The sequence below is a fragment of the Streptomyces sp. NPDC033966 genome (assembly GCF_055575955.1).
Genome location: NZ_JBVIRQ010000009.1, coordinates 283,490 through 341,160 on the forward strand (window position 1 = coordinate 283,490; position 57,671 = coordinate 341,160).

The 57,671-nt window shown below is 71.8% G+C and carries 44 protein-coding genes, 2 pseudogenes and 2 riboswitches (1 of these 48 cut by a window edge); of the genes and pseudogenes, 26 read left to right on the plus strand and 20 right to left on the minus strand.

Annotated elements, in window-relative coordinates:
• Positions 1-96: 96 nt before the first annotated feature.
• Positions 97-2,337: a sulfatase-like hydrolase/transferase gene (locus tag ACZ518_RS25825; protein WP_469115357.1), complete on the minus strand. Its 2,241-nt coding sequence runs from the start codon at positions 2,335-2,337 to the stop codon at positions 97-99.
• A 387-nt stretch (positions 2,338-2,724) separates the two neighbouring features.
• Between ACZ518_RS25825 and ACZ518_RS25830 the strand changes: the two genes are divergently transcribed.
• The 11 genes from ACZ518_RS25830 (at position 2,725) to metE (ending at position 16,934) form a co-directional block, all read left to right on the plus strand.
• Complete coding sequence (locus tag ACZ518_RS25830) at positions 2,725-3,273, plus strand: rhodanese-like domain-containing protein (RefSeq protein WP_469115358.1); 549 nt, start codon at positions 2,725-2,727, stop codon at positions 3,271-3,273.
• Entirely contained in the window at positions 3,270-5,606 is a 2,337-nt protein-coding gene (locus tag ACZ518_RS25835; protein ID WP_469115359.1) for an arylsulfatase, read from the plus strand. Before ACZ518_RS25830 ends, ACZ518_RS25835 begins: the two co-directional genes overlap by 4 nt.
• A gap of 94 nt (positions 5,607-5,700) precedes the next feature.
• Positions 5,701-6,696, plus strand: a complete 996-nt coding sequence (locus ACZ518_RS25840; RefSeq protein WP_469115360.1) for an amino acid ABC transporter permease — start codon at positions 5,701-5,703, stop codon at positions 6,694-6,696.
• Entirely contained in the window at positions 6,693-7,478 is a 786-nt protein-coding gene (locus tag ACZ518_RS25845; RefSeq protein WP_469115361.1) for an amino acid ABC transporter ATP-binding protein, read from the plus strand. The genes ACZ518_RS25840 and ACZ518_RS25845 overlap by 4 nt, the downstream gene beginning before the upstream one ends.
• A gap of 53 nt (positions 7,479-7,531) precedes the next feature.
• A complete protein-coding gene (locus tag ACZ518_RS25850; protein WP_469115362.1) occupies positions 7,532-8,557 on the plus strand; it encodes an ABC transporter substrate-binding protein in 1,026 nt (341 codons plus the stop codon).
• A 7-nt stretch (positions 8,558-8,564) separates the two neighbouring features.
• Positions 8,565-9,275, plus strand: a complete 711-nt coding sequence (locus ACZ518_RS25855; protein ID WP_469115363.1) for a GNAT family N-acetyltransferase — start codon at positions 8,565-8,567, stop codon at positions 9,273-9,275.
• 136 nt (positions 9,276-9,411) lie between these two features.
• A complete protein-coding gene (locus ACZ518_RS25860; protein ID WP_469115364.1) occupies positions 9,412-10,548 on the plus strand; it encodes an LLM class flavin-dependent oxidoreductase in 1,137 nt (378 codons plus the stop codon).
• 27 nt (positions 10,549-10,575) lie between these two features.
• Complete coding sequence (locus ACZ518_RS25865) at positions 10,576-11,961, plus strand: NtaA/DmoA family FMN-dependent monooxygenase (RefSeq protein WP_469115365.1); 1,386 nt, start codon at positions 10,576-10,578, stop codon at positions 11,959-11,961.
• Positions 11,958-13,004, plus strand: a complete 1,047-nt coding sequence (locus tag ACZ518_RS25870; protein WP_469115366.1) for an LLM class flavin-dependent oxidoreductase — start codon at positions 11,958-11,960, stop codon at positions 13,002-13,004. Before ACZ518_RS25865 ends, ACZ518_RS25870 begins: the two co-directional genes overlap by 4 nt.
• Before the next feature lie 12 nt (positions 13,005-13,016).
• The gene (locus tag ACZ518_RS25875) at positions 13,017-14,135 is read left to right on the plus strand and encodes an LLM class flavin-dependent oxidoreductase (protein ID WP_469115367.1); all 1,119 of its coding nucleotides are present in this window, start codon (positions 13,017-13,019) and stop codon (positions 14,133-14,135) included.
• Positions 14,136-14,227: 92 nt separating this feature from the next.
• Positions 14,228-14,426: riboswitch (cobalamin riboswitch) on the plus strand.
• Positions 14,427-14,606: 180 nt separating this feature from the next.
• Positions 14,607-16,934 carry a 5-methyltetrahydropteroyltriglutamate--homocysteine S-methyltransferase gene (gene metE, locus ACZ518_RS25880; protein WP_469115368.1) on the plus strand — a complete coding sequence of 776 codons (2,328 nt, stop codon included), beginning with the start codon at positions 14,607-14,609 and terminating at the stop codon, positions 16,932-16,934.
• A 191-nt stretch (positions 16,935-17,125) separates the two neighbouring features.
• Here metE and ACZ518_RS25885 read toward each other — a convergent pair whose 3' ends face one another.
• Genes ACZ518_RS25885 through ACZ518_RS25905 form a run of 5 tightly spaced genes read right to left on the minus strand, consistent with a single transcriptional unit; the run spans position 17,126 to position 22,545 of the window.
• Positions 17,126-17,899 carry an enoyl-CoA hydratase gene (locus ACZ518_RS25885; RefSeq protein WP_469115369.1) on the minus strand — a complete coding sequence of 258 codons (774 nt, stop codon included), beginning with the start codon at positions 17,897-17,899 and terminating at the stop codon, positions 17,126-17,128.
• Entirely contained in the window at positions 17,896-18,810 is a 915-nt protein-coding gene (mmsB, locus tag ACZ518_RS25890) for a 3-hydroxyisobutyrate dehydrogenase (protein WP_469115370.1), read from the minus strand. Before mmsB ends, ACZ518_RS25885 begins: the two co-directional genes overlap by 4 nt.
• Entirely contained in the window at positions 18,807-19,898 is a 1,092-nt protein-coding gene (locus ACZ518_RS25895; RefSeq protein ID WP_469115371.1) for an enoyl-CoA hydratase/isomerase family protein, read from the minus strand. Before ACZ518_RS25895 ends, mmsB begins: the two co-directional genes overlap by 4 nt.
• Positions 19,895-21,049: an acyl-CoA dehydrogenase family protein gene (locus ACZ518_RS25900; RefSeq protein WP_469115372.1), complete on the minus strand. Its 1,155-nt coding sequence runs from the start codon at positions 21,047-21,049 to the stop codon at positions 19,895-19,897. Before ACZ518_RS25900 ends, ACZ518_RS25895 begins: the two co-directional genes overlap by 4 nt.
• Positions 21,046-22,545, minus strand: coding sequence for a CoA-acylating methylmalonate-semialdehyde dehydrogenase (locus ACZ518_RS25905; RefSeq protein ID WP_469115373.1), 1,500 nt, complete (start codon positions 22,543-22,545; stop codon positions 21,046-21,048). The genes ACZ518_RS25900 and ACZ518_RS25905 overlap by 4 nt, the downstream gene beginning before the upstream one ends.
• Before the next feature lie 189 nt (positions 22,546-22,734).
• A riboswitch (cobalamin riboswitch) is annotated at positions 22,735-22,905 on the minus strand.
• 60 nt (positions 22,906-22,965) lie between these two features.
• Here ACZ518_RS25905 and ACZ518_RS25910 point away from each other — a divergent pair.
• Entirely contained in the window at positions 22,966-23,886 is a 921-nt protein-coding gene (locus ACZ518_RS25910; protein WP_469115374.1) for an ABC transporter substrate-binding protein, read from the plus strand.
• Between the two features lie 3 nt (positions 23,887-23,889).
• On the opposite strand, the gene ACZ518_RS25915 is transcribed toward ACZ518_RS25910, so the two are convergent.
• Positions 23,890-25,293, minus strand: a complete 1,404-nt coding sequence (locus ACZ518_RS25915) for a short-chain fatty acyl-CoA regulator family protein (protein ID WP_469115375.1) — start codon at positions 25,291-25,293, stop codon at positions 23,890-23,892.
• A gap of 378 nt (positions 25,294-25,671) precedes the next feature.
• Here ACZ518_RS25915 and aceA point away from each other — a divergent pair, with 378 nt between their 5' ends.
• The 3 genes from aceA (at position 25,672) to ACZ518_RS25930 (ending at position 29,542) form a co-directional block, all read left to right on the plus strand.
• Positions 25,672-26,973: an isocitrate lyase gene (gene aceA / locus ACZ518_RS25920; RefSeq protein WP_469115376.1), complete on the plus strand. Its 1,302-nt coding sequence runs from the start codon at positions 25,672-25,674 to the stop codon at positions 26,971-26,973.
• 107 nt (positions 26,974-27,080) lie between these two features.
• Positions 27,081-28,673 carry a malate synthase A gene (aceB, locus tag ACZ518_RS25925; protein ID WP_469115377.1) on the plus strand — a complete coding sequence of 531 codons (1,593 nt, stop codon included), beginning with the start codon at positions 27,081-27,083 and terminating at the stop codon, positions 28,671-28,673.
• Positions 28,670-29,542, plus strand: coding sequence for a 3-hydroxybutyryl-CoA dehydrogenase (locus ACZ518_RS25930; RefSeq protein WP_469115378.1), 873 nt, complete (start codon positions 28,670-28,672; stop codon positions 29,540-29,542). The genes aceB and ACZ518_RS25930 overlap by 4 nt, the downstream gene beginning before the upstream one ends.
• Before the next feature lie 256 nt (positions 29,543-29,798).
• Here the strand turns inward: ACZ518_RS25930 and ACZ518_RS25935 are convergent, their stop codons facing one another.
• From ACZ518_RS25935 to ACZ518_RS25960, 6 genes and pseudogenes are all read right to left on the minus strand, one after another.
• On the minus strand, positions 29,799-30,311 hold the full coding sequence (locus ACZ518_RS25935; RefSeq protein WP_469115379.1) for an immunity 21 family protein: 513 nt from the start codon (positions 30,309-30,311) through the stop codon (positions 29,799-29,801).
• A gap of 213 nt (positions 30,312-30,524) precedes the next feature.
• Positions 30,525-31,283: pseudogene (locus tag ACZ518_RS25940) on the minus strand (collagenase); the annotation flags it as partial.
• A gap of 364 nt (positions 31,284-31,647) precedes the next feature.
• Positions 31,648-32,418, minus strand: a complete 771-nt coding sequence (locus ACZ518_RS25945; protein WP_469115380.1) for a GNAT family N-acetyltransferase — start codon at positions 32,416-32,418, stop codon at positions 31,648-31,650.
• Positions 32,419-32,507: 89 nt separating this feature from the next.
• Positions 32,508-32,585: a 50S ribosomal protein bL37 gene (locus ACZ518_RS25950; RefSeq protein ID WP_469115457.1), complete on the minus strand. Its 78-nt coding sequence runs from the start codon at positions 32,583-32,585 to the stop codon at positions 32,508-32,510.
• 17 nt (positions 32,586-32,602) lie between these two features.
• On the minus strand, positions 32,603-33,409 hold the full coding sequence (locus ACZ518_RS25955) for an SDR family NAD(P)-dependent oxidoreductase (RefSeq protein WP_469115381.1): 807 nt from the start codon (positions 33,407-33,409) through the stop codon (positions 32,603-32,605).
• 379 nt (positions 33,410-33,788) lie between these two features.
• Positions 33,789-34,307 carry a hypothetical protein gene (locus ACZ518_RS25960; RefSeq protein WP_469115382.1) on the minus strand — a complete coding sequence of 173 codons (519 nt, stop codon included), beginning with the start codon at positions 34,305-34,307 and terminating at the stop codon, positions 33,789-33,791.
• A 207-nt stretch (positions 34,308-34,514) separates the two neighbouring features.
• On the opposite strand from ACZ518_RS25960, the gene ACZ518_RS25965 reads away from it, so the two are divergent.
• Positions 34,515-36,518, plus strand: a complete 2,004-nt coding sequence (locus ACZ518_RS25965) for an APC family permease (RefSeq protein WP_469115458.1) — start codon at positions 34,515-34,517, stop codon at positions 36,516-36,518.
• Between the two features lie 60 nt (positions 36,519-36,578).
• Here ACZ518_RS25965 and ACZ518_RS25970 read toward each other — a convergent pair whose 3' ends face one another.
• The gene (locus ACZ518_RS25970) at positions 36,579-37,253 is read right to left on the minus strand and encodes a GbsR/MarR family transcriptional regulator (RefSeq protein ID WP_469115383.1); all 675 of its coding nucleotides are present in this window, start codon (positions 37,251-37,253) and stop codon (positions 36,579-36,581) included.
• A gap of 180 nt (positions 37,254-37,433) precedes the next feature.
• Here ACZ518_RS25970 and ACZ518_RS25975 point away from each other — a divergent pair, with 180 nt between their 5' ends.
• A complete protein-coding gene (locus ACZ518_RS25975; protein WP_469115384.1) occupies positions 37,434-38,627 on the plus strand; it encodes a cytochrome P450 in 1,194 nt (397 codons plus the stop codon).
• Positions 38,624-38,845, plus strand: coding sequence for a ferredoxin (locus ACZ518_RS25980; RefSeq protein ID WP_469115385.1), 222 nt, complete (start codon positions 38,624-38,626; stop codon positions 38,843-38,845). Before ACZ518_RS25975 ends, ACZ518_RS25980 begins: the two co-directional genes overlap by 4 nt.
• Before the next feature lie 40 nt (positions 38,846-38,885).
• Here the strand turns inward: ACZ518_RS25980 and ACZ518_RS25985 are convergent, their stop codons facing one another.
• Both ACZ518_RS25985 and ACZ518_RS25990 read right to left on the minus strand, forming a co-directional pair.
• Positions 38,886-41,432 (minus strand): DUF4118 domain-containing protein, encoded by a 2,547-nt coding sequence (locus ACZ518_RS25985; protein WP_469115386.1) that lies wholly within the window; start codon positions 41,430-41,432, stop codon positions 38,886-38,888.
• A gap of 51 nt (positions 41,433-41,483) precedes the next feature.
• Positions 41,484-41,720, minus strand: a pseudogene (locus ACZ518_RS25990) (winged helix-turn-helix domain-containing protein); the annotation flags it as partial.
• 271 nt (positions 41,721-41,991) lie between these two features.
• Between ACZ518_RS25990 and ACZ518_RS25995 the strand changes: the two are divergent.
• From ACZ518_RS25995 to ACZ518_RS26005, 3 genes are all read left to right on the plus strand, one after another.
• A complete protein-coding gene (locus ACZ518_RS25995) occupies positions 41,992-43,938 on the plus strand; it encodes an APC family permease (protein ID WP_469115387.1) in 1,947 nt (648 codons plus the stop codon).
• A 199-nt stretch (positions 43,939-44,137) separates the two neighbouring features.
• The gene (locus tag ACZ518_RS26000) at positions 44,138-45,862 is read left to right on the plus strand and encodes an amidohydrolase (protein WP_469115388.1); all 1,725 of its coding nucleotides are present in this window, start codon (positions 44,138-44,140) and stop codon (positions 45,860-45,862) included.
• Between the two features lie 31 nt (positions 45,863-45,893).
• On the plus strand, positions 45,894-46,697 hold the full coding sequence (locus ACZ518_RS26005; RefSeq protein ID WP_469115389.1) for a helix-turn-helix transcriptional regulator: 804 nt from the start codon (positions 45,894-45,896) through the stop codon (positions 46,695-46,697).
• A gap of 51 nt (positions 46,698-46,748) precedes the next feature.
• Here the strand turns inward: ACZ518_RS26005 and ACZ518_RS26010 are convergent, their stop codons facing one another.
• Together ACZ518_RS26010 and ACZ518_RS26015 are read right to left on the minus strand one after the other, a co-directional pair.
• On the minus strand, positions 46,749-48,236 hold the full coding sequence (locus ACZ518_RS26010) for a SulP family inorganic anion transporter (RefSeq protein WP_469115459.1): 1,488 nt from the start codon (positions 48,234-48,236) through the stop codon (positions 46,749-46,751).
• 115 nt (positions 48,237-48,351) lie between these two features.
• Complete coding sequence (locus ACZ518_RS26015; RefSeq protein WP_469115390.1) at positions 48,352-49,353, minus strand: translation initiation factor 2; 1,002 nt, start codon at positions 49,351-49,353, stop codon at positions 48,352-48,354.
• A 137-nt stretch (positions 49,354-49,490) separates the two neighbouring features.
• On the opposite strand from ACZ518_RS26015, the gene ACZ518_RS26020 reads away from it, so the two are divergent.
• Together ACZ518_RS26020 and ACZ518_RS26025 are read left to right on the plus strand one after the other, a co-directional pair.
• The gene (locus ACZ518_RS26020; RefSeq protein WP_469115391.1) at positions 49,491-53,954 is read left to right on the plus strand and encodes a hypothetical protein; all 4,464 of its coding nucleotides are present in this window, start codon (positions 49,491-49,493) and stop codon (positions 53,952-53,954) included.
• Positions 53,951-55,330 carry an esterase/lipase family protein gene (locus tag ACZ518_RS26025; RefSeq protein ID WP_469115392.1) on the plus strand — a complete coding sequence of 460 codons (1,380 nt, stop codon included), beginning with the start codon at positions 53,951-53,953 and terminating at the stop codon, positions 55,328-55,330. Before ACZ518_RS26020 ends, ACZ518_RS26025 begins: the two co-directional genes overlap by 4 nt.
• Positions 55,331-55,379: 49 nt before the next feature.
• On the opposite strand, the gene ACZ518_RS26030 is transcribed toward ACZ518_RS26025, so the two are convergent.
• Positions 55,380-55,538: a hypothetical protein gene (locus tag ACZ518_RS26030; protein ID WP_469115393.1), complete on the minus strand. Its 159-nt coding sequence runs from the start codon at positions 55,536-55,538 to the stop codon at positions 55,380-55,382.
• 124 nt (positions 55,539-55,662) lie between these two features.
• Between ACZ518_RS26030 and ACZ518_RS26035 the strand changes: the two genes are divergently transcribed.
• Complete coding sequence (locus ACZ518_RS26035) at positions 55,663-55,818, plus strand: hydrophobic protein (RefSeq protein WP_469115394.1); 156 nt, start codon at positions 55,663-55,665, stop codon at positions 55,816-55,818.
• Positions 55,819-55,906: 88 nt separating this feature from the next.
• On the opposite strand, the gene ACZ518_RS26040 is transcribed toward ACZ518_RS26035, so the two are convergent.
• Positions 55,907-56,452 carry a type 1 glutamine amidotransferase domain-containing protein gene (locus tag ACZ518_RS26040; RefSeq protein WP_469115395.1) on the minus strand — a complete coding sequence of 182 codons (546 nt, stop codon included), beginning with the start codon at positions 56,450-56,452 and terminating at the stop codon, positions 55,907-55,909.
• Between the two features lie 243 nt (positions 56,453-56,695).
• Between ACZ518_RS26040 and ACZ518_RS26045 the strand changes: the two genes are divergently transcribed.
• Positions 56,696-57,139: a flavin reductase family protein gene (locus ACZ518_RS26045; protein ID WP_469115460.1), complete on the plus strand. Its 444-nt coding sequence runs from the start codon at positions 56,696-56,698 to the stop codon at positions 57,137-57,139.
• An 88-nt stretch (positions 57,140-57,227) separates the two neighbouring features.
• Positions 57,228-57,671: the 5' portion of a hemerythrin domain-containing protein gene (locus ACZ518_RS26050; protein ID WP_469115396.1), read on the plus strand. The gene runs 57 nt beyond the window's last position; only the first 444 of its 501 coding nucleotides appear in the window; it begins with the start codon at positions 57,228-57,230; its stop codon lies off the right edge, out of view.

Here is a 57,671-nt window from a genome sequence, read left to right on the forward strand (position 1 = left end):
GTTGGCCCCGCGCAATCCGGTCGACGAATGCCGGCGAGGCCGTTTCGGCAGCGACGCTCCGGAACGGCCTCCCCGGAAATCCGTGCGTTGAAAGGCTCACCCCACTGTGACGTGGGCCAGGGCCCATGAGGTGTGGTCGAAGGACGTGCGGTTGTTGGCGTCCTCGACCACGAGGCGCAGGACGCGTACCCCGCGGACGTCCAGGTCGACGCGGACCGGGCCGGTGGCCGCGGTGAGCGTGGGGGTGGTCAGCAGCAGGCGGTCGTCGCCGTAGACCTTGGCCCGGGTGGCACCGGCGCTGCTCTGCTTGGCCGAGAAGTCGTCGATGCCGACGAGAGAGGTGAACCGGATGGCGGCACCGCCGAGGTGGTAGGCGATGTCGCTGGGTGCGTGGACGCCCAGGCCCTTGGGGTACGTCGTACCGCCGAAGGAGATCAGGGGGCCGTCGCCGGCGGCGTTCTTGCCGTTGGAGGTGTCGCGCTCCACCGGCCCCCAGCCGTTGGTGGCGCTGATCCAGGTGAGGTCGGAGAGGTACGAGTCGCGGACGGGAGGGGCCGGTGGGGTGGGGACGGTGCCCGTAGCCGGGTAGCGGACCGGCCCGGACGGAGTGTCGGCGGTGCCTTCCGCGGTGAGCGCCCACGCGGTCGCGGGGGTGGCGTCCGCGGGCGGGGTCACCTGCCAGGAGGTGGTGAGGCGACCGCCGGCGGCGAGCTGGTCCGCCGTGGCCGGGGAGGCGGGGGTCACGGTCCAGCCGGTGGGGGCGCGCAGGGCGAGCGCGGCGTTGGTCCAGGGCCGTGCGGAGCCGTTGTCCAGTGTGGCGGTCACGGTGAACGGCCCACCGGGGACGGCCAGAGTGGGCAGGGTCAGCTGCGTGCCGAAGGGCTTGCGGGGATAGGTGTCCTTCCAGGAGGAGCGCATCAGCGCCACGAGTTCGCCGGCCTTCGCCGAGTGCTTGTCGATGACGTTACGGGTCTCGCCGGGATCGGTGGCCAAGTCGTACAGCTCCACCTGCCACTTGTCGTCGGGGAGGTTGTGGTCCCGCTCGGGGGCGAAGCGGACGGCCTTCCAGTTGTCCCGGCGGACTGCCTCGGCCAGCCACGTGGCGCGTTTGCTGTCCTGCGCGTTGGCCCGGCTGGTGACGCCCCACTCGTCGCGGAACCAGTACAGGTGTCCGTGGAGGGCCGAGTCGGTGCTGCCGGAGAGCAGGGGAGCGGCGGACAGGCCGTCCACATCGGTGGGGGAGGGGGCGCCGCCGAGCTCGGCCAGGGTGGGGAGCACGTCGGTCAGCGGGGTCGGACGGTCGCTGGTGCCCTGCCTGACGCGGCCGGGGCCCCAGGCGATGAGCGGGATCCGTACGCCGCCCTCGTAGAGGTTGCGCTTGTAGCCGCGCAGCGGGCCGTTGGCGTCGAACAGGTCGGGGTTCACCCCGCCCTCCTCGTGGGGGCCGTTGTCACTGGTGACGAGGACGACGGTGTCCTGCTCCAGCCCGCGGGCGCGGAGCCGGTCGACCACCTTGCCGACGAGCGCGTCGAAGTAGCTGACCTGGGCCGCGTGCCCCTTGTTCGCGTCCGTCCAGCCGCGGTCGGCGTACGCGCTGGTGTCGGGTACGTCGCTGGGGGCGTGCGGCACGTTCGGGGTGAGCAGCAGCAGGAACGGCTCGGCGGCGTGGGCGTCGATGAACTCCAGGGCGTGCTGCTCCAGCAGGTCGGGGGCGTACACGGCCTTGACGCCACCGACGTTGGCGGCGATGGGTTCCTTGGCGTCGTTGTGCCACAGGTACTCGGGGTAGTACTCGTGGGCGTGGCCGTGGGTGATGTAGCCGTAGAACTCCTCGAAGCCGCGGGCGGCCGGATGGCTTTCCTGGCCGGCCGTCTCCGGTCCGAAGCCCCACTTGCCGACCAGGGCCGTCCGGTAGCCGCGGGCCCGCAGCACCTGGGCGAAGGTGGTGTCGGTGGCGGTGAGCGAACCCTGGCCGCCTGACGAGGGGTTGGCACGCACGGTGGAGTGGCCGGTGTGCAGTCCGGTCAGCAGGGAGCAGCGGGAGGGTGCGCACACGGCAGCGGTGGAGTACGCGTCGGTGAAGCGCAGTCCCTCGGCGGCGAGCCGGTCCAGGCGGGGTGTGGTGATCAGCTTCTGGCCGTAGGCGCCGAGTTCGCCGTAGCCGAGGTCGTCCGCAAGGACGACGACGAAGTTCGGAGGCCTGCTGACCTGGCCGTCCCCCGTCTCCGGGACCGCAACCGAGGCCGCCGCCTGCTCCGACCCGGCGACGGTGGTAGTGGCGGCGGTCAGGCCGAGCACGGCGGACGAACCGGCCAGGAAGGTACGGCGGCTGGACATGGGTGACTGCTCCTCGATGGCGGCTGCGGGTGTTCAGCCGATCATGGGTCGGCGAACCAGACCTGTTCCATGCACAGGCCATGAAGAACATGTGTCGGCGCCCTGCGCCGCGGAGCCGTTTCCTCCGCTCGCCGCTGACGCACCGTCGTCGAGCCGGACGTCCGCCACCGTCCCCGTGCCCCGCTGGTGTCCCACGGCATCGACGACGAACGCCCCGTTGAGACGTCCGGGCGAGCCCCGGTTGTTGCCGCTGCATGGCGACCTCATGGCAGTCGTGCGGCCTCCCGTCCGGGCGGCCCGGAAGTGCCTAACATCCCCGGCACGGCCTGGGCCCCATGGACCCCGTAGGCCGTGCCCGTTCCGACTCAGCCAAGGACCAGTTCCGCCATGCGCGTTTCCCCCACCCTCAGCGTCGGCGAAGCGAAGGCCCGCCTGCCCCAGCTGACCGTCGTTGACGTCCGGACCCCCGGCGAATTCGCCTCCGGTCATCTGCCGGACTCCGTCAACGTTCCCCTCGACCGCATCGAGCGGAGCCTGCCCGAGCTCCGGCAGACCGCCGAGCGGGGCGCCCTGTTGCTGGTGTGCGCCTCCGGAGCCCGCTCCGGGAAGGCCGCGGAGGCCCTCGCCGCGCACGGGGTCCCCGCTGCCAGCCTCACCGGCGGCACCAGCGCCTGGACGGCCGCCGGCCACGGCCTCCATTCCCCGGACGGCCCGGCCCGGGCCGTGTGGGGGATGGAACGCCAGGTCCGCTTCACCGCGGGCGCCGTCGTGCTGCTCGGCCTGCTCCTCGGGCTGTTCGTGCACCCGGTCTTCCGGCTGCTGTCCGCGGCGATCGCCGCGGGCTTGGTGTTCTCCGCGCTCACCGACACCTGCGGTATGGCGGTGGTCCTCGGCCGACTGCCGTTCAACCGCCGCGGCAGTGAGGCCCGCCCGTGACCGAGCCGACCGGTACCCCGAACCGCCGCGACCCCTACGAGGGGTTCGCGGGCCACGTGGGCCGCACCTTCGCCGAGTCCCAACCCGCCTGGCCGCCGCGGCGCACGCCCGGCGGCGGCGCCCCGAACATCGTCGTGGTCCTCGTCGACGACATGGGCTACAGCGACATCGGCCCCTTCGGCGCCGAGATCGCCACCCCCGTGCTCGACGGGCTGGCCGCGAACGGCCTGCGGCTGGCCAACTACCACACCATGCCGCTGTGCTCCCCCGCCCGGGCGGCCCTGCTCACGGGCCTCAACCCGCACCGCGTCGGGTACTCGACGGTCGCCAACTCCGACCCCGGATTCCCCGGTTACGGCATGGAGATCGGCCAGGACGTCCCCACCCTCGCCGAGGTGCTGCACGACGCGGGATACGCCACTTACGCGGTCGGCAAGTGGCACCTGACCCGCGACTCCGCCTCCAACGCCGCCGACGACCGGCGCAACTGGCCGCTGCAGAAGGGCTTCGACCGGTACTACGGCGTGCTGGAGGGCCTGACCAGCCTGTTCCACCCCCACCAACTGGTCCGCGACAACAGCCCACTCGACATCGACGAACTGCCCGACGGCTACTACTACACCGACGACATCACCGACGAGGCCATCGCCATGGTGAAGTCGCTGCGCGCGCACGACCCCGACAAGCCGTTCTTCCTCTACCTCGCGCACAACGCCGTCCACGGTCCCCTCCAGGCCAAGCCCGAGGACATCGAGCGCCAGCGCGGCCGCTACGACGGCGGCTGGGACGCGCTGCGCGGCACCCGCTTCGCCCGCCAGATCGCCGACGGCCTGTTCCCCGCGGGCACCGCCCTCCCGGACCGCAACTCCGAGGCCGGTTTCGACGTCGGCCCCTGGGAGGAGCTCACGCCCGATCAGCAGCAACGCTACGCCCGCTACATGGAGGTGTACGCGGCGATGGTCGACAACATCGACCAGAACCTCGGGCGGATCACCGACACCCTGCGTGCCCTCGGTGAACTCGACAACACCATCGTGCTGTTCACCTCAGACAACGGCGGCACCGGCGAGGGCGGGGCCGAGGGCACCCGCAGCTACTTCAGCCGCTTCGTCCACCAGCCCGTCCCCGACGACTGGGACCCGGACGTCGCACGGGACACCGAGCTCATCGGCGGTCCGCGGAGCCTGGTGCACTACCCGCGCGGCTGGGGAATGGCCTCCAACACCCCGTTCCGGCTGTACAAGGGCCAGACCTACGCGGGCGGGGTGCGCGTCCCGTTCGTCATCTCCTGGCCGGACGGGCTGCGGCGCGGCGGTGACGACCCCGGCATCCGGCACCAGTACCAGTACGTCACCGACGTCACCCCCACCCTGCTGGACCTGGCGGGCGTACGGCGGCCCGAGCAGTGGCGTTCGCGCCCCGCGCAAGAGCTGGACGGGGTCAGCTTCACCCCGGTCCTGCGCGACGCCAGGACCCCGGGCGCACACACCGAGCAGTACTGCGAGATGTCCGGGAACCGCAGCTACTACCGGGACGGCTGGAAGCTGGTCACCCTGCACCGGCCGGGCGCCCCGTACGACGACGGCGAATGGGCGCTGTACGACCTGGCGACCGACCCGACCGAGACCACCGACGTCGCCGCCGACCACCCGGAGGTGGTGAAGGAGCTGGCCGCGGCCTGGGAAGCGGCGGCCTGGCGCAACGGCGTCTTCCCCCTCTCCGACGGCAGCGGGGCGCTCGCCCGGCGCCATCCCGCCGAGGAGCGGTTCCACCGCCCCCTCACGCTCCTGCCGGACACCCCGGAGCTGGAGCGCTACCGGTCCTCCCGGCTGATCTCCTTCCGCTCATTCGACATCTCGGTCGAGCTCGACGAGCACGGCGCCGGTGACCAGGGCGTGCTGGTGTCGCACGGTGACCAGGGCGGCGGCTACAGCCTGTACGTCGAAGACGGGCGGCTGCGCTTCGCCTACAACGAGTACGGCAGGCTGCACGAGGCCGACGCAGGTCCGCTGCCCGTCGGACGACGGACCGTCACCCTGTCTGCCACCGCGTTGGAGGGCCTGCGCTGGGAGTTCCGGCTGCTGGTCGACGGAGTGCAGACGGGGCGACTGGCCGGCAGCGTGCACCAGCTCATCGGGATGGCTCCGCTCCAGGGCATCAGCGTGGGAGTGGACCGCAAGTCGCCGGTCTCCTGGCCGGTGTACGAGCGCCACCGGGGCTTCCGCTACACCGGCGGCCTGCGATCCGTGACGTACACGCCCGGCGCGCAGGCGCCGTACGCCCCGGAACTGGTGGCCCGCGCGCTGCGCGAGGCGGCCGCCGCATTCGAATGAACCGCTGTGCATTGTGTCCGGCGGAGGCGTTGTGTGTCCCGCCCGTGAATTCGCCGGTACAGCCGGCCCGATACCCGTTCCCGGAATTCCGAATATGACCGAGCCTGCGGGAGTGTCCTTGACCGAATCGATTCTCCTGACCGCGCCGTCCGGCCCTTCCGGACGGTCCGGTCCGCCCGCTCCGGCAGAGCGGGTGCTGCCGCTGCGGCGGCCCGGGCGGTGGGTCGCCACCCTCGTCGTGCTGGTGCTGGCCTCCCAGGCCGCGCACGGGCTGCTGACCAATCCCTTCTACCAGTGGGACCGGTTCGCGTACTGGGTCACCCGGCCGGTGATCCTGGACGGTCTGCTCGTCACGCTCCAGGTGGCCGCGTACAGCGCGGTCCTGGGGCTGCTGGGCGGCATCCTGCTGGCCCTCGGCAGGCTGTCGGCCAGCCCGGTACTGCGGACGGTGAGCTGGACGTACATCTGGCTGCTGCGCTCCGTGCCGTTGATCGTCGTCCTGCTCTTCCTCTACAACCTCAGCGCCCTGTACCCCACGCTGAGCCTCGGGGTGCCGTTCGGTCCGGCCCTCGTCACCTTCGACGAGTCGAAGCTGGCCACCGACATGGCCGTGGCGGTCGTGGGACTGAGCCTGGTCGAAGCGGCGTACGCCGCGGAGGTGGTCCGGGCCGGGCTGCTCTCCGTGGACCAGGGCCAGCACGAGGCCGCCGCCGCGCTCGGACTGCCCCAGCGCTACCAGTTCGCCCGGATCGTGTTCCCGCAGGCCCTGCGCTCCATCGTGCCCAGCTACGTCAACCAGCTGATCGGGCTCGTCAAGGCCACCTCACTGGTGTTCTACGTGTCACTGCTGGACCTGTTCGGCTCGGTGCAGAGCCTGGGCGCCACCTACCCCGGGGACGTGGTGCCGCTGCTGCTGGTCGCCACCGCCTGGTACGTGGTCCTGACCAGCGTCGTGTCCGTCGTGCAGTTCTACGTCGAGCGGTACTACGCGCGCGGGGCACTGCGGACCATGCCGCCCACACCCCTGCAGCGGGCCCGGGCGGGCCTGCGCGAGCTGCGGGCACGCTTCCGGAAGGAGACCGCGCGATGACCACCACCGCCACGACGGGTGCACCCGCCGCCATAGAGGTGCACGACGTGCACAAGTGGTACGGCGACCGGCGGGTCCTGGACGGGGTGAGCCTGAACGTCCCGCCGGGCACGGTCACCGCGGTGATCGGTCGCTCCGGCTCCGGCAAGTCGACCCTGCTGCGGGTCGTCAACCACCTGGAGAAGCCCGAGGCCGGTCAGGTCAGCGTGGGCGGCGAGCTGGTCGGCGTACGGAGGCACGGGACACGGCTCAAGGAGCTGAGCGAACGCGCGATCCTCGCCCAGCGCGGGCGGATCGGCTTCGTCTTCCAGAACTTCAACCTCTTCCCCCACCTCACCGTGCTCGACAACGTGGCCGCCGCGCCGGTGGCGACCGGACGGCTGTCCAGGCGGGAGGCCCGGACGCTCGCCCGTGAGCTGCTGGAACGGGTCGGTCTCGGCAGCCGGGCCGACGCCTACCCGCGGCAGCTCTCGGGCGGGCAGCAGCAGCGGGTGGCCATCGCCCGCGCGCTCGCGCTGCGGCCCGGCGTCATCCTCTTCGACGAGCCGACCTCCGCGCTCGACCCGGAACTGGTCGGCGACGTGCTGGCCGTCATCAAGGACCTGGCCGGCGGCGGGACCACCCTCCTGATCGTCACGCACGAGATCGGCTTCGCCCGCGAAGTGGCCGACGAGATCGTCTTCCTGGACGACGGCCGGATCGTCGAGCAGGGCCCGCCCGAGCAGGTCCTGGACAACCCGGTCCACCCCCGGACCCGGGAGTACCTGAGCAAAGTGCTCTGACCGCTCACCCCGCCCCGTACCTCCTACCCCGCGAGTCGAAGGAACGTCACCCCATGCACCACCTGAAGCCATTCCGCAGAGCCCTCGCCACCGCGGCCGCCGCCGCGACCCTCGTCGCCGGGCTCACCGCCTGCGGCGGCAAGAGCGCAGCCACCGGAGCCGGCGGGACCGGTGCCCCGGCGGGCACCGCCACGGTCACCGTCGGCGCCCTGTCCAACGGCGCGGCGCAGCAGACCGACCTCACCGTCCCGGTGGAGGAGTCCCTCCGGGCGAAACTGCCCGAGGCCGTCCGTGAACGGGGGGAACTGGTCATCGGGGTGGGCGCGCTGCCCGCCGGGTTCCCGCCGCTGGCGTACGTCGGCACCGACCAGAAGACCCTGACCGGCGCGGAGCCGGACCTCGGAAGGCTGGTGGCCGCAACGCTCGGGCTGAAGCCGGTGGTGAAGAACTCCACCTGGGAGAACCTGTTCGTCGGCATCGACAGTGGCAAGGTCGACGTGGCCTTCTCCAACGTCACCGTCACCGAGGAGCGGAAGAAGAAGTACGAGTTCGCCTCGTACCGGCAGGACAACCTGGCCTTCGAGGTGCTGAAGGACAACCCCTGGCAGTTCGGCGGCGACTACCGCAACCTCGCGGGGAAGTCGGTCGCGGTGGCCCGGGGGACCAACCAGGAGAAGATCCTCCTGGAGTGGCAGGCGAGACTGCGGTCCGAGGGCAAGGACATCGACGTCAAGTACTTCCCGGACAGCAACAGCACCTACCTGGCGCTCAGCGGCAAGAAGATCGACATCACCTTCGTGCCGAACCCGTCCAGCGCGTACCACATCACCCAGACCGCCAACAGCGGCACGCCGACCCGCAACGCGGGCCAGTTCTCCGGCGCGGGGGAGACCCTCCAGGGGCTGATCGCGGCGACCGCCAAGAAGGACGGCAAGCTGGCCGAGCCTGTCGCGGCGACGATCAACCACCTGATCCAGAACGGGCAGTACGCGAAGCTGCTGGCGGCCTGGAACCTGTCCGAGGAGGCCGTGAAGACCTCCGAGGTCAATCCGCCCGGCCTGCCGCTGACCAACTCCTGAGCCACCGGTGCCACCCCACATCCTGGACAATCCCGCCTGGGCCTCGCTCTGCGGTCCGCACGCCCCGTTCGCCGTGCCGGCTCCGGACGGCGGCGGCCGCGCCGCCCGCTACCGCGACGACGTCTCCCCCTTCGCCGCCCTCGCCGACCCCGGCGACCCCCGCTCCTGGCATGATTTGCAGGCCCTGACCGGTCCCGGGCAGGTCGTCGGGCTCACCGGCCTGCTGGACCCGCCCGACGGCTGGGAGACCGTGGGCTCGGTCCCGGGCGTGCAACTCGTCGACACCGGACTGAGCGCCGAACCGGCGCCCGAAGCGGTGCGGCTCGGTCCGGCCGACGTACCGGAGATGCTCGACCTCGTCGCCCTCACACGGCCGGGCCCGTTCCTGCCCCGGACCGTGGAACTGGGCAGGTACCTCGGGATCCGCCACGAGGGCCGGCTGATCGCGATGGCGGGGGAGCGGCTTCGGCCACCCGGCTGGACGGAGATCAGCGCGGTGTGCACCCGCCCCGGCCACCGGGGCCGGGGGCTGGCGACCCGGCTGGTGCGCGCGGTGGCCGCGGGCATACGGGAACGCGGGGAGGTGCCGTTCCTGCACACCGGGGCGTCCAACACCGCGGCGATCCGGCTGTACGAGTCGATCGGCTTCACGCTGCGCAGGCGGCCGCTGTTCCTCGCGGTCCGGACACCGGGCAACAAGGCTGCCGAATTCCCTTAATGCTGCGGTCATTGTGCCGCTGTTGCGTACGACGTAGCGTTTTTTCGAGCCGGTCCGAAGAATTCCCGGACCCGCTTCCCCAACCCCCCTTCTTTTCCTTCCTTCACCACGGTCGATCAGAAAGGCGTTGTTCGACGTGTCCGAACTGCACCTCGCCGTCGCGCTCGACGGCGCCGGCTGGCACCCGGCTGCCTGGCGGGAGCCGGGCGCCCGGCCCGCTGAACTGTTCACGGCCCGGTACTGGGCCGACGTCGTCGCCGAGGCGGAGGCCGGGCTGCTGGACTTCGTCACCTTCGAGGATGGTCTGGCCCTCCAGTCGTCCGCGGCGGCGGAACCCGACGCGCGCACGGACCGGGTGCGCGGGCGGCTGGACGCGGTGCTGACCGCCGCCCGGATCGCGCCGCTGACCCGGCACATCGGTCTGGTCCCGAGCGTGACGGCCACGCACACCGAGCCCTTCCACATCTCGAAGGCGATCGCCACGCTCGACTACGTCAGCCGGGGCCGGGCGGGCCTGCACGTACAGACCTCCGGACTGCCGTACGAGGCACGGCACTTCGGGCGCCGGGCGTTCCCCGCGCCGGTGGGCGAGCTGGCCGAGGAGGCCGCCGACCACGTGGAGGTGGTGCGCCGGCTGTGGGACAGCTGGGAGGACGACGCGGAGATCCGGGACGTGGCCACCGGCCGGTTCGTCGACCGCGACAAGCTGCACTACATCAACTTCGAGGGAGCGCACTTCAGCGTCCGGGGGCCGTCGATCACCCCGCGTCCGCCGCAGGGCCAGCCCCTGGTCACGGCTCCGGCCGGCACGACAGCCCCCCGGACCGGTCCGGTCGACCTCGTGTACGTCACCCCGCGCGACCTGGACGAGGCACGGGCCGCGGCCGCCGTGCCGGCCCCGCCGCCCGGCCCCCGGCACGTTTTCGCCGACCTCACCGTGTTCCTGGACGAGGACGGCCCGGCGGCCGCCGCCCGCCGCGACCGGCTCGACCGGATCGCGGGCGCCCCGGCCCCCACCGACGCCGCCACGTTCAGCGGGACCCCCGCCCAGCTCGCGGACCGGCTTCAGGAGTGGCGGGAGACGGGCCTGACCGGATTCCGGCTGCGTCCCGGCGTCATCGCCCACGACCTGCCCGCCATCACCCGCCGGCTGGTGCCCGAGCTCCAGCGGCGCGGCGTGTTCCGCAGTACGTACGAGGCATCCTCGCTGCGCGGGCTGCTGGGTCTGGAACGCCCCGCCAACCGCTACGCCGCCGCAGCCCTCACGGCCTGACCCCGGATCCGGAACCGGAAGGACACCATGAGCACCAAGCCGCTCAAGCAGATCCATCTCGCGGCCCACTTCCCCGGGGTCAACAACACCACGGTGTGGAGCGACCCCGCGGCCGGCAGCCACATAGAGTTCGACTCCTTCGTCCGCTTCGCGCAGACCGCCGAACGCGCCAAGTTCGACTTCCTCTTCCTCGCCGAAGGGCTCCGCCTGCGCGAACAAGGCGGGAAGATATACGACTTGGACGTGGTCGGCAGGCCGGACACCTTCACCGTGCTCGCCGCGCTGGCCGCCGTCACCGAGCACCTCGGCCTGACCGGCACCATCAACTCCACCTTCAACGAGCCCTACGAAGTGGCCCGTCAGTTCGCCTCGCTGGACCACCTCTCCGAGGGCCGGGCCGCCTGGAACGTGGTCACCTCCTGGGACGCCTTCACCGGGGAGAACTTCCGCCGCGGCGGATTCCTGCCCCGCGAGGACCGCTACACCCGGGCCCAGGAGTTCCTGGCCACCGCGACCGAGCTGTTCGACTCCTGGGACGGCACCGAGGTCACCGCCGACCCGGTCTCCGGCACCTTCCTGCGCGACGCACGCGCCGGGGCCTTCGCCCACCAGGGACGCCACTTCGACATCGAGGGCCACTTCAACGTGCCGCGCAGCCCCCAGGGCCGTCCGGTGTTCTTCCAGGCCGGCGACTCCGACGAAGGCCGCGAGTTCGCCGCCGCATCCGCCGACGCCATCTTCGGCCGGTACGCAACCCTGGAGGAAGGCCGGGAGTTCTACGCCGACGTCAAGGGACGCCTGCCCCGGCACGGCCGGCGCCCGGAAGAGCTGCTGATCCTGCCCGCCGCCACCTTCGCCCTGGCCGACACCGACGCCCAGGCCCGCGAACTCGCCCACGAGGTACGGCGCTCCCAGGTCAGCGGTGCCACCGCGATCAAGTACCTGGAACACGTCTGGAACCGCGACCTGTCCGGCTACGACCCCGACGGACCGCTCCCGGACGTCGACCCCGACCCCGGCGAGAACACCATCGCCCTCGGCCGCGCGAGCGTACGGCAGTTCCGCGACCCGCTGGCCACCGCGCGTCAGTGGCGCGAGCTCGCCGAGGCCAAGAACCTCTCCATCCGCGAGCTGGTGATCGCCACCACCGCCAAGCAGACTTTCGTCGGCTCTCCCGCGACCGTCGCCGAGTCCATCAACAGCCTGGTGCAGGCGGACGCCGCCGACGGCTTCATCCTGGTCCCGCACATCACCCCGGACGGACTGGAGGGCTTCGCCGACACCGTCGTCCCCCTCCTTCAGGAACGCGGAGTCTTCCGCACCGAGTACACCGGCACCACCCTGCGCGACCACCTCGGACTCGACGTGCCGGCGGTCCGGCCGGCCGGCGAGCGGCAGGCCACGGCCTCGTGAAGTTCCTGGCCATCACGCTGATCGTGCACGCCCCGGACCCGGTCACGGGCCGGCTGACCCCCGTCCGCACGCGGTTCCGCGAGGTCGTCGACAGCGCGCTGGCGGCGGAGGAGCTCGGCTTCGACGGTTTCGGCGTCGGCGAGCGGCACGAGCGGCCGTTCCTGTCGTCCTCGCCGCCGGTGGTGCTCTCCCACATAGCCGCGCTGACCCGCCGGATCCGGCTCTTCACCGCCGTCACCACGCTGAGCCTGCTCGACCCCGTCCGGGCGTACGAGGACTACGCGACGCTGGACCACCTGTCCGGCGGCCGGCTGGAGCTGATGATCGGCAAGGGCAACGGCACGGCCCAGCGGGAGCTGTTCAACGTCACGCCCGAGGACCAGTGGGAGCGCAACAGCGAGGGTTACGAGCTGCTGCGGCGGCTCTGGCGCGAGGACCGGGTGACGGCGGAGCCCCGGTTCCGGCCGGCTCTGCAGGACGCCCAGGTGCTGCCCCGCCCCGCTGGGCTGCCCCCGCGGGTGTGGCACGGCAGCGCGACCAGCCGGGAGTCCGTGGACCTCGCCGCCCGCTACGGCGATCCGCTGTTCTCCGCGAACGTCACCCATCCGATCGGCCCGTACGCCGAGCTGATCCGCCACTACCGGGAGCGCTGGGAGCACTACGGGCACGACCCGGCGCTCGCCGTGGTGGGCGCGGGTACGGCCGGCTTCCACGCGGCCCGCACCTCGCAGCAGGCGGTGGCGGCGTACCGGCCGGCCTTCGAGCAGTACCTCGCCTTCCACGAACACGCCGGCGTGGAACCGGTGTTCCCGCACCTGGACGACTTCGTGGAGCGCAGCTCCGCGCTGATCGGCAGCCCCCAGCAGATCGTCGAGAAGGTGCACCGCTACCACGAGCAGTTCGGCCACACCGTCCTGCACCTGCAGGCCGAGCCGGGCGGTCTCCCGCCGGCCGCCCACCGCGCCTCGCTGGAACTGTTCCAGTCCGAGGTCGCGCCGGCGCTGCGCCGCGAGATCCCCGATCCCCCCTTCGCCGATCTGTAAGGAGACCTGGCCATGTCCGGCATCCCGCTCGGGGTCCTCGACCTCATCCCGATCCCCTCCGGCTCCACCGCCGCCGACGCCCTGCACAACAGCATCGATCTGGCCCGGCAGACGGAACAACTCGGCTACGCGCGCTACTGGTTCGCCGAGCACCACCTCAATCCCGGAGTCGCCGGGACCTCCCCGGCAGTGGTGCTGGCCCTGACCGCCTCCGCCACCTCCACGATCCGGATCGGCTCCGGGGCCGTACAGCTCGGCCACCGCACGGCGCTGTCCACGGTCGAGGAGTTCGGCCTGATCGACGCCCTGCACCCGGGCCGCCTCGACCTGGGCCTGGGCCGCTCGGCGGGCCGGCCTCCGCAGCGGGCCGGGGAGGCGGAGCCCTTCGTCGGACACACCCCGAACGGGCTGCGCATCCCGGAGCGCTTCTCCTTCGCGCACGTGGCGGGCCATCCCCGGTTCGTGCTCCAGCAGAAGCTGCTGAACCTGCCCGGTGCCCAGCCGCAGGACTACGGCGAGCAGGTCGACGACGTCCTCGCGCTGCTGCGCGGCGAGTACCGGTCCGGCGAGGGCATCGAGGCGCACGTCGTCCCCGGCGAGGGGGCCGACGTACAGGTGTGGATCCTGGGCAGCAGCGGCGGCCAGAGTGCCGAGACGGCCGGCCGCAACGGCCTGCGGTTCGCCGCGAACTACCACGTCAGCCCGGCGAGCGTGCTGGAGGCGGCCGAGGGCTACCGGGCCGCGTTCAAACCCTCCGCCGAACTGGACCGCCCGTACCTCACCGTGTCCGCCGACGTGGTCGTGGCCGAGGACGACGCCACGGCCCGCGAACTGGCCGCCGGATACGCGCCCTGGGTACACAGCATCCGCACGGCCGAAGGCGCCATCCCCTTCCCGTCCCCGGGAGAGGCGCGGGCGCTGACGGGCCCCTGGACGGACGCAGACCGGAAGGTGGTGGCCGACCGGGTGGAGACACAGTTCGTCGGCTCGCCGCGGACCGTCGCCGATCACCTCGAACGGCTCCAGGAGGCCACTCGCGCCGACGAGCTGCTGATCACCACGATCACGCACGACCACGCCGACAGGGTCCGCTCCTACCGTCTCCTGGCCGAGGAATGGCGCCGCCGCTGACGCGCCCGCCGTCAGGCGCACGTCTCGTTTCACCATCCGAAACGTGGACATCTCTGTCGATGGCTTGGGCACACCCCGTAGGGTGGCCGGTGCAGCTGGTTCGCCCCGTCCGCCAGGCGGGATGCGTCGTAAGAGGGAACCCGGTGGGAATCCGGGACTGCCCCGCAGCGGTGAGCGGGAACGACCGCCGTCATACGCACTGGGTCCGGGACGGGCCTGGGAAGCGACGGCCAGTAGGTGCCCGCCGGGAGACCGGCAGGCGTGCCCGCGAGTCCGAAGACCTGCCCGTTGCCCGTGCCCGGCCCATGCCGTGCGCGGATATCCCGGTGACCTCGTGGGCGGGTCGGCGTACACAACGAGACGGGCGACCGCGCTTGCCGCGCGACGTCGCGACCGTCCGTTGCCGGTACTCCTTCGCGCCTTCGTCCCCTCGCCGGGATCTCAGGGATCCATCTCGCGAAGGAGATCTCCGTGACCACCAAGTCCGCAGCCGCGGCAGCAGGCGCCACTGTTTACGGCTACCCCCGCCAGGGCGGGAGCCGTGAGCTGAAGAAGGCCATCGAGGGCTACTGGAAGGGCCGTGTCACGGCCGAGGCCCTCCGCACCACCGCCGCGGAACTGCGCCGTACCAACTGGCAGCAGCTCGCCGGCGCCGGCATCACCGAAGTGCCCACCGGGGACTTCTCGTACTACGACCACGTCCTGGACACCACCGTCATGGTCGGCGCGATCCCCGCCCGGCACCGGGCCGCGGTTGCCGCCGACGCCCTGGACGGCTACTTCGCGATGGCGCGCGGGACGCAGGACGTGCCGCCGCTGGAGATGACCAAGTGGTTCGACACCAACTACCACTACCTGGTGCCGGAACTCGGTCCGGACACCGTCTTCACCGCCGATCCCGCGAAGCAGGTCGCCGAGCTCGCCGAGGCCCTCGCTCTCGGCCACACCGCCCGTCCCGTCCTGGTCGGGCCGGTCACCTACCTGCTGCTGGCCAAGCCTGCACCCGGTGTCGCAGCGGACTTCGAGCCGCTGACGCTGCTCGACCGGCTGCTGCCCGTGTACGCGGAGGTCCTCGGCGCACTGCGTGCGGCCGGGGCGGAGTGGGTGCAGCTGGACGAGCCTGCCCTGGTGCAGGACCGTACCCCGGCCGACCTGGGTGCGGCCGCCCGCGCGTACCGCGAACTCGGAGCCCTCACCGACCGGCCGAAGCTGCTGGTCGCCTCGTACTTCGACCGGCTCGGCGACGCCCTGCCCGTCCTGGCCAAGGCTCCCGTCGAGGGCCTCGCCCTCGACTTCACCGGCCCGGCCGCCGCCAACCTCGACGACCTCGCCGCCGTCGGCGGACTGCCCGGCAAGCGGCTGGTCGCGGGGGTCGTCAACGGCCGCAACGTCTGGGTCAACGACCTGGAGAAGTCCCTGGCCACGCTCGGCACCCTGCTGGGCCTGGCCGACCGGGTGGACGTATCCGCCTCCTGCTCCCTGCTGCACGTCCCGCTCGACGCCGCGGTGGAGAAGGACGTCGACCCGCAGATCCTGCGGTGGCTGTCCTTCGCCCGGCAGAAGACCGCCGAGATCGCGACCCTGGCGAAGGGCCTCAGGTCCGGCACCGCGGCGGTGGCCGGTGATCTGTCCGCCAACCGGGCCGCCCTCGCGTCCCGAGCGGCCTCCCCCATCACGCACGACCCTGCCGTCCGTGCCCGCACCGCGGCTGTGACCGACGCCGACGGCCGGCGCTCCCAGCCCTACGGCCGGCGAGCCGCCGCCCAGCGGGCCCATCTCGGCCTGCCACTGCTGCCCACCACCACGATCGGGTCCTTCCCGCAGACCGACGAACTGCGCGTGGCCCGCGCGGACCTGCGGGCCGGGCGGATCGACACTGCCGGGTACGAGGCACGTATCAAGGGTGAGATCGAGGAGGTGATCTCCTTCCAGGAGAAGACCGGCCTGGACGTCCTGGTGCATGGCGAGCCCGAACGCAACGACATGGTCCAGTACTTCGCCGAGCAGCTGACGGGGTACCTGGCCACCCAGCACGGGTGGGTCCAGTCCTACGGCACCCGGTACGTGCGGCCCCCGGTGCTGGCCGGCGACATCTCCCGCCCCGAGCCGATGACCGTCCGCTGGACCTCGTACGCACAGTCCCTGACGGCCAAGCCCGTCAAGGGCATGCTGACCGGCCCCGTCACCATGCTCGCCTGGTCCTTCGTACGGGACGACCAGCCCCTCGGCGAGACCGCCCGCCAGGTCGCTCTCGCCCTGCGGGACGAGGTGAACGACCTGGAGGCCGCCGGCACCGCCGTCATCCAGGTCGACGAGCCCGCTCTGCGGGAGACCCTCCCGCTGCGCGCCGCCGACCACGCCGACTACCTGGCCTGGGCGACCGAGGCGTTCCGCCTCACCACCAGTGGGGTCCGCCCGGACACCCAGATCCACACCCACATGTGCTACGCCGAGTTCGGCGACATCGTCCAGGCCATCGACGACCTCGACGCCGACGTCATCAGCCTGGAAGCCGCCCGCTCCCACATGCAGGTCGCCCGTGAACTCGCCGCCCACGGCTATCCCCGCGAGGCCGGACCCGGAGTCTGGGACATCCACTCCCCGCGCGTCCCCAGCACCGAGGAGGCGGCCGGCCTGCTGCGCACGGGCCTGGAGGCCATTGCGGCCGAGCGGCTGTGGGTCAACCCCGACTGCGGTCTGAAGACCCGCGGCTGGGCAGAGACCCGTGCATCCGTGGAGAACCTGGTCGCCGCCGCCCGTGAGGTCCGCGCCGGCCTCACCAGCGGGGGCAACGGCTGACCCTCCGGGTCCGGGCCGCGCAGGCGGTCCGGGCCATAGCCAGAGCCCTGCCGCCCCGGATGTCGGGGGCGGCAGGGCTCTGAGGGTGGCTGATGCGGCGCGTGGGTCAGCCGAGGGCCGACGCCGGCTGTGGTGCGGCTGCCTCCGTACCGGCGGGGTCGGTACGGTGGGCCAGCAGCCGCCGGGCGCGCTCAGCTGTGGGTGAAGCGGGGCGGGCGCTTGTCGACGAAGGCGGACATGCCCTCCTTCTGGTCGGCGGTGGCGAACACCGCGTGGAAGAGGCGGCGTTCGAAGCGGACACCTTCGGCGAGGGTGGTCTCGAAGGCGCGGTTCACGGCCTCCTTGGCCATCATCGCGACCGGCTTGGACATCTCGGCGACGGTCGCGGCCACGGCGAGGGCCTCGTCGAGCAGGTCGCCGACGGGGACGATCCGGGAGACCAGCCCGGCGCGTTCCGCCTCCTCGGCGCCCATGGTGCGCCCGGTCAGGCACAGTTCCATGGCCTTGGCCTTGCCGACGGCCCGGGTGAGCCGCTGGGAGCCGCCGATGCCGGGGATGACGCCCAGCTTGATCTCGGGCTGGCCGAACTTCGCGGTGTCGGAGGCGAGGAGGATGTCGCAGAGCATGGCCAGTTCGCAGCCGCCGCCCAGGGCGTAGCCGGAAACCGCGGCGAGGGTGGGGGTGCGGACATCGCCGAGCCGGTCCCATGCCGTGAACCAGTCGGTGAGGTACATGTCCATGTAGCTGTGCGGGCGCATCTCCTTGATGTCGGCGCCGGCGGCGAAGGCCTTCTCGGAGCCCGTCAGGACGATGCAGCCGACCTCCGGGTCCCGGTCCAGTTCCTCCGTGGCGGCCACGACCTCCTTCATCACCTGGAGGTTGAGGGCGTTGAGTGCCCCGGGCCGGTTGAGGGTGAGGACGGCCACCCGGTCCTTGCGGTCGAGCAGGATGGTCTCGTAGGTCATGCGGGGGTTCCGTTCTGGTTCGGGCCGGCGGTGCGGAGGGTGCGGACGATCGCCGAGAAGTCGAGGTCCGCCCCCTCGGCGGCGGCGAACGCGGTGTACATCTCGGCGGCCTTGAGGCCCAGCGGTGCGTCGACCCCGCCGGCCCGCAGGGCGTTGGCGGCCAAGCCGAGGTCCTTGGCCATCAGGGGGGCGGCGAATCCGGGCCGGTAGTCGCGGTTGGCGGGGCTGGACGGGACCGGTCCGGGGACCGGGCAGTTGACGGTCAGCGCCCAGCACTGGCCGGACGCGGTGGAGGCGACGTCGTAGAGGGCCTGGTGGTCCAGGCCGAGGCTTTCGGCCAGGACGAAGGCCTCGCTGACGCCGATCATCGAGATGGCGAGGATCATGTTGTTGCAGATCTTCGCGGCCTGCCCGGCGCCCGCGGCGCCGCAGTGCACGGCCTTCTTGCCCATGGCGTCGAGCAGGGGGCGGGCGGCGGCGAACTCCGTTGCTCCGCCGCCCGCCATGAAGGTGAGCGTGGCCGCCTCGGCGCCCACCACCCCGCCGGACACCGGGGCGTCCAGCGCACGGTGCCCGGCCGCGACGGCCGCCTCGTGCGCGGTACGGGCGTCGGCGACGTCGATGGTGGAGCAGTCCACGAACAGGGTGTCCGGCCGGGCGGCGGCCAGCAGCCCCTGCTCGCGGTACAGGGTCAGGACGTGACGGCCGGCCGGCAGCATGGTGATCACCACGTCGGCTTCCGCGGCGGCATCGGCCGCGGTCACCGCGGGCTCGATGCCGGCTGAGGCCGCGGTGGCGAGCAGGGCGGGGACGAGGTCGAAGCCGAGGACGCGGTGTCCGGCCTTGACGAGGTTGGCGGCCATGGGGCCGCCCATGTGGCCGAGCCCGATGAATGCGACGGTGCTGCTCACCAGACGACCTCCTGGGACGGAGCGGTCGCGACGAGCCGGAGCTCGTTCGCGCCGAGCGGGGCGAAGTACCGTTCCACGTCCGCCGGGGTGACGTCCTGCAGCGTGGCCGGCGACCAGTGCGGGTTACGGTCCTTGTCGATGACCTGCGCGCGGATCCCCTCGACCAGGTCGGGGGAGGACAGTGCTGCGCAGGAGACGCGGTACTCCTGTTCCAGCACCCGTTCCAGTGGTCCGAGCTGCCGGGCCCGGCGCAGCGCCGCCAGGGTGACCTTGACGGCGGTGGGTGACTTGGCGGCCAGGGTGTCCGCGGCGGCCTTCGCGGCGGGGACGCCCGGAGCCGACAGCCGTTCGACGATCTCCTCGGCGCTCTCGGCGGCGTAGCAGTGGTCGATCCACTCGCGGGCGGGACCCAGATCTCCTGGCGGCGGCTGCTGCACGTACCGCTCCAGTACGGTGTGCACCGGCTGAGCGGCCAGGTCCCGGGCGAGCGCCGGCAGCGACGCCGAGGGTACGTAGTGGTCGGCGAGACCGCACAGAAGTGCGTCGGCGGCGCCGACGGGTGCGCCGGTCAGCGCCAGATGGGTGCCGAGTTCGCCGGGGGCCAGCGCGAGGAGGTAGGTGCCGCCGACGTCGGGGACGAAGCCGATGCCGGTCTCGGGCATGGCGACCTTGGACCGTTCGGTGACGATGCGGACGCTGCCGTGGGCCGAGACGCCGACCCCGCCGCCCATGACGATGCCGTCCATGAGGGCGACGTAGGGCTTGGGGTAGCGGGCGATCAGTGCGTTGAGCCGGTACTCGTCCCGCCAGAAGTCGGCCGACGCGGTGCCGCCGGTGCGGGCGTCCTCGTGGATCGCGCGGATGTCCCCGCCGGCGCACAGGCCCCGTTCACCGGCACCCTCGATGACGACGAGCGCGACGGCGGGGTCATCCGCCCACGCGGAGAGCGCTTCCTCGATGCGGAGCACCATGGGGTGGCTGAGGGCGTTGAGGGCCTTGGGGCGGTTGAGGGTGATGTACGCGGCGTGGCCCTCGGTGCGCAGGAGGACGTGGTCGTGGTCGCGGTCGGGTGGGGTTTCGTTGGTCATCGCAGGTTCTCCGTGAGTCCGCGCGCGACGATGACGCGCATGACCTCGTTGGTGCCTTCCAGGATTTGGTGGACCCGCAGGTCGCGGACGATCTTCTCGATGCCGTATTCGCTGAGGTAGCCGTATCCGCCGTGCAGTTGGAGGGCTGCGTCGGCCACCGCGTACCCGGTGTCGGTGGCGAACCGCTTGGCCATCGCGCACAGTCGCGGGGCCAGCGCATCGCCGGAGTCCAGTGCCTCGGCGGCCTGCCGGACCAGTGCGCGGGCGGCGGCGAGTTCCGTGGCCATGTCGGCCAGGCGGAACTGGAGTGCCTGGGCGTCCAGGAGGCGGGTGCCGAAGGCTTCGCGGGTGGCGAGGTAGGACAGACTGCGGTCGAGGGCGCTCCGGGCGCCGCCGAGCGAGCAGGCGGCGATGCCGAGACGGCCGCCGTTGAGACCGTTCATGGCGATGCGGAACCCGTCGCCCTCGGCGCCGAGGCGCCGGTCGCCTGGGATGCGGACGCCGTCGAGGACGACCTGGCGGGTGGGCTGGGCGTTCCAGCCCATCTTCTGTTCATTGGGACCGAACGAAACCCCCGGATCCTCGCGCTCGACGACGAACGCGGAGATCCCGGCCGGGCCGGGCTCACCCGTCCGCGCCATGACCACGTAGACGCCTGCGGCTCCGGCGCCGGAGATGAACTGCTTGACTCCGGTCAACAGATAGTGGTCGCCCTGCCGTTCGGCGCGGGTGCGCAGGGCCGCGGCGTCGGACCCGGCTCCCGGTTCGGTGAGGCAGTAGCTGCCCAGGGTCGCGGCGGAGCACAGGCCCGGCAGCCAGCGGGCGCGCTGGGCGTGGTCGCCGTAGCGGTCGATCATCCAGGCGACCATGTTGTGGATGGAGAGGTAGGCGGCGATCGAAGGGCAGCCCGTGGCGAGCGTTTCGAAGACGAGGACGCCGTCGCTGCGGGACAGTCCGGAACCGCCGTGCTCCTCGCGGACGTACACCCCGCCCAGCCCGAGTGAGGCGGCTCGGCGGATCACGTCGACGGGGAAGTGCTTGGTCTGGTCCCACATGACGGCGTGGGGGGCCAGCTGTTCCTGGGCGAAGTCGAGGGTGACCTCGGCCAGGGCGAGCTGGTCCTCGGTGAGGGCGGTGGTCACGGCGTTCACCCCATCGTGGGGATGGTGAAGCTCGCGCCTTCCTTGACCCCGGAGGGCCAGCGCGAGGTGACGGTCTTGGTACGGGTGTAGAAGCGGATCGAGTCCGGGCCGTGCTGGTTGAGGTCGCCGAAGCCGGAGCGCTTCCAGCCGCCGAAGGTGTGGTAGGCGACGGGGACCGGGATGGGCACGTTCACGCCGACCATGCCCGTGTTGACCCGGCGGGTGAACTCCCGGGCGGTGTCCCCGTCCCGGGTGAAGATCGCCACGCCGTTGCCGAAGGGGTGCTCGCTGGGCAGGCGCAGCGCCTCCTCGAAGTCGGCCGCACGTACGACGGACAGCACGGGGCCGAAGATCTCCTCGCGGTAGATCCGCATGTGCGGGGTCACCCGGTCGAAGAGGGTGGCTCCGGCGAAGTAGCCGTTCTCGTGCCTGGGCAGGGTGAAATTCCGTCCGTCGACGACGAGTTCGGCGCCCTCGTTGACGCCGATGTCGACGTAGCGGCGTACCCGGTCCAGTGCGTCCCGGCTGACCAGGGGGCCGAAATCGGCCTCGGGGTCGTCGGAGCGGCCGATCCTCAGGGCGGCGATGCGGTCCGTCAACGCCGCCACGAGTCGGTCCGCGGTCTCCTCGCCGACGGGTACGGCAACGGAGATGGCCATGCAGCGTTCGCCCGCCGAGCCGTAGCCGGCGCCGATCAGCGCGTCGACGGCCTGGCCGAGGTCGGCGTCGGGCATCACGATCATGTGGTTCTTCGCGCCGCCGAAGCACTGGGCCCGCTTGCCGTGGGCAGCCGCGGTCGCGTAGATGTGCGCGGCGATCGGGGTGGAGCCCACGAAGCCCAGGGCCTGGACGCGGGGGTCTTCGAGGAGGGTGTCGACGGCCTCCTTGCCGCCGTTGACCACGTTGAGGACGCCCGGCGGGAGCCCGGCCTCCAAGAACAGCTCCGCCAGACGGAGCGGAACCGACGGGTCGCGCTCGGACGGCTTCAGGATGAATGCGTTTCCGCAGGCCAGCGCGGGTGCGGCCTGCCAGAGGGGAATCATGGCGGGGAAGTTGAACGGAGTGATGCCGGCGACGGCGCCCAGCGGACTGCGCAGCGAGTGCACGTCGATCCCGGTGCCGGCGTTGTCGGTGAACTCGCCCTTGAGCAGGTGCGGGATCCCGGCGGCGAACTCGACGACCTCCAGGCCGCGTTGGAGGTCCCCGTGGGCGTCGGCGACGGTCTTGCCGTGCTCGGCGGACAGCAGCCGGGCCAGGCTCTCGCGCTCGCCCTCGACGAGCTGGAGGAAGCGCAGCAGCACGCGGGCGCGGCGCTGCGGGTTCCACTGGCCCCAGTCGACCTGCGCCTCCACGGCGTCGGCGATCGCCGCCTCGGTGTCGGCGCGCCCTGCCAGGGGGACCCTGGCCTGCACGGCGCCGGTGTTGGGGTCGTACACGTCGGCGAAGAGCCCGGAAACGCCGGGAGTGTGCTTTCCGCCGATGAAATGGGTGAGCTCGCGGACCATGGATGCCTGCTCTCGTCAGGTTGGATCCGGGGATGGCACGGCACACCGGCGGACGGCACCCGGATGGGGGTGCGCCGCTGCGGAATGCCGTGAGAACTACGAGCGTGCGGTGGTGTGCGCGCGCTCCGCCGGATCACCAGGGCCGTGGGTACAAACCGGTGCCATGCGTGTCTGCTCCATCCTCGTGGACAACACGGAACATCCGCGGCCGGTATCCTGACTCCCGGATCCCCGCGTGCCGCCCGCCTTCCCGACAGACCTCGTCAGTGGCGTGTGGATGGCAGCACACTCCCCGGTCACAGTGGCGGGACCGTGCCGGTTTTGCACCGGCTTCCCTGCACCGCGGACCTTGTGCCACGAACATATAGTTGGACGTCCTAGTAAGTCCAGAGCCGCTGGCCGCGTGCCTACAGTCGATACATGCGCATCGTTTCCCTGCTCCCGGCGGCCACGGACATCGTGGCGGACCTCGGACTCGCCGCCGACCTGGTCGGACGCACCCACGAATGCGACTGGCCGCCCGCGGCGGTCGCCTCGGTACCCGTCGTCACCCGTGCCGAATTCGCCGCGGACGGACTCAGCAGCCGGGAGATCTCCGAGGCGGTCGGCGGAGCTGCCCACTCCGGCTCCTCGCTCTACACCCTGGACACGGCGGCGCTCGCCGCGCTCGCGCCGGAGGTCCTGCTCACCCAGGACCTGTGCGACGTCTGCGCGGTGTCCTACGAAAGCGTCTCCCGGGCCGTGCGCGTCATGGACGCCGGACCCCGTGTGCTGAGCCTGGAGCCGAAAACCCTCGACGACGTCCTGGACTGCCTGGTCACCGTCGGGCAACTGCTCGGGGTGCGGGAGCATGCCGAGCGGCGGCGCACCGAGCTGCGCGGCCGGCTCGACACGGTCCGCCGGCTCACTCAGGGCCGGGCCCGGCCCCGGGTGGTCGCCATCGAATGGCTCGACCCGCTGTGGCCCGCCGGCCACTGGGTGCCGGAACAGATCGCCTGCGCGGGCGGGGAACCGCTGCTGGCCGCACCCGGTGAGCACACCAAGCCGATGACGTGGGAGGCGGTACGCGCAGCCCGCCCGGACGTCATCCTGGTACTGCCGTGCGGCTTCCCGCCCGAACGGACCCTGCGCGAGCGGGACCTGCTGACCGCCCTGCCGGGCTGGGACGAGCTGCCGGCTGTGCGGGCGGGGGAGGTGTGGGTGCTGGACGGGCCCGCGTATTTCAACCGGCCGGGACCGCGCGTGGTCCGCGGCGCCGAGGTGCTGGCCCACGTCCTGCACGGAGTGCGGGCAGGAGATCCGGTGACCGCGGGAGAAGCCCGGCGGCTGGACCGACCGTGATGCTCACCCGCGGTCGCGGGCCACGGGGTAGGGGATGAAGGTGCTGCTGTTCTCGTCGACCGCGAGCGTGCGGCCCAGCGGCGGGACGGCGCGCTGCGGGCAGTCGAGGCGTTCGCACAGCCGGCAGCCCATGCCGATGGGAGTGGCGGCCGAGGCGTTGTCCAGGTCGAGCCCGTCCGAGTACACGAGCCGGGAGGCGTGGCGGATCTCGCAGCCGAGCCCGATGGCGAAGGTCTTGCCGGGTTCGCCCCAGCCGCCGCGGTGGCGGGTGACGGCACGTGCGGTCCACAGGTACCGCTGTCCGTCGGGCATGGCGGCGACCTGGACGTGGATGCGGCCGGGCGCGGTGAAGGCCTCGTAGACGTTCCACAACGGGCAGGTGCCGCCCGCGCGGGAGAAGTGGAATCCGGTGGCCGACTGCCGCTTGGACATGTTCCCGGCGCGGTCCACGCGGACGAAGGAGAACGGAACCCCGCGCAGCCTGGGGCGTTGCAGGGTGCTCAGACGGTGGCAGACCGTCTCGTAGCCGATGCCGAAGTGGTCGGTGAGCCGTTCGATGTCGTAGCGGAACTCCTCGGCGGCGGTGTGGAAGACGCGGTACGGGAGGACCAGGGCGGCGGCGAAGTAGTTGGCGATGCCGATCCGGGCCAGGGCGTGGGCGGGGGAGCCGGACTCGAAGTCCTCGGTGGCCAGCCGGTCCAGCTCGTCGCCGTATTCGAGCAGGGCGAGTTGGGTGGCCATCCGGAACGCCTGCTGGCCGGGCCGGAGCCGGCCCGACAGGTGCAGGACGCGTGTCCGGGCGTCGAAGTGGTGGAGGCGGTCGGAGTCGGAGGCGAGGCGGATCCCGTGGTGGTCGGCGAGGCGGTTCGAGAGCGCCCGGACGACCTCACCGGTGCGGATGCCGGCCTCCTGGGCGAGGGCCTCGGCCGCGAGGTCGGTGTCGTGGAGGTAGTTCTGGCGCCGGTAGAAGAACTCGCGGATCTCCTCGTGCGGTGAGCGCGGCGCGGCCGGGGCTCCGTCGCGTCCGTCCGAGTTGTCCGCGAGCCGCTCGGTGAGGAGTTGGCTGCGTCGGCCCAGGTCCAGCAGGACTGATGCGACGGCGGGCATCCGGGTGGCCAGTTCGGCCAGGTCGGAGGGGGAGACGCGGGCGTCGGCGACCTCGCCGGCCAGGGCCTCGCGGAGATCGGCGACGAGGCGGCTGGTGTCGCGTTCCGAGAAGAAGCCCGGATCGACGCCGAACGCCTCGGTCAGCCGCAGCAGGACCGGCACCGTGAGCGGGCGGGAGTCGTGTTCCATCTGGTTCAGGTAGCTCGGCGAGATGCCCAGGACCCGGGCCAGCTCGGCCTGGCTCATCCGGCGCTCCTCGCGCAGCCGCCTCAGCCGCGTTCCCGCGTACGTCTTGCTCACCTGGGCTCCTCCGGCCTCGTCACGGCCTCAGAGTACGCACGATTCCGCTGATGCCAACCCTTCGCAAGCTTGGCAAAAGTGCCGCAGAAGATTCGCAGAAATTGGCAGACGTACCCGATTGATGGCACTGCGTGCCGCTGCCAGAGTCTGTCCTGCGGCCCGCCGGACCCCGGCGGCCCAGGCGGACAGTCCGGGCACGACTCACGCCCTGACGTCGGAGATCCCGGCGGTCCGCCCCGGCCGACCGGCATCATTGCTCAGCTCCTCCCCAGGTGGGGCCGGCGGCCGCAACCCACGATCAAGGCACACAGTGTCAACCTCTCGTTCGCGATGGACAGACGTTGGCAGACCAAGCGATTCATGGAGACGGTGACGGTCATGGCAGACACGAACACGACGGCAGCGGCCGAGCAGCTCAAGCAGCGGTGGGCCGACGACCCGCGATGGGCCGGCATCGAGCGGACCTACTCGGCCGAGGACGTGGTCCGGCTCTCCGGCAGTGTCCGTGAGGAGCACACCCTGGCCCGGCGGGGTGCCGAGCGGCTGTGGCGCCAACTGCACGAGCAGGACTACATCCACGCCCTGGGCGCGCTGACCGGTGGCCAGGCGGTCCAGCAGGTCCGGGCGGGGCTCCAGGCGATCTATCTGTCGGGCTGGCAGGTGGCGGCCGACGCGAACCAGGCCGGCCACACGTACCCCGACCAGTCCCTGTACCCGGTCAACTCGGTTCCGCAGGTGGTGCGTCGGATCAACAACGCGCTGCTGCGCGCCGACCAGATCGCCACCGCCGAGGGCGGCACGACCGGTTCGGCCGACGGGGGCACGGACTGGCTGGCGCCGATCGTGGCCGACGCCGAGGCCGGCTTCGGCGGCCCGCTCAACGCCTTCGAGCTCACCAAGGCGATGATCGCGGCGGGCGCGGCCGGTATCCACTACGAGGACCAGCTGGCCTCGGAGAAGAAGTGCGGCCACCTCGGCGGCAAGGTCCTCGTCCCGACCTCCCAGCACATCCGCACCCTGAACGCGGCCCGCCTCGCCGCCGACATCGCGGACACCCCCACCCTGATCATCGCCCGCACGGACGCCCTGGCCGCGACCCTCCTGACCAGCGATGTCGACGAGCGTGACGCGGAGTTCTGCACCGGGGAACGGACCGCCGAGGGCTTCTACCACGTCCGCAACGGCATGGCCCCGGTCATCGCCCGCGGCCTCGCCTACGCCCCGTACGCCGACCTGATCTGGGTCGAGACCGGTACCCCGGACCTGGCCCAGGCCCGAGAGTTCGCCGAGGCGATCCACGCGCAGTACCCGGACCAGATGCTCGCGTACAACTGCTCGCCGTCGTTCAACTGGAAGGCGGCGCTGGACGACGACCAGATCGCCAAGTTCCAGCGGGAACTGGGCGCGATGGGCTACCGCTTCCAGTTCATCACCCTGGCCGGCTTCCACTCCCTCAACCACGGCATGTTCGACCTCGCCCGCGGCTACGCCGAGCACGGCATGACCGCCTACGTGGACCTCCAGGAGCGCGAGTTCGCCGCCCAGGCGCAGGGGTTCACGGCGGTCAAGCACCAGCGCGAGGTCGGCACCGGCTACTTCGACCTCGTCTCCACCGCCGTCAACCCCGCCTCCTCCACCACCGCCCTCGCCGGCTCCACGGAGGAAGAGCAGTTCCACTGAGGCGGCTCCGCCCCCGCCGGCCTGCCCCCGGCCGGAGGCCCGCGTTCAGCGGGAGCCGGACGACCGTCTCCGTCCGGCTCCCGCCCCACCCCTCGTCAGGAGACCGCATGTCCACCACCGCCCTCACGCACCGGGTCCGGGTCCTCGCGGCGCCGGGCGACCGCCACGACGAGATCCTCACGCCCGAGGCACTCGACTTCATCGGCCGCCTCGACGCGGCCTTCGCGCACCGCCGCCTGGACATCCTCAAGGAGCGGATCCGCCGCAAGGACCGCCTCGTCTCGGGATCCCCGCTGGACTTCTCCGTCGCCACGGCCGCCGTCCGTACCGACCCCGACTGGCGCGTGGCCCCGCCGGCCCCCGGCCTGGAGGACCGCCGGGTGGAGATCACCGGCCCGCCGGACCGCGGGATGACCGTCAACGCCCTCAACTCCGGCGCCAAGGTGTGGATGGCGGACTTCGAGGACGCCACCGCCCCCACCTGGGACAACGTCATCGGCGGCCAGCTCAACCTGCTCGATGCGATCGAGCGGCGCATCGACTTCACCACACCCGAGGGCAAGGAGTACCGACTCGGCGAGGACCTCGCCACCATCGTGGTCCGCCCCCGCGGCTGGCACTTGCTCGAAGAGCACCTGGAGATCGAGGGCAGGCCCGTCCCCGCGTCCCTGGTGGACTTCGGCCTGTACTTCTTCCACTGCGCGCAGCGGCAGATCGACGCCGGGTACGGCCCGTACTTCTACCTGCCCAAGCTGGAGAACGCCGGCGAGGCACGTCTCTGGAACGACGTCTTCGTCCTCGCCCAGGAACTCCTCGGCATCCCGCGCGGCACCATCCGCGCCACGGTCCTGATCGAGACGATCACCGCGGCCTTCGAGATGGAGGAGATCCTCCACGCGCTCCGGGAACACAGCTCGGGTCTCAACGCGGGCCGTTGGGACTACCTGTTCAGCATCATCAAGACCTTCGGCCACCGCGCCGACTTCCAACTGCCCGACCGCGCCCAGGTCACCATGACCGCCCCGTTCATGCGCGCCTACACCGAACTCCTCGTACGCACCTGCCACCGGCGCGGCGCGCACGCCATCGGCGGCATGGCCGCCCACGTGACGTCCACGGATCCGGAGGCCAACACGGCCGCCCTCGCCAAGGTCCGACTCGACAAGGAACGCGAGGCCGAGGACGGCTTCGACGGCTCCTGGGTCGCCCACCCGGCGCTCGTCCCCGTCTGCCGACAGGTATTCGACAGCGTGCTCGGCGGACGGCCGCACCAGCTGGACCGGACCCGCGAGGACGTCCACGTCCGAGCCGCCGACCTGCTCTCCGTGCGCCGCATCAGCGCGCCGCCCACGGCAGCAGGGGTGCGTGCCAACGTGGCCGTCTCGCTGCGCTACCTCGAGGCCTGGCTGCGCGGCCACGGAGCGGTCGCCCTCAACGGCCTGATGGAGGACGCGGCCACGGCCGAGATCGCCCGCGTCCAGCTCTGGCAGTGGCTGCGCCACCAGAGGATCGACCGGGACGACCTGCTCGCCGTGCTCGACGAGGAATGCGACGCGCTCACAGCGGAGCGGCCCTACGCACTCGTGCCGGAGGCCAGAGCCGCAGTGGAGCGGGCCGCGCTGGCACGGGAGCTGCCGGCCTTCTTCACCCCCGACACCTACAGCCGCCACCTGGTCCGCCGTACGGAGGTGCAGTCATGAGCGCCGGCATCCGCCGGGTCGGAGTCGTCGGAGGCGGGCAGATGGGCGCCGGCATCGCCGAGGTCTGCGCCCGCGCCGGACTCGACACCGTCGTCTGCGAGGCAGACGCCACCGCCGCCCGAGCGGCACGCGAACGGGTCGCCGTCTCCCTCGAACGCGCCGTCCAGCGGGGCAAGCTCGATCGGATCTCCGCCGAGGACGCCCTCACCCGGCTGCTCTTCACCGGCAGCCTCGACGACCTGGCCGACCGACAGCTCGTCATCGAAGCGGTCACCGAGAACGCGGACGTCAAGACCGAGACCTTCGCAGCCCTGGACAAGATCGTCGACGCCCCCGAGGCGATCCTCGCGACGAACACCTCCTCCCTGCCCGTCATGCGCCTGGGCATGGCCACCGGGCGCGCCGACCGGGTCGTCGGACTGCACTTCTTCAACCCCGTGCCCGTCCTGCCGCTGGTCGAGGTCGTCCCCTCGCTGCACACCTCCCGCGACACCGTGGAGACGGTGGAGGCGTTCGCCCGGGAGAGGCTGGGCAAGACGGCGATCCGCTCGCAGGACAGGGCCGGCTTCGTCGTCAACGCCCTCCTCGTCCCCTACCTGCTGTCGGCCGTCCGGATGGCCGAGTCCGGCTTCGCCACCGCGGCCGACGTCGACGCCGGCATGGAGCTCGGCTGCGCCCACCCGATGGGCCCGCTCAAGCTCGCCGACCTGATCGGCCTCGACACGGTCGCCGCGATCGCGGAGTCGCTCTACGACGAGTTCAAGGAACCCCTCTACGCCCCGCCCCCGCTGCTGATGCGGATGGTGCAGGCGGGGCTGCTGGGCCGGAAGACCGGCCGGGGGTTCCACACATACGACCGGGACCGCTGAGGGACCCGGTGGTGCGGCCGGGCATGAGGGGCCCGGCAGCGTGAGGGCGGGGTGCGGCGGAGTGGTGTCCGTCGCACCCCGCCGCGTTGTCCCTGCCGAATGCTTTCCCGCAGGCTCAGGGCTCACCCGCTCTCCGCACCTGCAGACACTGCGGCGGTGACCACACTCCATCGGCTCGTCGGGGAATTCTTCACCACACGAGAGCAGCCGGACGGCCTGCCTCGGATCTTCCGGGACTACCACTCCTGGGCGATCGCTATGGAAGACGCCGAAGCTGGACCAAGCTGAGCCAGGTCTTCGGGTTCGGTTCCACATACGCGGCACGAACCGAGTACCGCCCTGGCCTCAGATCCACCCGCAGATGGTTCTCCGGCTCCAACTCGTCACCAGGCCAACCCGAGTCGAACAACACCACTGGCCCCGGCACCTCCCAATGCTGCTCGGGCTCCCAGGCGGCACCAGCGAGCGCGGCATCAACGCTGCCGAGGAGCTCCTCCTCCGATTCGGCGGCGTACCATCGCACGAACAGGCCATGCCCCGGGAGGAAGGACGTCGAGGCGGGGACATCACCGAGGACCAGGGCCTGCAACTGCCCGACCGCCACCAGGCCGGCATACCCATCGACGCCGCAGGCTCTGTCGTAATCCGTTTCAGACTCGTCGCTGTCTGCGCCGGACCACGAAGACAAGACTGCTTCGGGCACAACGATCAACGGCCCGCCACCGGACTCCACCCACTCGACCGCACCTGGATCTGCATACCTCGCCATGCGAGGAAGCTACCGGCCGCCGGTGACAACACTCATGGCCAGGTGACGTCCCGGCACACGGACAGCCTTGGGCGGTACCCGCACGGCGGAGATTCCGGAGCCTGCCCTTCGAGTTGCCGTATGGGCTCACGAATGGTGACGAGGTCCCGTCCGATGGAACGATCGAACGGGACCTTCGTCCTTTCAGGGGGTGTTGAGGCGTACGGGTCAGGCGCCCGCTGCCACGGCTGTCAGCCAGGCGTTCCAGTCGCTCTCATAGTCGAGCGAGGTGAGGAAGGAACGGGCGGCGGTCCAGTCTCCCGCGCGGTAGTGGCCAAGGACGGTGCTGACGTCGGCCGGGTGCTTCTCGACCATGTAGCGGGCGGCGAGGTAGCCCCAGTTGTAGGTGCGGCTGACGTCGCTGTTGGCATAGGTGGTGTCGAACAGCGTCTGCAGGGAGTACGTGTGCTTGCCGGCCTCGGCGACCGCGCTGGCGTAGGGGACGCCGCGGTAGGAGTAGGAGATGTACTCCGCGATGCCCTCGCCCCACCACACGGTGGGGGTGGTCTGGCTGGCGTTGAAGTCGCCGTACAGGTCGAAGCGGCCGTCGAGGTAGTGGGTGTACTCGTGGTTGAGGTTCCAGATCTGCCAACCGGGGCTCGCATCGGTGCGCTCGTAGCATATGAACCGCGGCTGGTTGCCCGTCCTGGAGGGGTCTCCCTCCAGGTACATGCCGCCGTTGTTGGTGTCGATGCCGTAGATCTTCCTCGCGTAGGCCTTGTAGTCGGCACTGGAGTTGAAGACGTCGACTTCCAGGGTTGTGTTGTAGTCGTTCGCGACCGGGCCGGAGTCCTTGACCACGCCGTGGAAGTAGGCGTCCTGGTTGGCCAGGCTCGTGCAGGTCGCGGTCAGCTGGGCGGCGGTCATCTCCTGGGCGCGGATCCGCAGCGTCGGGCTGCAGGTGTGGACGATCGGCAGGATGCGCGACTCCAGTCCGCCGCCGGTGCTCCCGGTCGCGCCGGGAAGGGCATGGGCGTTGCCGTGGGCCGGGCGCTGGCCCGGATCGGCGAAAACGTGGTCCGGCTTGGGATCGGCCTGGGAGGTCTGGGATGCCTGGGAGGTCGGGGAGCTCTGGGAGGCCTGGGCGGGGGCGGCTGCGGTGGCGGCTATGAGCAGGGCGGTGGCGACGGCCATGGGGCGCAAAGTCACTCCTGGGGATGGGAGTTGAGGTCCCGTCGACGACGGGCTGCGCTGTAAAATGGCACATGTCATATTGCTTTTCAATGCTTTTGGCAGGGACGCATCAAGCTCGTCGCCGCTCCGGCCCGCACCCGTCGCCTGACGGCCGGCCCGCGGCTCAGCCTGTGAGCGGGGCGCGGGCGCGGGCGGGACCCGTCACGTAGTGGACGTATTCGCGGCTCAGGCGGAATCCGGCGGTCCAGGCCAGCAGGCGGCTGGGGCGGTTGTCGGCCGAGCAGGTCCAGCTGGGTACGCGTCCTCGGGCGGCGATGTCGGCGCACAGGGCCGTGACGCAGGCGAGGGCGAGGTGCCTGCGGCGATGGCCGGGGTCGGCGACGACCGCTATGTCCTCGTAGGCCGTACCGAGGAAGTACGTGCCGGCCACAGCCAGGGCGCGGCCGTGCTGGAAGGCCCCCCAGGCGTGTCCCGACGAGGCGAGCCGGTCGGGGCCTCCCCAGGTGCGGTGGATCCATGCTGCCTCCGGACCGAGGGCGGCCAGTGCGGGGCCGTCGCCGGGCGTGAGGGGACGCACGGTGATGCCGCGGGGCGGGTGGCCGGTGACGGCGGGAGCGTGGTGGAGGTAGACCATGCGTTCCCAGGGGTTGACCCGGGTGAACGCCTGCCGTAGCGCGGGCCGGAATCCGGCGGGCGCTTCGACGTAACCGCTTTCGAACGGCGCGAGGGCGGCAGGCGGTACGGCTGTCGGGTCGCCGCGCAGCAGGACGTGGTCGCCGCTGGTCACTGCCATGACGCGCGGGTCGACGGCGCGATCGGCCCACCACTGGCCATGGCCGGTGGTCAGGACGTGGTCGGCGAGCGCCGCGACGCCCGGACCGCTGGGGAACCAGCGTGCCAGGGCGGGGAGACGGGTGGGGTCGAGGAGTATCACGGGGTTCCTCCGCCGGGACGGCGAGTCAGGGAGTGGTGGACGGGGGCGGGGCGGCCCGGTCACGGCCGCCCCGCCCCCGTCCGGCGATGTCAGTGCCGGCCGGCTCTGCCGCCGTGGTTGGCGGCCTTTTTGCGGCGGGCCCTCTTCTTGCGTGCGCGCTTGGACACGGCGGTACGGGGTCCCTTCAGGCGGTGTGGCCGACGAGCAGGTCGGCGAGCTTGGTCAGGCGCTTGACGGTGCGCTCCTCGGTGGCGGCCGGAGCCGGGTCGACACGCTCGTCGCGGTCGTAGTACGCGCCGTTGACGATCTCGGTGGCCGGATCGCACAGGCGGACCACGTGGCCGGCGCCCTCGGCCGCGGACTCGCCCTCGTGCCCGTACAGGGGGAGCAGGCCGGTCGCGCACACGCCCGGGTGGACCGAGACGGCGGTCACCCGAGGGTCGGCCGCGAAGACGGTGAGGGCGAGCTGCGACTGCGCGTAGGCGGCCAGGCGCGAGTAACGGCGCAGGCGCTGCGGGTCGTTCCACTGGATGGCCGCGGTGCGGTGGAGCGAGGAGGAGACGTTGACGACCCGGCCGCCGGGGCCGCTGGTGAGGGCCGGCTCCAACAGGTTGGTGAGGAGGTAGTGGGCCAGGAAGTTGACCTGGAAGGCGATCTCGTTGCCGTCGACGGTGAGGGTGTGGCGTTCCGGGGCCGCCATCGCCGCGTTGTTGACCAGCACATCGAGCCGGGGGAACTCGCGGACGACGGAGCGGGCCATGGATTCGACCTCGTCGAGGTGCGCGAAGTCGGCGGCCAGCGGGCGCAGCAGGCGGGCGTCGACGCCGGAGGTGGAGATCAGCCGGTCGGTCGAGGCCTGTGCCTCCTCGGGCGTACGGCCGTGTACGAGCACGGTGGCGCCGCGCTCGGCGAGCTGCCGGGCGGTCTCGTGGCCGATGCCGGAGGTGGCCCCGGTGATCAGGACGGTACGGCCGGACAGGGATGAAGGCATGAGGATTCCTCGGAATGGGCAGGGCGGGCCCCGGTCCGGCTGAGTGCCGGGCCGGGTGCTGTGGGGAAGACGAGCGCTCGCACCGGATACGGCTCCCGGAGCACCGCGGTAGCGATGCGGGCCACGGGGAGGGAGGAGGCCGGTACGGCAGGCAGGCCGCGCAGGTGTCAGCGGACGCTGGACGCGCGCCGGAAGGCGAACAGGGCGCCGGGCCGGCTACACCGGATGCGGTGGCCGGTCGTCGTGGCGCTGACCTGTGTTCACTTCTCCATCCAAACCGACTCGGCATCCCCAACTCAATGGCCTTGATGCGGCCTTGTCGGACCACTGATGCGATGCTGACGAGACCGGTGAGAAGTGCGGCAGCAGCTCGCCAGGGCTACTCCAGACCGGAGACCTTGAAGACGAGGAGCGCGGCTTCGCCGTTGATCCCACGGGACAGCCGCTGCCAGTCCGCTACCCCGGAGGTCATGGCGCCCCGCTCCAGGGAAGACCGGACACCCTGGTCCAGGAGCTGCCACAGGGCCGGGGTGCCGGTGAGCACCTTCGTGTCGAGCTCGACCCGGACGCCGTGGAGGTCCTGGAGCACCAGCCGCTGCCCGATCCCCATGGGCCAGCGCACGGACACCAGGCCGTCAGTCCGTACCCGCCGCCCGCGCAGCAGCCCCCGCGAGGCGACCCAGCCGTCGCCTGCCGTGACCCGGGGCGGCACGAGCACCGCGAACAGGAGTGCCGCCAGTGCGCCCCACAGTCCGGCACGGGCGGGAGTGAGTTCCCCGGACACGGCGTCGACCAGCAGGAGGAGGGCCAGCAGGGCGCCGGCGCAGACGAAGGCGGTCCGCAGAGCGCCTGGCCAGGCCTGATCGCAGACGGGCGGCCGCGGCGTCCGAGCGGACATGCCTCCACCAGGGCTCATACGACCGAGGCTAGGGACACCGCGGGCCGACGCCGCGGATCTTGATGTGATCCTGATGGGTCGTGAACGGGGTCCTGGCGCCGGTTGCGCCGAATGCCCGCTCCAGTACTGATCTTCGGGGGACGGGGTTACGGTCACACCGTGCCGACGCTGACCGAGATCCTCAAGCGCCTCCTCATCGGGCGGGCCATGCGCAGCGAGGAACTGGGCGAGACGCTGCTGCCCAAGCGGCTCGCGCTGCCGATCTTCGCCTCGGACCCGCTGTCCTCGGTGGCCTACGCCACGCAGGAGATCCTGCTGGTCCTCACCCTGGGGGGCCTGGCGTACCTGCACTTCACGCCCTGGATCGCGGTCGCGGTCGTCGCGCTGATGACCGTCGTGGTGCTCTCGTACCGCCAGGTGGTCCACGCCTATCCGAGCGGCGGCGGCTCGTACGAGGTCGCCTCGGTCAACCTCGGTCCCTCGGCCGGTCTGGTGGTGGCGGCCTCGCTGCTGGTCGACTACGTGATGACCGTGGCCGTCTCGGTCGCCTCCGGCGTGGACAACGTCATCTCGGCGCTGCCGTCGTTGGCCGAGTACCGGGTCGTGATGGCCCTGGGCTTCGTGGCCCTGCTGACGGCGATGAACCTGCGCGGCGTGCGCGAATCGGGTCAGGCCTTCGCCGCCCCCACGTACCTGTTCATCGGCGGCGTCCTGGTCATGGTCGGCACCGGTCTGCTGCGCTACCTCCTGGGTGACGCCCCGGTGGCCGAGAGCGCGGCGTACGGCATCACCCCCGAGGAGGGCGACGCGGACCTGGCCGGCCTGGCCCTGGTCATGCTCGTCCTGCGCGCCTTCTCCAGTGGCTGTACGGCCCTGACGGGTGTGGAGGCCATCTCCAACGGCGTCCCGGCCTTCCGCAAGCCCAAGTCGAAGAACGCCGCCGGCACCATGGCGGCCATGGGCATCATCGCGATCACCATGTTCGTCGGTGTCACCACCCTCGCGATCGTCTCCAAGGTGCACATCACGGACGACGCCTGCCGCCTCACCGGCCTGGCCGGCTGCGAGGGCCACACCCAGCGCACGGTCATCGCCCAGCTGGCCGCGGCCGTCTTCGGCGGCAGCGACAGCGTCGGCTTCTACTTCCTGCAGGCCGCCACCGCCCTGGTGCTGATCCTCGCCGCGAACACCGCCTTCAACGGCTTCCCGCTGCTCGCATCGATCCTCGCCCAGCACCGCTTCCTGCCGCGCCAGCTGCACAACCGCGGGGACCGGCTCGCCTTCTCGAACGGCATCCTCGCCCTGGCGATCGTCGCCGGCCTGCTGCTGTGGGGCTACAAGGCGAACGTCACCAGCCTCATCCACCTCTACATCCTCGGCGTCTTCACCTCCTTCACCCTCTCCCAGACCGGCATGGTCCGGCACTGGAACCGCGAACTGCGCACCGAGACCGACCCGGTCCTGCGCCGCCGCCACCAGCTGGCCCGGGTCGTCAACGCCACCGGGGCCTGCGTCACCGGCCTGGTCCTGGTCATCGTGCTCGCCACCAAGTTCACCGAGGGCGCCTGGCTGGCCGTACTCGCCGCCGTGCTGCTGTGGCTGATGATGCGCGGCATCCGCCGCCACTACGACCAGACCGCCGCCGAACTCGCCGTCACCGACCCGCGCGCCGAGGGCAAGATGCCGTCCCGCGTGCTGGCGATCGTCCTCGTCTCCACCGTCCACAAGCCGACCCTGCGCGCCCTGGCCTACGCCCGCGCCTTCCGGCCGGACCAACTGGAGGCCCTCACCGTCGCTGTCGACCCCGAGAGCCTGGCCCACCTGCGCAAGCAGTGGGAGGACTTCGGCATCGAGGTGCCCCTGAAGGTCCTGGAATCCCCCTACCGCGAGATCACCAAACCCGTGGTCGAGTACGTCCGCTCCATGCGCCGTGCCGGTCCGCGCGACGTCGTCGCCGTCTTCATCCCCGAGTACGTCGTCGGCCACTGGTGGGAGAACCTCCTCCACAACCAGTCCGCCCTCTGGCTCAAGAGCCGCCTGCTCTTCACCCCCGGGGTGATGGTGACGAGCGTCCCGTGGCAGCTGACGTCCGCTGCCGTCGCCGACCACGCGGCCGCCCGCGCGCCCGGCTCGGTCCGCCGCGGCGAACCCCCCAACCCTCCCGACCAGGCCGCCGCCCACACCGCGCCGAAGGGCGCTGCCCGGGACTGACCCGGTGAAGAGGACCGAGGAGATCCTGTGCCGACTCCGGCAGGGGGGCGGCGGGACCCGTCACGTGAGGAGGGGACGCCAGCGGTCGGCGGACTCCCTCATGTCGTGGATGACCCTTTCCAGGAAAGCGCCTCCCCTGCCCAGCCGTTGCCCCACGGGGCTGTCGGGCCCGAGCGCCTCCGCCGCGTCCATCGCGGCCTGCGCCGTTTCGAGTGTCTGGCGCGCGCTGATCACGATCGAGTTGTACCAGGCCTCGTCGTCGACCACGTAGATGTCGCGACGCCGCTGCGGATCGCGCTCGCGCCGGACGTACCCGTGCTGGACCAGGAGGTTCACGGCCACGGAGACGGAGGCCGGGCTGACCTTCAGCCGGCGGGCCAACTCTGCTGCGGTGCGCCTGCCGTCCTCGGAAAGCAACAGGTCGACGTGCACGCGTGCGGTCATCCTCGGCATCCCGGACCTGACCGCGAGCTCGATGATCTCGTCATCCGTCGTGCCGCGCGGCGGTGGGTCCGCGTGCGGGGGTGCCGGTGTGCCGCGCCGCGCCCGCCGGGCCGTCGCCTGGTGCGCCTGCTGGGGCCGGTAGCCGCCTGGTCCGCTGTTGCGTGAGACCTCCCGGCTGATCGTCGAGGTCGGACGTTCGAGCCGTCTGGCGATCTCGGCATAGGAGAGGCCGTCGGCGAGTCCGGCCGCGATGCGCTGGCGCTCCTGCTGGGTCAACCGTCCTCCTGGCATGCCGGCAGTATTGCCTTTGCTGTCAGTCATTGCAACGCAGCGTTGCGTTTGATTCCAGTCATTGCATCAATTTATCGCCGCTCACCTGGAGTTACTCATTCGTGCGATTGACGACACCCTGAATGCAACGTAGCTTTCGAGAGACCGCAAACACGTCATATCGCGAGATGGGGAATGGTCATGAATGAGTCCCTCCACACGGTCGCGACGCTGCCGGCGGAGCGTCGGTCCGGCTGTCCCTTCGACCCGCCGGCAGAGCTGATCGACGCCCGCCGGCACGGCCCCATCAGCCGGTACACCCATCCCGGCGGGAAGCCGGGCTGGATGATCACGGGATACGACCTGGTCAGGTCGGTTCTGGCCGATCCCCGGTTCAGCTCGCGCAAGGAGCTGATGAACGTGGTCGACTTCGAGCTTCCTCCGGCGCCGCCCGGCGAGTTCCTCCTCATGGACGACCCGCAGCACAGCCGCTACCGCAAGCCGCTGGTGGGCAAGTTCACCGTGCGGCGGATGCGGCTGCTCACCGAGCGCATAGAGCAGATCACCGCCGAGTGCCTGGACGCCATGGAGAAGGCCGGGCCGACGGCGGACCTGGTGACCGCTTTCGCCAAGCCCATCCCCACCATCGTGATCTGCGAGATCCTGGGCGTCCCGTACGAGGACCGGGCCTCGTTCCAGGAGCAGATCGACGCGTTCATGGGCGGCGAGGTGAGCGACGAGGAACTGATCGCGGCCTACACCGCGACCCAGGAGTACCTCGCACAGCTGGTCGCCGCCAAGCGCGCGAACCCCACCGACGACGTGCTCAGCGAGCTCACCGACAGCGACCTGACCGACGAGGAGCTGAAGGGGATCAGCCTCATCCTGCTGGCGGCCGGCTTCGACACCACCGCCAACATGCTGTCCCTCGGCACCTTCGCGCTGCTGCAGAACCCGGTGCAGCTGGCCGCGCTGCGCGCCGACCCCGCGCTCACCGACGGTGCGGTGGAGGAGCTCCTGCGGTACCTCAGCGTCGCCAAGACCTTCCATCGGACGGCGCTGGAGGACGTCGAGGTCGGCGGCCAGACCGTCGAGGCCGGCACGACGGTCGTCCTGTCGATCAACACCGCCAACCGCGACCACGAACGCTTCGCAGAGCCCGACGTGCTCGACGTCCGGCGGCCGTACGACGGGCACCTGGCCTTCAGCCACGGCATCCACCAGTGCCTGGGCCAGCAGCTGGCCCGCGTCGAGATGCGGGTGGCGTTCCGCGCCCTGATCGAACGCTTCCCCACGTTGCGCCTGGCCGTGCCGGCCGACGAAGTCCGCCTGCGCCCCGAGGCCGCGGACATCTTCGGGGTGAAGAGCCTTCCGGTCACCTGGGACGAGAAATGAGCACGACCCGCCTCAGCGTCGACCGTGAGCGCTGCATCGGCGCCGGGATGTGCGCCATGACCGCCCCCGAGGTGTTCGACCAGGACTCAGGCGACGGCCTTGTACTCCTGCTGCGCGCCGAGCCGGCCACCACCCATCTCGCGGCCGCTCGGATGGCTCTCGGCGTGTGCCCGTCCGGGGCGATCACCCTCCACGAGCCGGAATCCAACGGCTCCTAGCGCCCGGGGCGACCCCACCCGGATGCTTCTCCGGACCGGCTCAGGTGATGGCGGAGGCGGGGAGTTCCGGGGGCGCCTGCGGCTGGGCACCGGCGGCGGTGGGCAGGGACAGGACCATGGTGAGGCCCCCGCCGGGGGTGTCCTCGGCGGTCAGCGTGCCACCGATGGCTTCCGTGAACCCGCGGGCGACGGCGAGGCCGAGTCCGACCCCGGCACCGCGGGGAGCGTCGCCGTGCCGCTGGAACGGTTCGAAGATCCGGTCCTTGGCTTCGTCCGGGACACCCGGTCCGCGGTCCACGACACGAAGCTCGACGCGGTCCTGCAGGGAACTGGCGGAAACCTGGACGGGATGACCGGTCGGGCTGTACTTGACGGCGTTCTCGACGATGTTGGCGACGGCGCGTTCGAGGAGGCCGCGGTCGACGGCGACCATCGGCAGGGTTTCGGGGATGTCGAGTTCGACGCTGTCGTCGGGTACGCCGCCCAGTGCCATCGGGACGACCTCGTCGAGGTCGGTCTCGCGGATCAGCGGAACGACGGCGCCGGTGTTCAGGCGGGACATGTCCAGGAGGTTCCCGATCAGCGCGGCCAGCCGGTCGGCGCCTTCTTCGATGCCCTCGAGGAATTCGGCCCTGTCCTCCTCGGACCATTCGATGTCGTCGGAGCGCAGCGAGGTGACGGAGGCCTTGATGCCGGCCAGCGGCGTGCGAAGGTCGTGGCTGACGGCGGCGAGCAGGGCCGTACGGATCTTGTTGCCTTCGGCGAGTTCACGGGCCTTGCCGGCCTCGTCGACCAGGCGCTGGCGGTCGAGTACGACGGCTGCCTGGGCGGCGAAGGCGCCGAGCACGCGCCGGTCCTCGGCGGGCAGCACCCGCCCCGAGAGGGCCAGGGCCATGTTCTCGCCGATGGGCATGTCCACGTCCGCGTCCTCGGGCCGGGTGGCCGGGTGGGCGCCCACGGCTGCGGCGATGGTCCAGGGTTCCACCTCGCTGACGCGTTCCAGTAGGGCGACCGACCGCATGCCGAACGTTTCGCGCAGCCGCTCCAGCAGGGCGTCCAGGGAGTCCTCGCCGCGCAGGATGCTGCCGGCGAGGAAGGAGAGGATCTCGGATTCGGCGCGCAGCCGGGCGGCTTGGTGGGTGCGGCGGGCGGCCAGGTCCACGACGGAGGCCACGGACACGGCCACCCCGAAGAAGATCGAGATGGCGACGATGTTGCGAGGGTCGGAAATGGTGAGCTGGTAGAGCGGTGGCGTGAAGAAGTAGTTGAGCAGCAGGGAGCCGAACGCGGCCGAGGCGAGCGCGGGCAACAGGCCGCCGAGCAGGGCGGCGGCGACGGTGAAGGTGAGGAAGATCAGCATGTCGTTCGCGAGTCCGAGCTCGGGAACGACCTGGCTGAGCAGCAAGGTGAGCAGAGCGGGGCCGACGACGCCCGTGAGCCAGCCCCAGATGATGCGCGAGCGGCCCAGCCGGGCGCCCCGAGCGACCGGCAGCCCGCGGCCCCGGGCCGCTTCGTCGTGCGTGACGATGTGCACGTCGAGGTCGGGGCCGGACTCGCGGGCCACCGTGGCGCTCACCCCGGGGCCGAAGGCGTACTGCCAGGGCCTGCGGCGGCTCACACCGAGGACGATCTGGGTGGCGTTCACACCGCGGGCGAACTCCAGCAGAGCGTGCGAGACGTCGTCGCCGATGACGTGGTGGAAGGTTCCGCCGAGGTCCTCCACCAGGGTGCGCTGGACGGCCAGCTCCTTGGGAGAGGCGGAGGAGAGGCCGTCGCTGGCCGCGATGTAGACGGCCAGGACCTCGCCGCCGGCGCCCTTCTCGGCCAGGCGCGCGGCTCGGCGGATGAGCGTACGGCCCTCCGGGCCGCCGGTCAGGCCGACCACGATGCGTTCCCGGGCCTGCCAGGTCGAGCGGATGTTGTGCTCGCCCCGGTACTCCTGGAGGTACTCGTCGACGCGGTCGGCGACCCAGAGCAGCGCGAGCTCGCGCAGGGCGGTCAGATTGCCGGGACGGAAGTAGTTCGACAGGGCCGCGTCGACGCGGTCGGGTTTGTAGATGTTGCCGTGTGCCATGCGGCGGCGGAGCGCTTGCGGGGACATGTCGACCAGCTCGATCTGATCCGCACGCCGGACGACCTCATCGGGCACGGTCTCGCGCTGGCGCACGCCGGTTATCGACTCCACCACGTCGCCCAGCGATTCCAGGTGCTGGATGTTGACCGTGGTGACGACGTCGATGCCCGCCTGGAGCAGCTCCTCGACGTCCTGCCAGCGCTTGGGATGGCGCGAGCCCGGGACGTTGGTGTGCGCCAGCTCGTCGACCAGCACGACCGCGGGCCGGCGCGCCAGTACGGCGTCCACGTCCATCTCCGTGAACGTGCCGTCGCGGTACGCGATCTCCCGCCGGGGGATCATTTCGAGCCCGTGCAGCATCACCTCCGTCCGCGGCCGGCGGTGGTGCTCGACGAAGCCGACGACGCAGTCGGTGCCGCGCTCGATCCGGCGGTGGGCCTCGGAGAGCATCGCGTACGTCTTGCCGACGCCCGGTGCCGAGCCGAGGTAGATCCGGAGCTTTCCGCGTCTCATGTGGTGTCGACTTCTCGTTCTGCTCGATGTGCTGCGTCTGCGTAGGCGTGGTCAGGGTTCGACGCGGTAGCCCATGCCCGGTTCGGTGATCAGATAGCGGGGGTGCGAGGGGTCCGCCTCCAGTTTGCGCCGGAGCTGGGCCATGTAGACCCGAAGATAGTTGGTGTGCTCCGCGTAGGTGGGCCCCCAGACCTCCAGCAGCAGCCTGCGCTGGGAGACGAGGTGACCGGGGCGGGCGATCAGCAGCTCCAGCAGGTGCCACTCGGTCGGGGTCAGCCGGACCGTGCGGTCTCCGCGCACCACCCTCCTGGCCGCAACCTTGCCGTCCACGGACTCGGCGGCCTCGTCCTGCCCTTCGTCGGCATCAAGCTCATCGACCTCGTGGTCTCCACCATCCCCGGCCTTGGATGAGGGCCGACGCACCCCCATGGCATCGCCTCCGCGTTAAGGACGCGTCAGGATTGCGCCCCGCGCGTGCAGGATTTAACAGCTTCCGTACGCTGGCTCAGCCATCGCATTGATGGCTGGATCCAAGCCGTACGACATGGAGCAACCTACGATGGCCACTGCCAACCCCACGAGCCGCCTGCGATCGTGGCTTCTGGAAGGCCTGACTGAGCAGACGAAGCACCAGTCAGGTTCCCAGCCCGAGACGTCGGGGACTGCGGTCCACGGGCGTCCGTGGTGGCGGGTGATGTGCCTGACGGGCCTCGACTACTTCTCGACGCTGGGCTACCAGCCGGGCATCGCGGCGCTGGCCGCCGGTCTGCTGTCGCCGGTGGCGACGATCGTGCTGGTGATACTCACCCTCTTCGGCGCGCTGCCGGTCTACCGGCGCGTCGCCCAGGAGAGCCCGCACGGCGAGGGATCCATAGCCATGCTGGAGCGGCTGCTCTCCTTCTGGAAGGGCAAGCTGTTCGTCCTGACCCTGCTGGGCTTCGCCGCGACCGACTTCCTGATCACCATCACCCTCTCGGCGGCCGACGCCACCGCGCACCTGGTGGAGAACCCGCACCTCACCAGCACGCTCAACGGCCACCAGATGATCATCACCCTGATCATGATCGCCCTGCTCGGGGCGGTCTTCCTCAAGGGATTCAGCGAGGCCATCGGCGTGGCCGTGGTCCTGGTCATCTCCTACCTCGCGCTGAACGTCGTCGTCATCGCCGTCGGCCTCTGGAAGGTGATCTCGGAGCCGCACGTCATCGGCGACTGGACCGAGGCGCTGACCGCCGAGCACGGCAACCCGATCATGATGGTCGCCATCGCCCTCCTCGTCTTCCCGAAGCTGGCGCTCGGCATGTCCGGCTTCGAGACCGGTGTCGCGGTCATGCCGCACGTCCAAGGAGACCCGGACGACACCGACGAGAAGCCGGCCGGCCGCATCCGTGACACCAAGAAGCTGCTGACCACCGCCGCCGTGATCATGAGCGCGTTCCTGATCACCAGCAGCTTCGTCACCACCCTGCTGATCCCCGCCGACCAGTTCAAGCCCGGCGGCGAGGCCAACGGCCGCGCCCTGGCCTTCCTCGCCCACGAGCACCTCGGCTCCGCCTTCGGCACGGTCTACGACGTCTCGACCATCCTGATCCTGTGGTTCGCGGGCTCCTCGGCCATGGCCGGCCTGCTCAACCTGATGCCGCGCTACCTTCCCCGCTACGGCATGGCCCCCCACTGGGCCCGCGCCCTGCGCCCCATGGTCATCGTCTTCACCCTCATCGCCTTCCTCGTCACCTGGCTCTTCGACGCCGACGTCGACGCCCAGGGCGGCGCGTACGCCACCGGTGTCCTCGTCCTGTTCACCTCTGCGGCCGTCGCCGTGACCATCGCCGCCCGCCGCGCCGGCCAGCGCGGCTGGACCATTGCCTTCGCCGCGATCTCGGTCGTCCTGCTCTACACCACCGGCGTCAACGTCATCGAACGCCCCGACGGCGTGAAGATCGGCGCCTGCTTCATCGCCGGCATCATGGCCCTCTCCCTCCTCTCCCGCCTCGCCCGCGTCTTCGAACTGCGCGTCACGCACGTGGAGCTCGACGACATGGCGCAACGCTTCATCCGCGACACCGCCAACCGCACGATCCGCTTCATCGCCAACGAGCCCGACAACCGGGACCTCGACGAGTACCGGCAGAAGAAGCAGCAGATCCGCGCCGACAACGACATCCCGTCCGAGGACGACGTCATGTTCGTCGAGGTCACCGTCCTGGACGCGTCCGAGTTCGAATCCGGCATGCGCGTGCGCGGCGAGGTCCTGCACGACCGCTACCGCGTCCTGACGCTGGAGAGTTCCTCCATCCCCAACGCGCTCGCCGCCTTCCTCCTGTACGTGCGCGACGAGACCGGGCAGCGCCCCCACATCTACTTCGAGTGGACCGAGGGCAACCCGATGGCCAACTTCCTGCGCTTCTTCCTCTTCGGCCAGGGCGAGGTAGCCCCCGTCACACGCGAGGTCATCCGCGAGGCCGAACCCGACCGCACCCGCCGCCCCCACGTCCACGCCGGCTGACGCCCAGCGTCGGAGCTGTGGGTCCTGCCGCCGGTCGGCCACCCCGGCAGAGCCGCACGTGCGACGGGCGGCGTGGCGCCTGAGGCGGAGCCCGTATCGGTGGGATGACCGATGTGCGGGAGGAGGAGGTCCGGACATAGTCCTGGGGAGATCGTTTGCGGGCGGCCGCGGGGCGCCCGGTCTTCGAAAGGACCCTTCTGTGGACACGTATGCGGACCTGGTGTTTCTCGGCGGGAAGGTGGTCACGGTCGACGCGGAGTTCTCCGTCGCCTCGGCCCTGGCCGTGACCGGCGGGATCATCAGCGCCGTCGGCGGCCGGGAGGACGTCGCGCCCCTCGTCGGACCCGGCACCCGCGTCATCGACCTGCGGGGCGCGACGCTGCTGCCCGGCATCAACGACTCCCACCTGCACGGATGCGCCTTCGGCATGTCCACGCCGCCGCTCTCCCTCGACCTCGGCCATCCCGCGGTGTCCTCGCTCGCGGACGTGGCCGAGGCCGTACGGGAGGCCGTCGGCCGGGCGGCGGACGGACAGTGGATCACCGGGCACGGCTGGGACACCGGCTATCTCGACGAGTGCCTCGCCGATCCGGCGCGGCTGCCCTCGCGGCACGACCTCGACGCCGTGAGCCCCGACCACCCCGTCGTCCTCTACTCCTTCTCCGGGCACGCCACCTGGGTCAACGCCAAGGCGCTGGAACTCATCGGGATCGACCGGGACACCGTCGCCCCGCCCGGCGGGGCCATCGTCGCGGACGCGTCGGGAGAACCGACCGGGCTGCTCCACGAGGGGGCCCAGGCCCTCGTCCAGAACGCGCTGCCGTCACTCGGCCCGCAGGAACGCACGGACGCGATCAGGTCGACCCTCGCCACCCTCGCCCGGCTGGGCGTGACCAGCTACACCGAGCCGGGGCTCGGCCCGGGCGGCGACGGCATCATGCGGGGCGCGCTCGGCGGGGAGACCCTCGACGTCTACCGGCGCCTGCTGGCCGACGGCGAACTGACCGCCCGCGTCGGCGTACTGCTCCTGCCCACCGGAATGGCCGGCACCGCGGAGGAGTTCGCCCGCACCCTGGACGCCCTGGATGCCCTGGACGTCCTCGACGCGTCCGACGGCACCGATACCCGCCGCCGCCTGGCCGTCCACGGGGTCAAGATCTTCGGTGACGGCATCGTCCCCAACAAGACCGCCTGGATGCACGACCCGTACGTCGGCGGCGGCTGCGGCTCGCTGTGCGTGGGCGGCGAGACCGACTCCGAGCGGATCGCCGAGATCGGCGCCATGATCCGGCACGCCCACGCCGCCGGTCACCAGCTGGGCGTCCACGTCACGGGCGACCGGGCCATCGACGCGGTGGCGGACGCCTTCGCCGAGGCCGCGTCCGAGTACCCGCGGCCCGACGCCCGCCACTACGTCATCCACGGTGACTTCCTCACCGCCCACAGCATGAAGGTCCTGGCCGCGCACGGCTTCGGCGTCAACATGAACCCCACCATCAAGTGGACCGTCGCGGACATGGAGGAGGAGTTCGTCGGAGCCGGCCGCGCGGCCTACGCCTGGCCCTACCGCGATGCCATCGACGCCGGCGTGCGGGTCGCGAGCGGGTCCGACGCCCCCGTCACGCACCCGGACTGGCGTCAGGGCGTCGCCACCATGGTGCTGCGCGAGTCGAAGGCGACCGGCCGGGTCAGCGGCCCCGAGCAGCGCATCGGCCTGGCGGAGGCCATCCGTACGTACACCATCGACGCCGCCTGGCAGGACTTCGCCGACGACTGGAAGGGCTCCCTGGAACCCGGCAAGGTCGCCGACCTCTGCGTGCTCGAAGGGGACCTGCTCGCCGCCGATCCCCACGACATCCCGTCGATGCCCGTCGTCCTCACCGTCATGGACGGGCGGGTGGTGCACGACACCCTTCGCGATTGACGTATTCCGGGCACATGATCATCCTTGGGGGATGACAGAGCAGCGGAGCACGGCGGACCTCCTCGACGCGGCCGTCCGCGTCCGCGAGGCCGCCCGGAGCGCCACGACCGGTGAGACCGGCGTCGAACCGGTCCTGACGGCCCTGTCGGAGCTGATGGAGTACGACCACGCCTCCCTGGCCCGCTGGGACCCGCTGCGCCGGTGCCACACCACCCTTGCCGGGAGCTATCCCGACGACGCAACGGACTACATCGAGACCCGCCTCCACCGCGACCCGGTGTTCCCCGTGCTGCGCAGCCCGGCCCGCGGCGGGCTCTGGATGGGGGACGTCCCGAGGCACCTCCTGGAGGCGTCCCCCGGCTTCCAGGAGGTGCTGACCCCGCTCGGCATCGAGGACGGTGTCGCCCAGTGCCTCTTCGCCGCGGACGGCCGGTACGTCGGCATGCTGAACGTCAGCACCCGCCGGACGCGGCACGCACCCGATCCGGCGCGCGCGGCCGTCACCCTGCTCACCGAGGCCCTCGCCGCGGTCGTCGACCCCCGCGCGGGGCACCTCCGCGAGGAGGCCGGTGCGGCCGGACGCACGAGCGCGGCGAGGTCCTCGCAGGCGCGGCCCACCGACACCTGGCAGCCCGGCGGACTCTCGCCGCGGGAACTCCAGGTGCTGGCGGAACTGACCGCCGGCCGTACCAACCGGGAGATCGCCGGGCGCCTCCACGTCACGCCGCGCACGGTGGGGACCCACATCGAGCACATCCTCGCCAAACTGGACCTCCCCAACCGGGCGGCCGCGGCCGCCCGGGCAGCGGCCTGGGGAATCGCCCCGGCCGGCTGAGCGGGACCGCGAGCGCGCGGCCGTCGAGCGCGCGGGCAACGAGCGCGGCCGTCACCCCGCAGCGGTGAGTTCGCCGCTGAGCGTCCTGTGCAGGCCTGCGCTGGGCCCGTTGAGGCCCGTGATCTCGACGGTCTTGCCGCGCTGGGCGTAGCGGTGCTCGATCGCGTCGAGCGCCGCCACCGAGGAGGCGTCCCAGATGTGGGCGGCGGAGAGGTCGATGACGATCCGGTCGGGGTCGCCGGCGTAGTCGAAGCGGCCGACGAGTTCGTTGGAGGAGGCGAAGAACAGCTGGCCGGTGACGGCGTAGACGACCTGACCGCCGTCGGGGTCGGTGACCGCGGTGACCTCGGTGAGCCGGGCGACGCGCTTGGCGAAGATGACCACCGCGGTGACCGACCCCGTGACGACCCCGACGGCGAGGTTGTGCGTGGCGACGACGCACGCCACGGTGACGGCCATGACCGTGATCTCGCCCGCGGGCATCCGCTTCAGCGTCCCGGGCGCCACGGAGTGCCAGTCGAAGGTCGCGAAGCACACCATGACCATGACGGCGACCAGGGCGGCCATCGGTATGCCGGAGACCACCGGTCCGAAGACGATGCACAGCACCATCAGGAACGCGCCGGCGAGGAAGGTCGACAGCCGGGTCCGGGCGCCGGAGACCTTCACGTTGATCATGGTCTGGCCGATCATGGCGCAGCCGCCCATGCCGCCGAAGAAGCCGGTGACGATGTTCGCGACGCCCTGGCCCACGGCCTCCCGGGTCTTCGAGGAGCGGGTGTCGGTGATCTCGTCGACGAGCTGTGCCGTCATCAGGGACTCCATCAGTCCGACGAGTGCCATGGCGAAGGCGTACGGGGCGACGGTGGCCAGGGTGCCGAGCGTGAAGGGCACGTCCGGCAGCCCGGGGACGGGCAGCGAGGACGGCAGCGCGCCCTTGTCACCGACGGTCGGCACGGCGATGCCCGCCGCGACCGTGATCACCGTGAGGACCGCGATCGAGACCAGCGGAGCGGGGACGGCGGTGGTGATCCTCGGGAAGAGGACCATCAGCGCCAGGCCGGCGCCGAAGAGCGGGTACACGGCCCAGGGCACGTCCCGCAGCTGCGGAACCTGGGCCATGAACACCAGGATGGCGAGGGAGTTGACGAAGCCCACCATCACCGAGCGCGGTATGAACCGCATCAGCTTGCCCACGCCCAGCGCGCCCAGCGCGATCTGCATGAACCCCGCGACGATGACCCCGGCCACGAGGTAGCCGAAGCCGTGCTCCCGGTTGAGCGGGGCGATGACCAGGGCCACCGCCCCCGTCGCGGCGGAGATCATCGCAGGACGGCCGCCGACGACCGCGATCGTCACGGCCATGGTGAAGGAGGCGAAGAGACCGATCGCGGGATCGACGCCCGCGATGATCGAGAAGGAGATCGCCTCGGGGATCAGCGCCAGCGCGACCACCAGGCCCGCCAGTACCTCGGTGCGCAGCACCTTCGGTGACAGCCAGGACGGGCGGAAGGAGCGCGGCCGCGCGGATACGGACACAGCGGAGTCGGGCAAGACGGGCAAACCTGTCGGGCGGGCACACCGCCGGCGGGCGGACGTACGGGGGAGACGGGACGACCCTCCACGGTACCTTCGCCGCGCCCGGCAGAAGACCCTACCTGCGCCGGGCCACGGCCCGTCGCTCGGCGGCCTCGACGTCGAGGCGGCCCGAGGGGCTGCCGCCGCGTGCCACGACGGCTTCACGCACCAGGGCCATGTAGAAGAGCGCCGGCGCGCACGGGGTCCACACCCGGCCCTCCTCCAGGAGGAAGTCCAGGACGCTGTCCGGGTCGGCGGGGACGAACCTGAACTGGTCGTGCTCCCACTTGTCCTCCACACCCCTGCTGCGGCGCCTGGTGAGGTCGTCGGCCGTCAGCCCCGGGAGCACGGCGCGGTAGAAGGCCGCCCACTGGTGCCCCCGCAGGTCCAGGGCGAAGGCGAGCAGCTCGAGCTCGACCTCGTCGTCGTCCTGGACGGCGAGCTCCTCCCGCAGCGCGCGGCGGGCCACGGCGTGGAGGCTGATCGGGGAGCCGTCCCCGGGGACGTCGTGGACGGCGGCGAGGCCCTCGTTCGCCGAGGAGTTCCAGCGCTCGGTGTTGTGGCCCGCCACACTGGCGCTGCGGCGGGCGAAGACCATCTGCCGGTCGGGTCCGGTCCGTACGGCCACGTTGACGCCGAAGCTGCAGGAGAGGAAGGCCGGCGCCGTCACCGGGTCGGTGTCCTCCAGGTACTGGGTGCGCAGGGTGGCGGGCTCGCCTTCGCGCAGGGGCGTGTCGAGGTTGACCGACGTGGCCAGGAAGTCGAAGTAGTCGGCGTCGCACAGCCTCAGCTGCACGACCGGGAGCTCGTCCTCGTCGGTACGGGAGAGCACGATGCTCTCCACGGCGAAGCGGGGGTTGTTCCACCGGTGGGGCTCACCCGCCGCCTGCTTGCGCTCCTCCTCCGCCTGGATCGCCCGGCGCCACCGCTGCACCTCCAGGGGCAGCGACACCCGGCGGAGCCCGGGCTCGTGGATGACCTTCACGTTCTCCTCGAGGATCGGGCGGGTACCGTCCCCCTCGAAGACGTAACAGTCCGTAAGGAGATCCCCAACGACGAATCCCTCTCGCTGTGTCACCGAAACCCCTTGGTGTGATGTCGAGTTGAGTGAAAATCGTGCCATGCGCCGCATGGCGGGGGCCAGGTTCCCACACTCCGCCCCGTCGGCGGGTGAACGGATTCCGGCTGGGGCTTCACGGGGGAAGGCGGTTCCGGATGGTCGACGTCCCGCACGACGGCGTCGTGGCCACGGTGGTGGTGGACCGGTACCAGGGAGACGCCCTCCGCCGGCGCGACCGTTCCTACCTGCGCCGCAGTGCCGGTCACTTCACCGAGCAGGCGAAGCGGCTCGGCTTCGACGCTCCGCCCCTGCGGGCCGCCAGCACGGGGGAGGCCGGCACCGCCGGCCCGCCCCTGGAGCGCGAGCGCGTCCGGGAGCTGGTGGTGAGACTGCGCGAGCAGCCGGCGGGCCGGAAGATCCTCTACTGGACCGGGCACGGCGAAAGGGTCGGGGACAGCTTCTACCTGGCCTGCCAGGACTCCTATGCCGCCGGGCACTTCGACCCCGCCCGGGCCGTCTCCGCCGCCGAACTCGTCTCCTGGCTGGCCGAGGACACCACCGACACCCTCCTCGTGCTGGACGCCTGCTTCTCCGGAACGGCACTGGACGACGTGAACGAACAGGTCAAGGCGGCCCGAGGGCGGGCGGGGGACGGGAAGAGGAGCGACGCCGGGTTCGCCGTGATCGCGACGGCCGAAGCCGACGAGGAGGCGGTCGAGGGGCGGTGGGTCGCCCGGCTGGGTGAGGTGCTGGACACGGCCGACGCGCAGACGCGCGCGGTCCCGCTCTTCCACCGGGAGAACCCCGTCGTCGCGTTCACGCACCTCATGCTCGCCGTCAGGGCCTTGATGAAGGACCAGGTGCCCGAGTGGTACGAGGTACGGACCCTGCGGCCCGACTTCCTGCTCAACCCCTACTGCTCCGAGCGCGTCAAGCCCGCCCTGCGCCCCTCGGACGACGAGTCGTGGATCGGCGAGGAGCTCAGCGACGACGTCATGCCGCTCTTCTCCGGCTCCGGAGAGAGCAGGAACCTGCGCGACTTCTCCTCCCGCGACCGCGTCCTCGGGGAACTGGTCACCTGGATGGCGACGAGGAGCACGGGCCTGTTCGCCCTCTCCGGCGCCTCCGGCGCCGGCAAGTCCACGCTGCTGACCTACCTCGCGCATCTCACGACACGCCGCTTCGCGGCCTCGCTGCCCGCCGGCCGGCGGCCCCGGATCCAGCCCGAGCTCTATTCCGTACACGCAGCCCTGCACTGCCGGGGCAAGACCCTCGCGGCCCTCTGCGAGGAACTCGGCCGCCGGCTGGGCGCCCTGGGCCTCGGCCGGCCCGACGGGCCCGCCCCCACCGCGCCGCACGTCCTCGTCGAGCGGATCGCCGCCCTCGCACAGCGCAAGGGCAGCCTGACCCTGCTGTTCGACGGACTGGACGAGGCGGCGGCCGGGCACGCGTTCGACATCGCGCGCGGGCTGATCAACCCTCTCTCCGGAACACCCCTGGTGAAGGTGGTGGCCACCACCCGCCCCAACGCGCGCAGGAACCTGCCCGGCCAACCCCCCGCCGAGACCCTGCTGGAGGCCCTCCACTGCGAGGATCCGGTCGAACTGGACCGGCTCCCCGAGACCGAGGGCGACATCGCGCGGCACGTCGAGCGCCTGCTGGGCCAGGACGGCTCCCCCTACCGGATCGCCGGCGCCGAGGAGTCCCTGCGTACCACCGCCCGCCACATCGCCTCCCGCAGCAACGGCCTCTTCCTGGTCGCCACGCTCTGGGCACGCCGCCTGGCCGGTCTGAGCGAGCTGCCGGAGCCCGGCCGGCTGGACGGCGAGCTGCGGCACGGAACCGCGGTCCTGGACTCGCTGCTCGGCGACGAACTCGACCGGCTGGACCCGGCCGAACCCACCCGCGTCCGCGATCTGCTGCGCCCCCTGGCACTGGCCCAGGGCAACGGGCTGCCCCAGCCCCGCGTCTGGCTGGCCATGGCCGACGCCGTGCGCACGCCCGGCAGCAGGGAGTACACCGAGGACGACCTCAGACACGTGATCGACGTGGCCAGGGGAGTGGTCATCGCCCGGGACGGCGAGTTCGGCACGGAAGTCCACCGGCTGCACCATCCGAGCTTCGGCGCCCACCTGCTCGGCGACGACGCCCGTCAGCGGCGGCTCCACCGGCGCGTCGTCCTGGCCCTGCGCCCGTCGCGCAGCGAGGACTGGGCGAGCGCCGAACCCTACGTGGCGCACTACGTCGCCGCACACGCCGCGCTCGCCGGCGACGCCACTCTGGACGAGCTGACGAGCGACTACCACTTCGCCGTGCACGCATCGCCGGACGTCCTCGAACCGCTGGTGGCCACCCGCCTGGCGGTCGCGCCCCGGCCGGCGCTCTACGCGCAGGTCGCCGATCACTTCCGTACCCATCCGGCACCCGCCGCGCGGTGGGCCGTGCTGCGGGCGACCGCTCTCGCGGTGTTCCCCGCCGAGGTCCTCCGCGGCATCCCCCGGCCCCCCGAGCTGTTCTGGGACGACGTGTGGAGCAGTGCGGACCGGCTCCCGCTGCAGCGGAGCTGGCCGGCGCCGATGGGCGGTGCGCTGGCGGTGCACTGGGAGGGACACGGCGGAGGTCGGGGCGAGGGCCTCATCCACGCGGCGGGCGCCGGGGTGATCAGGTCGTGGACCGCCGACGGCCAGGAGGTCCGGGGCCGTGACACCGGACCGGCGGGCTGGACCGCGGCCGGCCGGCAGCGGGGGCTGGCGGTGGCCGGAGGCGGCGGCGACCGGGTGATCGCGACGCACGACGGGCGGGCGCTGCGGCTCTGGCGCGGCGAGGAGCGGCACCCCTTCGAAGAGCTGTACTGGGGAGGGTCGCCCGAGGCCGTCGCCGCCGCCCGGTGGAACGGGCTGGTGCACCTGGCAGCCGTGGAGGGCGGGCGGCTGTGGCTGTGGAAGTGGGACGGCAGGCGGGCCTACGCCCGCGATCTGCTGCGATTACGCGTGCTGCCCGCCGCGGTGTCGTCCGTGGAGCTCCTCCCGCTGGACGGCGCCGTCACCGCCGTCGCGGGCGGGCCGGGGGGACTGACCCTCTGGGCCGTTCCCTTCCGCGGCACCGTGCCCACCGAGCCCCTGCACGGCGCCGCACCGCTGCTGGGCACCGACCAGCCCGTGCGGGCGCTGTCCGCGTTCGCCCTGCCGGACGGCCGGGGCGCCGTCCTCGCGGCCTTGGACGGCCGCACGCTCTCGGTCTGGCGGATGCCCGACCCGCTGTTCGACGACGGCCGTGAACTCCTCTTCCACGCGCGCAGCGCCGGGCAGGCGGTGAACGTGGGCGAAGGGCCCGGGGGACTGCTCGTGGCGGTGCGCGAAGGCTCCGAGGTTCGGGTCTGGTCCGGATCGGGCACCGAGCACGTGCCCCTGCCGTGCACCAGCCACCACAGATCGCTGGCGTTCGACCCCGCGGGATCGGGGCGGCTCGCCGTGGCGGACGAGACCCGCGTCCGGGTCTGGGAACCGCACTCTCCCGGTGAGCGGGCCGCGCCCGCGGCCGGCCGGCGGGCCCGGGGCGGCGACCCGCGGGCGAACCCGCGGGCGGCGGTCGCCACCGGAGCGGCGGGGGAGTTCCTGCTGTGCAGATCGCAGGACACGGACGTCCTCGTGAGCCTGCACACCCCGGCCGGCCCCCGGCTCGTCGGCCCGGTGCTGACCCACGGCGATCCGGTCACCGCCGTCGCCGCCGTGCGGGCCGCGGAACGGTGGACGGTGACGGCCGTCGGCCGCCGCACCGCCCGCGTGTGGACCCTCGGCCCGGGCCTGGACACCGAGGCCACCGAGGAGCTCCACCTCGACGGCGCACGCGACGTACCCGTACCCTCGGTCGCCCTGCGCGCGGCCGCCGGGCGGCGCCTCGAACTGTTCTGGCCCTCCGGACAGGGCGTGGCCTGCTGGGAACGCGCCCCGGCGCCCGGGACCGGCTGGACCCGGGGGACCACGCGGCCGATGGGCGCCTCGGGCGGCGTGCAACGCCTCGCCGTGGCCGGGACGCCCGGGGGACGGTCCTGGCTCTCGGCCTGGGGCGGCGACGCCGTACGCGTCTGGGACCTCGCCGCCGCCGGGGCCAGGCCCTTCCCCGTGGACTCCGTCCTGATCCACGCGGTCGCCACCGGGGTCCTGCGCAAGGGGCGCACGACGGTCCCGCTGGTGGCCATCGCGTCCGGCAACGAGGTGGAGATCGCCGAGTGCGAGGGCTGGTTCTTCGGCACGGGCACCACCCTGCCGCCGCCACCCGGTGCCGGTCCCCTCGACGGCCTCGCGCTGGCGGGCCCGGCCCACCGGCCGCTGCTGGTCGGCTGGCGGAACACCTCCGGCCGCCTCCACCTGTGGGACGTCGTCGCCGAGCGGGCGCTCCCCGATGTCGAACCCCGCGGTTACGACGTCTCCCAGGTGGTCTCCGCCTTCGGCGACGCCGGGATCACCCTCCTGGTGCGGGGCGGGCCGCAGGCGGCCCTGCGCTGCGACCAGCTTCTGCTGACCCCGGAGAACCTGATCCGTCTCGGCGTTCCGGTCACCGCCGGGAACGCCGTCCCGTCCCGTCCACCCGTCTCACTCGTGGAGGAGCAGCTGCCGTGAAGGACGATCTCGTCGTTGTCGTGCCGGGCATCATGGGCACGGCGTTGACCTGGGAAGGAGCGGACGTCTGGAACCTCAGCCCGCAGGCCGCCGCCATGGGGGTCCTCCGGCCCGGAAGACTGCTGGAGCGGCTGCGGCTGCAGAAGGGGATCGGGGACGAGGACCCGGAGCCGCCGCACGCCCTGTCCCTGGGCGGCCCGATCCGGACCCAGCGCGTCCTGCCCGGTCTCGTGGCGCACCTCGGCTACGGCGGACTGGCCGAACGGCTGGGGATCGCACGCGAGCGGCTGGCCGTGTTCCCCTACGACTGGCGGCTCAGCAACGTCAACTCCGCGATGAAGCTCGACCGGTTCGTCGACGAGCGCCTCCGGCGGTGGCGGACCACCGCCGACCGGGAGCGGTTCCCGGGCGCCCGGGACGCCAAGGTGGTGTTCGTCTGCCGCTCCATGGGCGGCCTGGTCGTGCGGCACTACGTGGAGGTGCTCGGGGGCCGTGAGGTGACGCGCGCGGTCGCCTCCCTCGGCACGCCCTACCTGGGCAGCGTGAAGGCGCTGCGGTTCCTGCTCGGCGAGGGTCTCGGACCACTGCCGGCCCCCTGGCGGGAGGCGATGGCCGAGGTCTGCTCGACGTACCCGTCCCTGCACCAGCTGCTCCCGGTCTACAAGGCGGTCGTGACCGACGACGGCTACCCGGCCCAGCTCAGCGGGATCCCGCCGGTCGCGGGCCTGCCGACCGCCATGGTCGTGGACGCCTTCAGGTTCCACCGGGAGATGCAGAAGGCCGCCAGGGCGAACGAGGCCCGGGGGGCCGCCGGCTACGACCTCGTCCCCCTGGGCGGCGCCACGCACCGCACCGCGCACAGCGTCTCGTTCGACGCCGCGGGCCGCCCCCGGTTCCACGACGGCCTGCCCGGCGACGGCGGCCCGTGGCTGGGGGACGGCACCGTCCCGCAGCTCTCGGCCACCCCTCCGGAGCACCGCACCACGGCGTCGACCATGTGGTTCCCGCACCGGCACGCCTCGCTCCTCGACGCCGCCCCCGTCCAGTACCAGCTGCGCAACATCTGCAACGGGGTCGAACGCCCCCGGTTCCTGGCCTCGGACCACGACATCGGCATCGAACTCCCGGACGTGGCCCTGGCGGGGGAGCCGATCGAGGTGTGGGCCGAGAACGCGGACCGCGCCATGGACCTCCGCGTCCGGCGCCTCGCGGAGGACGGCCGGTGCCTCTCCGTCGATCCGATGCGGCCCGGCGGCGACGGCCGCTTCCGCGCGGAAGTACGGGCCGAACCGGGGACGTGGACCCTGGAGGTGTCCTCCCCGACGACCGGTTACGCGTGCCGGGACGCCGTACTGGTGATGCCGGGCCCGGCCTGAGCCCGAAGACACGGCCCAGCCGCCCGGCGCAGGGACGGGAGCGACGCGGTCAGTCGGGCGGTTCCGGCACGGGCTCCTCGGGGTTGCCGTCCGGCGGGCCGGACGGGCGGCGCGGGGGGTCTTCCGGCTGGGGGTCGCGGGGTACCGGCTCGGGGCCGGACGGCACCGGCTCGGGGCCGTCGGGCGGGGGCGGACTCGGATGCGTCACATCACTCACCTCTCCTCGGGCGGACCGGACCCAGGCATGGAGCGGGAGAGCGGGGGCAGGCGCTCCCTGCGGGCGCCCGGCCCTCGGGTGCCCCTCCCCGGCCGTCCTGCTCTGGAGGTGGGTCATGGTTCCGCTCCTTCTGGTCCTGCTGCTGATTCTGCTGCTGTTCGGCGCCGGTTTCGCCGTGAAGCTGCTCTGGTGGATCGCCATCGCGGTGCTGGTGCTCTGGCTCGTGGGCTTCGTCGCCCACGGCAGCGGCGGGCGCTGGTACCGGTGGTAGCGCGCCGGACGGCAGTGTCCGGGGGCCCGCCGGATCCGGCGGGCCCCCGGACACTGCCGCCGCCGTCCGGGTGACGACGGGCCGGTCCTCAAGCCCGCGTGCTCCGGTCGAATTCCCGCAGGACGGCGGCGCAGAACACGTCCAGGTCGTCCGGCTTGCGGCTGGTGACCAGCGTCGACGGCGCAGCCCGGCAGACCCGTACCGGCTCGTCCACCCAGGTGCCGCCGGCGTTGCGGATGTCGGTGGCCAGGCTCGGCCACGAGGTCAGGGTCCGGCCGCGTACGACGTCGGCCTCCACCAGGGTCCACGGGGCGTGGCAGATCGCGGCGACCGGCTTGCCCGCGGTGAAGAAGCTCCGGATGAAGCCGACGGCCCGGTCGTCCATCCGCAGGGCGTCGGGATTGGCGAGCCCCCCGGGCAGCACGAGAGCGTCGAAGGCGTCGGAGGTGTCCCCGGCGAGCACGTGGTCGACGGTGAAGCGGCCGGCCCGGTCGAGGTGGTCGAAGGCCTGCACCTGTCCGGGCTGCGTCGAGACCAGCCGCGGGTTCCAGCCCGCCCCCTCCACGGCCTTCCACGGCGCTGTCAGTTCCACTTCCTCGACGCCTTCGGGCGCGGTCAGAAAGGCGATGCGCACCGAATCCACCTCCTCCGGTCCGTGCGGTTCGCGCGTACCTCCCGCGCCTGCCCGGACACGCGCCGCCCAAGCACCCGCGTTCGCGGGGCGGTGGCCGACGATGGGGAGGGTGTCCGCGGCACCCCGCCGCGGCCCGGCAGCCAGGGAGTCGCAGTGCCGCACCACGACCAGGGCCAGGAGCAGGACCCGGACCAGGACCAGGACGCCGGCCTCGACGGCTTCGCCGAGGCGTCGGACGGCACGATGTACGTCGTCACGGCCGCCGCGGGCGGGCGGCGGGCCGGCTGTCTGGTCGGTTTCGCCTCGCAGTGCTCGATCGACCCGCCGCGCTTCGTGGTGTGGCTGTCGACCGCGAACCACACGTACGGCGTGGCCCGCGCGGCCCGGCACCTCACCGTGCACGTAGTGGGCCGGGAGCAGCGGGCCCTGGCGGAACTCTTCGGCGGACTGACGGGCGACGACGTGGACAAGTTCGCCCGCACCGCCTGGCGGCCCGGGCGGGACGGCAGCCCGGTGCTGTCCGACGTACGCGTCTGGTTCACCGGCCGCGTCGAGGAGGTCGTCGAGGCCGGGGGCGACCACGTCGGCTTCGTGCTCTCCCCGGCCGGGCGCGGCGGCGGGCCCGCGACGTCCGGGCCGCTGCGCTACGGCGCCGTCCGCGACCTGGAGGCGGGCCACCCGGCCTGACCACCGGACGGCCGGGGCCAGGTTTCAACCGGCGGGGAACGAGCACGCGCCAGACGACCGGGAGATCCCCGGGAGAGGAGGCAATGGCATGGCCGCGGACCACAGGGAACAGGACGTCGTCGCGGTGATCCTCAAGGACCACCGGACCATGGAAGAGCTGTTCCGCAGGATGCGCAGCGTCGAGGCCGACCGCGCGGAAGCGCTGGAGAGGTTCTCCGCGCTGCTGATCGCGCACGGCGAGGCGGAGGAGGCCGAGGTCTACGGTGCGCTCAAGCGCTTCAAGAACGTCGACGACGAGGAGGTCGAGCACGGCGTGGAGGAGCACGACGAGGGCAACAAGGCGCTGCTCGCCCTCCTGGAGGTGGACGACGTCGGCTCCGAGGACTGGGACTCCAAGCTGGAGGACCTGGTCAAGGCCGTCTCCCACCACGTGGACGAGGAGGAGCGGACGATCCTCAACGGCGCCCGCGAGAACGTCCCGGACGAGCGCAGGGCCGAGCTCGGCGCCGCGTTCCTGAAGGAGCGCGAGAGG

What these genes read in the sequence shown, in the direction of transcription:
- ACZ518_RS26005 (WP_469115389.1), top strand. Translation starts at nt 45,894, where the DNA reads ATGACAGAGCAGCGGAGCACGGCGGACCTCCTCGACGCGGCCGTCCGC.
- ACZ518_RS26045 (WP_469115460.1), top strand. Translation starts at nt 56,696, where the DNA reads ATGTACGTCGTCACGGCCGCCGCGGGCGGGCGGCGGGCCGGCTGTCTG.
- ACZ518_RS25980 (WP_469115385.1), top strand. Translation starts at nt 38,624, where the DNA reads ATGAGCACGACCCGCCTCAGCGTCGACCGTGAGCGCTGCATCGGCGCC.
- ACZ518_RS26035 (WP_469115394.1), top strand. Translation starts at nt 55,663, where the DNA reads ATGGTTCCGCTCCTTCTGGTCCTGCTGCTGATTCTGCTGCTGTTCGGC.
- ACZ518_RS25995 (WP_469115387.1), top strand. Translation starts at nt 41,992, where the DNA reads ATGGCCACTGCCAACCCCACGAGCCGCCTGCGATCGTGGCTTCTGGAA.
- ACZ518_RS25930 (WP_469115378.1), top strand. Translation starts at nt 28,670, where the DNA reads ATGAGCGCCGGCATCCGCCGGGTCGGAGTCGTCGGAGGCGGGCAGATG.
- ACZ518_RS25895 (WP_469115371.1), bottom strand. Translation starts at nt 19,898, where the DNA reads ATGACCAACGAAACCCCACCCGACCGCGACCACGACCACGTCCTCCTG.
- ACZ518_RS25885 (WP_469115369.1), bottom strand. Translation starts at nt 17,899, where the DNA reads ATGACCTACGAGACCATCCTGCTCGACCGCAAGGACCGGGTGGCCGTC.
- ACZ518_RS25830 (WP_469115358.1), top strand. Translation starts at nt 2,725, where the DNA reads ATGCGCGTTTCCCCCACCCTCAGCGTCGGCGAAGCGAAGGCCCGCCTG.
- ACZ518_RS25825 (WP_469115357.1), bottom strand. Translation starts at nt 2,337, where the DNA reads ATGTCCAGCCGCCGTACCTTCCTGGCCGGTTCGTCCGCCGTGCTCGGC.
- ACZ518_RS25975 (WP_469115384.1), top strand. Translation starts at nt 37,434, where the DNA reads ATGAATGAGTCCCTCCACACGGTCGCGACGCTGCCGGCGGAGCGTCGG.
- ACZ518_RS25875 (WP_469115367.1), top strand. Translation starts at nt 13,017, where the DNA reads ATGTCCGGCATCCCGCTCGGGGTCCTCGACCTCATCCCGATCCCCTCC.
- ACZ518_RS25970 (WP_469115383.1), bottom strand. Translation starts at nt 37,253, where the DNA reads ATGCCAGGAGGACGGTTGACCCAGCAGGAGCGCCAGCGCATCGCGGCC.
- ACZ518_RS25845 (WP_469115361.1), top strand. Translation starts at nt 6,693, where the DNA reads ATGACCACCACCGCCACGACGGGTGCACCCGCCGCCATAGAGGTGCAC.
- ACZ518_RS25840 (WP_469115360.1), top strand. Translation starts at nt 5,701, where the DNA reads ATGACCGAGCCTGCGGGAGTGTCCTTGACCGAATCGATTCTCCTGACC.
- ACZ518_RS25965 (WP_469115458.1), top strand. Translation starts at nt 34,515, where the DNA reads ATGCGCAGCGAGGAACTGGGCGAGACGCTGCTGCCCAAGCGGCTCGCG.
- ACZ518_RS25910 (WP_469115374.1), top strand. Translation starts at nt 22,966, where the DNA reads ATGCGCATCGTTTCCCTGCTCCCGGCGGCCACGGACATCGTGGCGGAC.
- ACZ518_RS25960 (WP_469115382.1), bottom strand. Translation starts at nt 34,307, where the DNA reads ATGTCCGCTCGGACGCCGCGGCCGCCCGTCTGCGATCAGGCCTGGCCA.
- aceA (WP_469115376.1), top strand. Translation starts at nt 25,672, where the DNA reads ATGGCAGACACGAACACGACGGCAGCGGCCGAGCAGCTCAAGCAGCGG.
- ACZ518_RS25955 (WP_469115381.1), bottom strand. Translation starts at nt 33,409, where the DNA reads ATGCCTTCATCCCTGTCCGGCCGTACCGTCCTGATCACCGGGGCCACC.
- ACZ518_RS26020 (WP_469115391.1), top strand. Translation starts at nt 49,491, where the DNA reads ATGGTCGACGTCCCGCACGACGGCGTCGTGGCCACGGTGGTGGTGGAC.
- ACZ518_RS25850 (WP_469115362.1), top strand. Translation starts at nt 7,532, where the DNA reads ATGCACCACCTGAAGCCATTCCGCAGAGCCCTCGCCACCGCGGCCGCC.
- aceB (WP_469115377.1), top strand. Translation starts at nt 27,081, where the DNA reads ATGTCCACCACCGCCCTCACGCACCGGGTCCGGGTCCTCGCGGCGCCG.
- ACZ518_RS25985 (WP_469115386.1), bottom strand. Translation starts at nt 41,432, where the DNA reads ATGAGACGCGGAAAGCTCCGGATCTACCTCGGCTCGGCACCGGGCGTC.
- ACZ518_RS25935 (WP_469115379.1), bottom strand. Translation starts at nt 30,311, where the DNA reads ATGGCGAGGTATGCAGATCCAGGTGCGGTCGAGTGGGTGGAGTCCGGT.
- ACZ518_RS25865 (WP_469115365.1), top strand. Translation starts at nt 10,576, where the DNA reads ATGAGCACCAAGCCGCTCAAGCAGATCCATCTCGCGGCCCACTTCCCC.
- ACZ518_RS25905 (WP_469115373.1), bottom strand. Translation starts at nt 22,545, where the DNA reads ATGGTCCGCGAGCTCACCCATTTCATCGGCGGAAAGCACACTCCCGGC.